Source organism: Mycoplasma sp. CSL10166 (assembly GCF_017116885.1).
GTDB lineage: Bacteria > Bacillota_I > Bacilli_A > Mycoplasmatales > Metamycoplasmataceae > Mycoplasmopsis.
The window spans coordinates 519,042-576,712 of the sequence record NZ_JAFIRF010000001.1; the positions used below are offsets into that span (position 1 = coordinate 519,042).

The 57,671-nt window shown below is 25.8% G+C and carries 32 protein-coding genes (2 of these 32 cut by a window edge); 9 read left to right on the forward strand and 23 right to left on the reverse strand.

The window, feature by feature from the left end:
* The 9 genes from JXZ93_RS02050 to JXZ93_RS02090 form a co-directional block, all read right to left on the reverse strand.
* Positions 1–565 carry the 5' portion of a hypothetical protein gene (locus tag JXZ93_RS02050; RefSeq protein WP_205852582.1) on the reverse strand. It extends 452 nt beyond the left edge of the window, so 565 of the gene's 1,017 nt are visible here — the first part of the coding sequence; it begins with the start codon at positions 563–565; the stop codon falls past the left edge of the window.
* 6 nt (positions 566–571) lie between these two features.
* The gene (locus tag JXZ93_RS02055; RefSeq protein ID WP_205851773.1) at positions 572–1,771 is read right to left on the reverse strand and encodes an MAG3720 family protein; all 1,200 of its coding nucleotides are present in this window, start codon (positions 1,769–1,771) and stop codon (positions 572–574) included.
* Positions 1,772–1,792: 21 nt separating this feature from the next.
* Complete coding sequence (gene rsmH / locus JXZ93_RS02060; RefSeq protein ID WP_205851772.1) at positions 1,793–2,701, reverse strand: 16S rRNA (cytosine(1402)-N(4))-methyltransferase RsmH; 909 nt, start codon at positions 2,699–2,701, stop codon at positions 1,793–1,795.
* Entirely contained in the window at positions 2,691–3,125 is a 435-nt protein-coding gene (locus tag JXZ93_RS02065; RefSeq protein ID WP_308699348.1) for a cell division/cell wall cluster transcriptional repressor MraZ, read from the reverse strand. Before JXZ93_RS02065 ends, rsmH begins: the two co-directional genes overlap by 11 nt.
* A gap of 155 nt (positions 3,126–3,280) precedes the next feature.
* Entirely contained in the window at positions 3,281–3,952 is a 672-nt protein-coding gene (locus JXZ93_RS02070; RefSeq protein ID WP_205851769.1) for a TrkA family potassium uptake protein, read from the reverse strand.
* 7 nt (positions 3,953–3,959) lie between these two features.
* Positions 3,960–5,768: a potassium transporter TrkG gene (locus JXZ93_RS04205; RefSeq protein ID WP_205851767.1), complete on the reverse strand. Its 1,809-nt coding sequence runs from the start codon at positions 5,766–5,768 to the stop codon at positions 3,960–3,962.
* Between the two features lie 43 nt (positions 5,769–5,811).
* Entirely contained in the window at positions 5,812–6,048 is a 237-nt protein-coding gene (locus tag JXZ93_RS02080; RefSeq protein WP_205851765.1) for a YneF family protein, read from the reverse strand.
* A 101-nt stretch (positions 6,049–6,149) separates the two neighbouring features.
* Positions 6,150–7,241, reverse strand: coding sequence for a M42 family peptidase (locus JXZ93_RS02085; RefSeq protein WP_205851763.1), 1,092 nt, complete (start codon positions 7,239–7,241; stop codon positions 6,150–6,152).
* 89 nt (positions 7,242–7,330) lie between these two features.
* Positions 7,331–9,325, reverse strand: a complete 1,995-nt coding sequence (locus JXZ93_RS02090; RefSeq protein WP_205852583.1) for a hypothetical protein — start codon at positions 9,323–9,325, stop codon at positions 7,331–7,333.
* Between the two features lie 350 nt (positions 9,326–9,675).
* On the opposite strand from JXZ93_RS02090, the gene JXZ93_RS02095 reads away from it, so the two are divergent.
* Positions 9,676–19,704 carry a GDSL-type esterase/lipase family protein gene (locus tag JXZ93_RS02095; RefSeq protein ID WP_205852584.1) on the forward strand — a complete coding sequence of 3,343 codons (10,029 nt, stop codon included), beginning with the start codon at positions 9,676–9,678 and terminating at the stop codon, positions 19,702–19,704.
* 421 nt (positions 19,705–20,125) lie between these two features.
* Here JXZ93_RS02095 and JXZ93_RS02100 read toward each other — a convergent pair whose 3' ends face one another.
* Positions 20,126–20,272 carry a hypothetical protein gene (locus JXZ93_RS02100; protein WP_205852585.1) on the reverse strand — a complete coding sequence of 49 codons (147 nt, stop codon included), beginning with the start codon at positions 20,270–20,272 and terminating at the stop codon, positions 20,126–20,128.
* Positions 20,273–20,491: 219 nt separating this feature from the next.
* Between JXZ93_RS02100 and JXZ93_RS02105 the strand changes: the two genes are divergently transcribed.
* The 4 genes from JXZ93_RS02105 to JXZ93_RS02120 all read left to right on the forward strand — a co-directional run bounded on the left by JXZ93_RS02105 (position 20,492) and on the right by JXZ93_RS02120 (position 24,973).
* On the forward strand, positions 20,492–21,496 hold the full coding sequence (locus tag JXZ93_RS02105; protein ID WP_205852586.1) for a leucine-rich repeat domain-containing protein: 1,005 nt from the start codon (positions 20,492–20,494) through the stop codon (positions 21,494–21,496).
* 20 nt (positions 21,497–21,516) lie between these two features.
* Positions 21,517–22,119, forward strand: a complete 603-nt coding sequence (locus tag JXZ93_RS02110) for a leucine-rich repeat domain-containing protein (RefSeq protein WP_308699389.1) — start codon at positions 21,517–21,519, stop codon at positions 22,117–22,119.
* Between the two features lie 62 nt (positions 22,120–22,181).
* Positions 22,182–23,471, forward strand: a complete 1,290-nt coding sequence (locus JXZ93_RS02115) for a hypothetical protein (RefSeq protein ID WP_205852588.1) — start codon at positions 22,182–22,184, stop codon at positions 23,469–23,471.
* A gap of 41 nt (positions 23,472–23,512) precedes the next feature.
* Entirely contained in the window at positions 23,513–24,973 is a 1,461-nt protein-coding gene (locus JXZ93_RS02120; protein ID WP_205852589.1) for a hypothetical protein, read from the forward strand.
* Positions 24,974–25,705: 732 nt separating this feature from the next.
* Here JXZ93_RS02120 and JXZ93_RS02125 read toward each other — a convergent pair.
* From JXZ93_RS02125 to JXZ93_RS02180, 13 genes are all read right to left on the reverse strand, one after another.
* Positions 25,706–28,126: a hypothetical protein gene (locus JXZ93_RS02125; protein ID WP_205852590.1), complete on the reverse strand. Its 2,421-nt coding sequence runs from the start codon at positions 28,124–28,126 to the stop codon at positions 25,706–25,708.
* Between the two features lie 18 nt (positions 28,127–28,144).
* Complete coding sequence (locus JXZ93_RS04210) at positions 28,145–34,276, reverse strand: glycoside hydrolase family 2 TIM barrel-domain containing protein (protein ID WP_205852591.1); 6,132 nt, start codon at positions 34,274–34,276, stop codon at positions 28,145–28,147.
* 8 nt (positions 34,277–34,284) lie between these two features.
* Positions 34,285–38,988, reverse strand: coding sequence for a beta-N-acetylglucosaminidase domain-containing protein (locus JXZ93_RS04215; RefSeq protein WP_205852592.1), 4,704 nt, complete (start codon positions 38,986–38,988; stop codon positions 34,285–34,287).
* A 255-nt stretch (positions 38,989–39,243) separates the two neighbouring features.
* Positions 39,244–39,369, reverse strand: coding sequence for a hypothetical protein (locus JXZ93_RS04010; RefSeq protein ID WP_255533578.1), 126 nt, complete (start codon positions 39,367–39,369; stop codon positions 39,244–39,246).
* Positions 39,370–39,522: 153 nt separating this feature from the next.
* Entirely contained in the window at positions 39,523–40,902 is a 1,380-nt protein-coding gene (locus tag JXZ93_RS02140) for an MSC_0618 family F1-like ATPase beta subunit (RefSeq protein WP_205851749.1), read from the reverse strand.
* Entirely contained in the window at positions 40,902–42,452 is a 1,551-nt protein-coding gene (locus JXZ93_RS02145; RefSeq protein ID WP_205851747.1) for an MSC_0619 family F1-like ATPase alpha subunit, read from the reverse strand. The genes JXZ93_RS02140 and JXZ93_RS02145 overlap by 1 nt, the downstream gene beginning before the upstream one ends.
* A 1-nt stretch (position 42,453) precedes the next feature.
* Positions 42,454–44,805, reverse strand: coding sequence for an MSC_0620 family F1-like ATPase-associated subunit (locus JXZ93_RS02150; RefSeq protein WP_205852593.1), 2,352 nt, complete (start codon positions 44,803–44,805; stop codon positions 42,454–42,456).
* Positions 44,798–45,250 carry an MSC_0621 family F1-like ATPase epsilon subunit gene (locus tag JXZ93_RS02155; protein WP_205851743.1) on the reverse strand — a complete coding sequence of 151 codons (453 nt, stop codon included), beginning with the start codon at positions 45,248–45,250 and terminating at the stop codon, positions 44,798–44,800. The genes JXZ93_RS02150 and JXZ93_RS02155 overlap by 8 nt, the downstream gene beginning before the upstream one ends.
* Positions 45,240–46,163 carry an MSC_0622 family F1-like ATPase gamma subunit gene (locus tag JXZ93_RS02160; RefSeq protein ID WP_205852594.1) on the reverse strand — a complete coding sequence of 308 codons (924 nt, stop codon included), beginning with the start codon at positions 46,161–46,163 and terminating at the stop codon, positions 45,240–45,242. Before JXZ93_RS02160 ends, JXZ93_RS02155 begins: the two co-directional genes overlap by 11 nt.
* 1 nt (position 46,164) lies before the next feature.
* The gene (locus tag JXZ93_RS02165; RefSeq protein WP_205852595.1) at positions 46,165–46,665 is read right to left on the reverse strand and encodes an MSC_0623 family F1-like ATPase-associated protein; all 501 of its coding nucleotides are present in this window, start codon (positions 46,663–46,665) and stop codon (positions 46,165–46,167) included.
* Positions 46,652–48,199, reverse strand: coding sequence for an MSC_0624 family F1-like ATPase-associated membrane protein (locus JXZ93_RS02170; protein ID WP_205852596.1), 1,548 nt, complete (start codon positions 48,197–48,199; stop codon positions 46,652–46,654). The genes JXZ93_RS02165 and JXZ93_RS02170 overlap by 14 nt, the downstream gene beginning before the upstream one ends.
* Complete coding sequence (gene mip / locus JXZ93_RS04220) at positions 48,192–51,188, reverse strand: Ig-specific serine endopeptidase MIP (protein ID WP_205852597.1); 2,997 nt, start codon at positions 51,186–51,188, stop codon at positions 48,192–48,194. Before mip ends, JXZ93_RS02170 begins: the two co-directional genes overlap by 8 nt.
* A 9-nt stretch (positions 51,189–51,197) precedes the next feature.
* The gene (locus tag JXZ93_RS02180; RefSeq protein ID WP_205852598.1) at positions 51,198–53,555 is read right to left on the reverse strand and encodes a putative immunoglobulin-blocking virulence protein; all 2,358 of its coding nucleotides are present in this window, start codon (positions 53,553–53,555) and stop codon (positions 51,198–51,200) included.
* Between the two features lie 704 nt (positions 53,556–54,259).
* Between JXZ93_RS02180 and secG the strand changes: the two genes are divergently transcribed.
* The 4 genes in view from secG to metG are tightly spaced (at most 4 nt apart) and all read left to right on the forward strand, a layout consistent with a single transcriptional unit that may run on beyond the window.
* Positions 54,260–54,493 (forward strand): preprotein translocase subunit SecG, encoded by a 234-nt coding sequence (gene secG, locus JXZ93_RS02185; protein ID WP_205851731.1) that lies wholly within the window; start codon positions 54,260–54,262, stop codon positions 54,491–54,493.
* Between the two features lie 4 nt (positions 54,494–54,497).
* Positions 54,498–56,717, forward strand: coding sequence for a ribonuclease R (rnr, locus tag JXZ93_RS02190; RefSeq protein WP_205852599.1), 2,220 nt, complete (start codon positions 54,498–54,500; stop codon positions 56,715–56,717).
* On the forward strand, positions 56,665–57,480 hold the full coding sequence (locus JXZ93_RS02195) for a tRNA1(Val) (adenine(37)-N6)-methyltransferase (RefSeq protein WP_241006853.1): 816 nt from the start codon (positions 56,665–56,667) through the stop codon (positions 57,478–57,480). The genes rnr and JXZ93_RS02195 overlap by 53 nt, the downstream gene beginning before the upstream one ends.
* Before the next feature lies 1 nt (position 57,481).
* Positions 57,482–57,671, forward strand: partial view of a methionine--tRNA ligase gene (gene metG / locus JXZ93_RS02200; protein ID WP_241007092.1) — the 5' portion only. The gene runs 1,355 nt beyond the window's last position; 190 of the gene's 1,545 nt are visible here — the first part of the coding sequence; its start codon is at positions 57,482–57,484; its stop codon lies beyond the right edge, outside the window.

Here is a 57,671-nt window from a genome sequence, read left to right on the forward strand (position 1 = left end):
AATTATTAAACTTATTAAAAATGTTTTCTTTATCTTCTATATAGTTATTATTATGCATATGATAATAAAATTTTAAATAATCATTTACTATAATAGATTTTAATTTTAAAATATCTTCTTCATTAAAAAATTCTAATTGTTCTTGATAGTTTTCATTATTTATCAAATATATAGAACACATTTCGTTAAAAAAATGTTTTTTTATTTGATCGAAATCGGAGTGATTATAAAATGAAATTAAATTAACTTTTTTATTTAAAGATGAAAGGAGCGAAACAAATTCTTTTACTACTAATAAATTTGCAGCATTTAAATTAACTAATAAAAATATTGTATCTGAACCAATAATAAATGGTTCTAGGCGCAAATAATTGATGAATTGATCAGATTTTCAATTATTAATCAATATTTTATTTTCTAGTTTAGTATTATTTAATGTTTCGAAATCGCTATCAATTGCAATATATTCAAATTCTTTTATTAATGAATTTATTTTGATTAAATGATTTACTATTTGAATGCTTTCTTTACCAAAATGTATAACTAAAGTTTTATGTTGTTTCATATAAGTCTATTTATTAATAGAAAATCAAGATTTAAATACTGTAAGAAAGGGTTTATTTTTTACTTTTTCTATATTAAACTCACTTGTTATGGTTTGCAAATGCGAATAATCATCTATTTCATTGTTATTTGAAGCTAAAACAGCTTGTTGAAATGAAAAGTCTAAATCACTAATTAAACTAAATTGTTCGTTTCTAATATATGGAAATAAAGAATTGAAATCACAATTTGAATAAAAATCGTCATTTTTATTTTTAAGCGACACAACTCAATAAGGTAATAAATTATTGTTATCAGAATGCAATCAAATTTTAGCTTTTTTTGCATTTTTAATTAATTTAAGGATGAATGCTTTTATATACGAATCTAAAGCTATGTAAAGTTTGCTAATATTATTTTCTAAAATACTATTTATTTCATCAAAGTTTATAAATTGTTGATGGAATTTTTTATCAAGAATTGAATTTAATCTTGAATCTAAAATATTTTTATCAATATTTTGTAGTTTGCTATTTTCAAATAATAAGTCAGTTCCATTATTTATTATTTTTTCAGCATATATAATTCCATTTTTGACTATATTTAGTAATATTTTATCTCTTAATACATGAACCATTATTTGGTTACCTTTATAAGGTAAAAGTTTATTAGCTAACAATTGGTTTTCCAAATAAAAATAATAATTTTGTCATTTAGTTTGTTTAAATGCATTTAATATATTTTTAAGCTTAATAAAATAATTTTTTGTATTTTGATTTGTGTTTATATATAATCTTGATTTATATTCCTCTGCTGAAGAATGTTTTTTATCAATTGGTAAAATTTTGTACTCTTTTGTTCAACCATCATCAAAATATAATTTATATTTGTATACATTTTCATTTAATAAAACTTCATTTTCACAAATTACTAATTTATCATTTATTGATACATTATTATCATTAATAATATTTATTTGATGCTTGTATTTATAATCAAAAATTTGATCGGAGAATATTAAATTAATTTTTTTGTCATTTTTATGATATTTTTTTAATAGATTAATCAAATTTTGTTCAATTATAGATAACGAATCATTTAAGAAATTATTATATTCTATTTTCTTTTCTGATTCGACTTGAATATAATTTTTATCAATTTGTTGAATAACTGAAAGGATGATATTATCCTTATTTATCTTAAAACTTATAAAAGTTTTGTAATACATATAATACCCTCCCACACGATGTTATTCATTTTTTGTTATGATTCTTAATTTAGCACTTTTTGAGCGCCTATTTTCTTCAATTTCACTTTTTGATGGCGAAATTTGTCTAGTTTGATACTTCTTAACTTCCATAATTGGTAGTTTTGAAGGTATTTTCGATATTGTCAGTGACTTAAAAAAGTTTTTAACAATTCTATCTTCGATCGAATGAAAAGTAATTATTGATAGTGTTGAATTAGGCTTAAGTAATTTTATAGCATCACTCAGCATCGTTTCTAATGAACTTAGTTCATTATTAACTTCAATTCTGATAGCTTGAAAAACAGCTTTTGCAGGATTTTTTTGCCTTAATAATGCCGCTGGATAAGCACTTTTTATTACTTCAACAAGTTCTAAAGTGCCATTAATTGGTCTATTATCTACAATAGCCTTCGCAACTCTTTTTGAGAGTTTAACATCAGCATATTTTCATAGTATATTTTCCAAATCACTTTGTGAATATTGATTAACTATATATTTAGCATCAAGTTCTTGTTCTTGATCCATTCTCATATCTAGTTGTGCGTCTTTGTTGTAACTAAAACCTCTTTCTTTGTTATCGATTTGAGGAGACGAAATACCTAAATCAGCTATTATACCATCCACTTTATATATATTCAATTCTTCTAACTTTGATTTTATATCTTTGAAATCACTTTTAATTAGGGTAAAGTTATTTGATATTTTACTTAATCTTTCGTAAGACTTTTCAATAGCAAATGAATCTTTATCGAACGAATATAAATGTCCAGTTGTTAAATGTTTTAAAATTTCAGAAGAATGTCCACCCATACCAAGAGTTAAGTCCACATATATACCATTAGGTTTTATATTTAACGAACTAATTGTTTCTTTTAATAATACGGGGTAATGTTCTTTACTATCGTTCATTTAAAGTTGAAATTTCCTGTGCTAATTTTGATAAATCATCTGGATTATATTGGTTTTCAAATTCTTCAAACATTTCTTTAGATCATAGTTCAACCATTGAACCTACACCGACAAAAATTACTTCTTTTTGGATAGTTAGTTTTTCGATAATTTTTTTAGGTAAACTAATTCTACTCATTGAATCTAATTTAATTTCAAATGCATTCCCCATAATTAATCTAGTTAAATTACGGACACTTTTATCAAAAAAACTTTTATTTTCAAATAATTTTAAATATTCATTAAAAGCTTCTTTTGTTCTTAATTCTGCATTACCATCAAAACCAATCGTAAGTATAAATTCATCACCCAATTTTTCTTTAAAAACAGGGGGCAATACCACTCGATTTTTGGAATCAATGTTTCTTAGTTGTTGTCCTAACATTTTTACCACTTCCTCCCACTATCCAATAATATTTTACCACTTATACACACAAATAATTTTTTTTATAGTATTTTTTTGTTTTTTTAAGATTTTATGGTTAATTTTCACAAATTAAAATAAAAAAAGACGCCTAAATTACGTCTTTTTAAGTTTCATTATTCTTTATTAAATCATTGGAACGCTTGCGTTACATCTTGGATTTCTCCGATTACAGTAATAAGATCATCTTTTTTTAATAAAGAATCTCCTGTAGGTCTAGCGTTTTTAGATTTATTTTTAATTAAAACAATTGTTATACCACGTTGATTTAAAGATAAATCTTTAATTTTTTTATCAAATAAATCCGGATTTTTTACTTGTGTAGTACCAAGCACAAAATCATCACCTAACTCTTGTAAATTTTCGCTATATCTAAGAAAATTTGTATTGGCAGAAATAAGTGCAGCACGCTTTCCGGCTTCATATTCGGGCCTAATAATAACGTGCGCTCCAATTAATTTTAATACTTTCGCATGCCTTCTACTTGTAGCTCTAACTATTAAGTTAGGAACTTTCATCTCGATTAGAGCTGCAACTATTTCTATATTATTAGGTACAGCAACAACAACAGTACCGATTTTATCAATATCAATACTTTTTAAAAATTTAGTTTCTGCTGCATCACCAATTAAGATATTATCAGCATCTTCTTCGTATAATTTTAGTCGTTCTTCACTTTTATCAATTATTGTGATGTTTTTACCTAATTTTAAAAGCTGATCTACAACGGATTGACCAAAACGACCTAATCCGATTACGGCTATGTCATCTAAATATTTTAATTTCATTTTTCTCCTAACCTATCGCTACATCAGAATCAATATATTCATAATTTCTATCTTTAGATTTTTTTCTCTTTCAAACTAATAAAGTTGATGAAATTCCGAATTGTCCAATGAACATTATAAGTATAATCATAATTTTTGAAAAATTATTTAAATTTTTAGTAATTCCTGAGCTTAATCCTGTTGTACCGAAAGCACTAGCAACTTCAAATAGTAAATGTTCAATTTGATAGTTTTCTCTATATATGTTTAATTCATCTTTTTCCGTTAACAACTCTGATGTTGGTATTAAACCTCCATATGTATCGAGAGATGTTATTAAAAACATTGTAGCAACAATTAATAATAATAAAGCAATAACAAAAACTTGTGTAGACATAAACACTGTTTTAGTTTCAATCGAGCGTTTGAAAATCCTTACTCTACTATTACCAACTAAAACTGAATAGATAGTTAATATTAAAATTGCAAATGTTGTGGTTCTAATTCCACCACCAGTTGAGGAAGGTGCAGCACCTATAAACATCATAATAATTATTGTAATACTGCTTCCGTGTGTTAAATGTCTCATATTAATAGTTGCAAATCCGGCGCTTCTTGTTGAGAATGCAGAAAATACCAATGCAAATATACGATCAAATTTTGAACCATATAAATGACCATAATCTAAAAAGGTTTTTAAAGAATTTCCTTTTGAATCTACTTTATTGATTAGATCTCATATCTGTTTATGAATTCCTTCTAAATTTGAAGAATCAAAATTATCACTCAACATCTCTTTTGCCATAACTGAATTACTTTTACTATATTTTAATCACTCTAAATAATCTTTAAAATTTTCACTAGGTATATAATATTTATTTCATAAATCATTTAGCCCGTAACTAGTTAATTCAAAAGATAAAATCATAATTAAACCAACTACAAAAATTAAAAAATAAGAAATTATAGATATTTTTGTAAATAAAGTAAAACGATATTTTTCTTTATTTTTATTCAATTTATGTCTAATATAACGTTTTATATCGTATAATGCGGGGTAACCTATACCTCCTATTATTAGTAAAATAATAAATCAAATTTGTAAAAAATAATTTTGATAATATGGTAATAAAGAATTACCAGAAATAATGTCAAATCCTGCATTATTAATTGCTGAAATGGTGTGAAAAAAACCAAATCTAAATGCAAGAGATCAATCTCCTGTTGGATCGATATATTTTTTTTGACCACTAGCATCAGTTAACAACAATTCAATACCTTTAGTTTGTATAGGACTAACAAAATAAAAGTAAAAACTCATTAGAAAACCAGATATTAATATGGTTATTAATAAAAATTTAACAGAGTAAATAACTAATTTTGTAGTTTGATTAAACTTTGCGCTACCACGTTCACTTTGGAGCATCTTAACCGATATAACAGAACTATTATTTCGTTGAAAAAGATAACCTAAAACAAAGAATTTTAGTGCAAATATACCAACACCACCCATTAAAATTAAAATTGCTATTATAGATTGTCCGAGCATATTTCAATGACTAAAGGTATCATAAACAGCTAATCCTGTATCACTAAAAGCGCTAGCTGTTGTAAATAATGCATTAACATACGAAGTGGCATTTGTTCAATTCTCACTTGGATTTGTTTGCGTAACCGGGCTTCACAACAATAAACTAAAAATAAAAATAATTAATATATAAGATAATAAAATATATTTTAATTGTGGTATTTTATTTCTTCACCTAATTATATTACTAAAGAAGTTGTTAATAAAACTTCTTCTAAAAAATCTTTTTAATTTTATAACTAAATTCATATTTCCTTTTAAATTAAAAAACTCATTAACTAAATAATGAATTTTATTTTTGTTGTTGCATTGAACGCATTATTTGTCTAATTTGTGTTTCACTCGCTTTACGTCCCATTTGTGAGAACATAATACGAATCATTTTTTCATTAATTGGTGGATTTTCTTTTAATTGTTTTTCGAACATTTTTTTAGTTAAAAAGAATGTTGTTAAACCTACTGCAAAACCTATTCCAATTATTAAACCGATTATTATTCCGGCTAATGCTCCTCCACTAAGTTCGATCATATTTTCTCCTTTATTGTGTTTATTAATATTATTTTATCATATATTAATATATTTTAAATTATATGAAAAAATTAAGTATTTTTAGACATAAAATGAGTTTTTTATGAATATTTAATTTCTTTTTGGTAAATATTTTGATTCATTTCTTTTACAAAATTATCCAATAAATCAAGTGTTGCTAGTAAATCAGAAATTGCTATAACACCAATTGGGCTATGTAAATATCTTTGTGGTAAAGATAAAGTAATTGTTGCAGCTCCGCCTTGAGCGTATTGTAATTCTTTAGCGTCTGTTCCTCCGCCTGCGGCTACAAATTTATAAGCATTAATATTATGTTTTTTTGCTAAATTAAATATAAATTGCACTAATTTAGTATCCATTAATGTTCCGCCATCTTTAACCCTAAGAGCAGCACCTTTAAATAAAGCTGTTGTACCTTCAATTGTTCCAATTGTATCGTGAGAAGAAGTTGTATCCAAAGCAATGGCGATATCTGGATTAATCATTGAAACTGAAGTTTTGGCTCCACGCGTTCCAACCTCTTCTTGTACTGTTCCTACTAAATATAAATCTATGTCTAAATATAAATAAGCAACTTGATTAGCTAAAAATTCCAAAATAGTAACACCAGCACGGTTATCCATAGCTTTTCCGCCAACTAAATCTTGGTTTTTGAATAAAATTGTTTCACCTGAAATATATACTCTATCACCAATTTCAACACCATTTTCAATAGCTTCTTCTTTATTTTTAAAACCGAAGTCAGCATATATTTCATCATTTGTTATAGCTTTTGACACTTTTGAAGATTCCATGATGTGTATACTTGTGTGCCCAAATACGCCAATCATACTTTCACCTTCACTTGTAACTAATTTAGCTTTTGTTCCTATTATTGTAGAAGCTCATATTCCGCCGATAGGACTTAATAATAACTGACCTTTTTTATCTATACTTCTTACTATATATCCGATTTCATCCATGTGTGCAGCTATCATAACTTTAGGTGCATTCGGATTATTTGATTTTTTATGAAAAATAATTGAACCAAATTTATCTCTTATGACTTCAAATTGTTCTTTTATTATATTATTTCTTAATTCTTCTGCAACCGGTTCTTCATATCTTGACATCGCATCAATTTCAAGATATTTAATTAAACGTTGTTTAAATGATTCTGTTCTTTTATCCATATGTATTTCTCCTTAATTTAACCTTTAGTAAAATAATTATAAATTATTAATATAAAAAATTCACAACATTTGTTGTGAATGTCATTTAATTATTGTTGAGTTTCTGTTGCTTGATCTTTAACACTAGTTTCGTTTAAGAAATCATTAACTTGTTTTAAAGTTTCTATATTTGTTGTAAGTTTTTCTAACTTTTCAGTTAATATTTTTTTAGATTCATATTTTTCAATAGCTAAGTTTAAATATGATGACAAGTAAGCTTCTGAATATTCTTTCGCCATTTTTGTCTTTTCTTCAGTCATTTGTTCTGGATTTTTTATTAATTTGTTAAAATGACTAACTCTACTTGCTAACCCATCAAATTGTGCTTTCTTAAATTTTTCTAAATCATTTGTATTTACAAGTTCATTGTATAATTCATTTATTTTAATATTAATTTGATTATTATCATCACCAAATTTTGGATTACGGTCGTTAAAATCTCAATTAAATATTAGTCAATTTTCTAAAAGTCTTGGATGTAATCCTTCATTAAATTCATAACCATCTTTATATTTTCAATCTCAATTATCATAAGCCGAACTTAAATTTTCTTTTTTAATTATTCAACCATCTTTGTTATATAGATCAGAGTAATTTCCATCATAACCTAATAATGCAGCAAACATATTTTTAAGTCCTGTTGTTTCATTTAATTTTTCTTGAATTTCGGGATTATTTGTATATCTTTCCTTATTTGAATTTTTACTATATGTACCTTCATTTAATTCTCAATTAAAAAATGTATCTTTTTTATCATTAATATAATCTGTTTTTTTATCTAGTTCATCAATTTTAATAGTAATTGCACTAGATTCATCTTTAAATTTATTTGATAACTCATCAAGACTTAATGTTTGATATTCATCACTAGATGCGATAATTTCTTTTATAGAAGTTGTTTTTTTAATGAATTCGACAAAATTTGTTTTAAATGTTGAAATTTCGTCTCTCATAGTTGTCAATTCTTCTCTTGTTTTATCACCTTCTAAATTAAAATCATTTAATTTAGAAGTTACCCTCTCTTTTTGAGTTTGAAATATTTCGTCTAATTTTTGATTTTCGCTATTTATGTAATTTTTAATTTCATTAATTTCATTTTTAAGATCTTCTTCAGGTTGTTCTACATTAGTTTCATCTTTTTTATCATCTGTTTCTGGTTCATGTTTTGTTTCTTCAGAATCTTGTTTTGGATTTTCAGTATCAGTTGTTAATGGAGTTTTAGTATTTTTCCCGCCAGAAGTTTCTGTTCCTTCAGAATCTTGTTTTGGATTGTCGGTACCGGTTGTTGGTGGAGTTTCTTCTCCCGATTCTTGTTTTGTTTCTTTAGAATCTTGTTTTGGATTGTCGGTACCGGTTGTTGGTGGAGTTTTAGTATTTTTCCCGCCAGAAGTTTCTGTTTCTTCAGAATCTTGTTTTGGATTGTCGGTACCGGTTGTTGGTGGAGTTTCTTCTCCCGATTCTTGTTTTGTTTCTTCAGAATCTTGTTTTGGATTGTCGGTACCGGTTGTTGGTGGAGTTTCTTCTCCCGATTCTTGTTTTGTTTCTTCAGAATCTTGTTTTGGATTGTCGGTACCGGTTGTTGGTGGAGTTTCTTCTCCCGATTCTTGTTTTGTTTCTTTAGAATCTTGTTTTGGATTTTCAGTATCAATTGTTGATGGAGTTTTAGTATTTTTCCCGCCAGAAGTTTCTGTTCCTTCAGAACCTTGTTTTGGATTGTCGGTACCGGTTGTTGGTGGAGTTTTAGTATTTTTCCCGCCAGAAGTTTCTGTTCCTTCAGAACCTTGTTTTGGATTGTCGGTACCGGTTGTTGGTGGAGTTTCTTCTCCCGATTCTTGTTTTGGATTTTCAGTATCAGTTGTCGCACCACCTTCTGCAGGAGTATCTTTGCTATCTAATTTATCTTCGGTATTTAAACTGTTATCTACATTTTCCTTATTTTTATTTGTACCATTAGTATTAGCGCCACAACTTATAACTGTAGTTGCTATTGCAACTAATGGTAAAGATATTGCTAATCCTTTAAATCATATTGTTTTAAACCTCATAATATTTAACCTCTTATTAATGTTTTTATTTATTTTGTATTGTATTTTTTGTAAATAAAGATATATTTACTATATATCTCATATTATTTTACTCATTTTTTATATTCGTTTTATAAAAAATTGATTTTTTAAGCTTTTTGTGGAAAAGTTTTCACATTCGGTTAGTGCCAAAAAATTGATTTTTATTTAAAAAAAAAACTGAAAAATTTTATAAAAAATTACTAAAAAATTAACCTTAGTTTAGTATACAATTATCGTATTTGTAAATATTTAAAAATGTGTTATTATTTATGAAGTTAATTATTTCGCTTTATTATATATAATATAATAAACAATCTGAAAGGATAATTATGAAAAAAAATAAGAAATTAATTTTCGGTACAGCTATGGCTTTAGTATTAAGTGCAGGAGTAGTTGTTGCATGTAAAGCGCCTGGTTCTGATAAAGAATTGCAAAGTGGTGGTAAAGACTTATATGAGAAAATTAAAGAAAAGAACAATATTTCTTCAAAAGAACCTTTAGTTATAGAGCCATACTTACCAAAACCAAATGAAGAAAGTAATTCTCAAAATGGTAATAAATCAATTTCGGAAAGCACAAAAATACTACGTAAAGTTTCAAAAAACTTTATTGATAAAAACCAAAAAATTAAATATGTTGCAATTGGTGACTCTGTTACAGAAGGGTTTGATGCTTCTACACCAGAAATATTAAAAGGAAATTATCAAAACGGAAATATAGAAGGATTATCATATCCTGCTTATTTAGCTCGTTTATTAAATTTTAATGGTCGTGTTGAAAGTTTTGATAATTTTGCACACTCAGGTTCACAAATAATTGATTGAATTAAATTTTTCGATATAGAATTTGATTCAACTTATCAATCAAATATTAAATTAGGTAATAAAGAAGAAATTAAAAATAAATTAGAGAATGCTAACTTGATTACTTTAACCTTAGGTGCTAATGATTTGTTTTATTTATTATTTAAATCAGCAACTAAATATGATATAACAAAAATTATTAAAAGTTTTATTGATAAAAAACCAATTATCGGAGATTCATTAGTATTTTTCAATAACATCTTTAAAGATTCAATTCCTGAACTTAAAAAAAGATTAACAACTTTCTTAGCCAACTTAAAAGTAATGGCACCAAAGGCTAATATTAATATCGTTTCATACCCTTCACCATTTTTACAGTTAGATCAAATAATTACTGATTTCATAACAAAATCAGTCGGACAAAATTTAGACATATCACCTATTAGTTTATTAACCTCACTAATAAATGACGCTATTAAGAGTGTCGCTGATTCTAATGGAGTTAATTATGTGGATGTGTTTAATAACAATTATTGAACAGTAAATAAATCTAAATTAAATTCATTATTTTTAGATATCCACCCAAATAATTATGGATACAAAAAAATGGCAATGGATTTATACTTAAAAATCACTCATCCTACTTTAAATACAGAAGATTATCAAAATTACAATTTTGACAATGATTATTTAGAAAAAGATGCTAAGACAACAAACTATCAAATTGAAGCGGTTCAATCCGATCAAGAAGTATTTGGAAATTCCTCTGAAAGTTATTTAGATAACAAAAATCAAGAAGAATTGGAAAATGATTTAAATAGAAACCCAAGAAATTTTGGAGTAAAAATAGGTGTATTAACACAAGAATTTAGTTTTATTGCTAAAGAAATTATAGAATTTATTTCCAATAATACCTTATATAACGAATTAGATCCTGAACATAGATTAAGCAACTTTTTAAATTCTACAAATTCTAACAACCAAACTATTTTAGATAATGTTGTTAATAATATTATTAATTCTCAATTAATTTCTAGTATAGTTACAGATTTAGAAAATTCTCTAGCAATACTAAGAGACAAAAATGAATTAAATTTAGAAAATCTTGGTCATACTTTTATGGAAGTGGTATTAAATGTTAATAATATTCCTAAAATTATTTCAATAATTGCAAAAACAGATTTAACCCAAGAACAAAGAACTGAATTCGGAGCAACTTTAAAATATATCGTAAAAAATCTTTTAAATAGATATGGTAATGATATTTTTTCAGCTCTAACTAGTTCATTTGATAAATTTTTATCAACTTATAATATTTCAAAAGAACAAATCACACAAATAATTAATTCAATATTTAAATCGAATGATTTTAATGAAATTTTAAATGATGCTATAGATTTATTTGCAAATCACCCCGAAAAATTTAGTAACCTTGAAAATATAAACCAATTAATACTAGCATTCATCTCTGACGAAAATACAAATACTAAAATTGCTTCTAAAATTTCAAATATTTTTAAAGAATTATTAAAAAATCCTGCATTAAATTCTTTATTTAGTAGTTTAATTTTTAACATTCTTGAAAAAAATGAATTAACAACAAATATAACTAAAAGTGAAATTATTTCAGTTACAACAGACTTAATTGATTTGATAAACGAAATTGATACTCAACATAAAATAATTGAAAATTTTGTATCAATATCTCTTAATTCATTCCCTAGCTATGGATTTGATAAAATTCAGGAATTATTATCTAATTCATTTTTAGGGGCCGTTTCAAAAATTTCTGATGATAATAATCAAGAAAAATCAATAATAACCCTAATTAACCAAATATTTAAATCTAATTTAGTGAAAAACCATAAAGATTTATCTAAAAACTTGATTAACAATATTTTAGATAAGTCTAAATTGAAGAATGCTTCTAACTTAATGTATCCGTTAATATCTCAAACAATGATAGGCGAATATATATCAGATCAATCATTTAGTAAGATAGTGAACTTATTCTTCAAGCAAGATTCATTCAATAATTTAGTTAAGGATACATTAAATTCATTGATTGATAATTCTAACAATTTTGAAACCGTAAAAAATTATAATGAACTAGTTGTTCAAATATTACAAAACGTTAACGAAGACAAGTTTAAAAAAGAATTAAAAGCAACTTTAGCTAACTTATGAAATGATCCTGAACTAGCACAAACAATTAAACAAATATTAACTGATTTTGCACACGTCGAAAACATAGATTCTAGTCCTAGTGTAATAAACTTCATTCAAGGATTTTCTAGTGATTTCGGAAACATCCTCAAACAAACACAACTCATCGAAAGTTTAATAGACGTTATCTTTGATCAAATTAAAAAAGCTAAAGAACAAAACGCAAACACAATCGAAAAATTAAATGAGTTGCCAAATTTAATTTCAATAGAGATTAATAAAATACTAAATGAAAAAGGTTTTGAATTATTTAAAGAAGTAATTCAAAAAGACTATGTAACAAATAATAAAGAAGGTGTTTCGTTAATAGTTAGCGTTATTGTTAATAAATTAACAAAAAACGGAACATTACAAAATCTTATAAATAATTTATTAGAAACATATTTAGTTAAACCTGAAATTTCAAAATATGTTGAAAAAGATGAGATAAGTAAAATAATATCAAAAGTATTTTCTTCAGCAAACTTTAGTTTAATAATTCAAGATTTAGTTAAAATCTATATTTCTAATAGTAATCAAATCAATAACTTCAGTTCAATCACAAGCTTAGCCAACGCTCTGTTAAAGGATGCTACATTTAAAACTTTACTCAACCAAGATGCAAAACCTTTAATTAAAGAAATTATTAAATCTGGTGATTATAATAAAACAATAACAAAAGTAATAATTGAATTAAGCAAAAATACAAAATATAACATTGATGAAAAATACAAACCAGTAATAAAAAATATTGTTCCAAGTATTTTAGACACTCTCGAAGCAACTAATACTTTTGACTCTTTAATAGATAATTTCATTAAATTACTTACACAGTCAAACGACTTAAATGAAGTTACAAATGGCATTTTAACTACAATTAAAAATAGTTTTAACTTTAGTGATGTGGAATTATATAAAACAATATTAAAAACCAATCTATTTTCAAACGAAAACGGAACTCTTTCTTTGGAACTTGTTAAATCATTAATAAAGACATTCATTACAAATGATTTAGATTCAACATTAGAATTTGCACTTCCAGAAAGTGCTTTAGGGATTCAAAAAACAGAGTTAAAACAATTTATACTAAAAGTAGCAAAAGATCAAAACTTTAAAAATATATACGAAAAATCATTAGATCTTATATTTAATAATTCAAAAGAAATTTCAAATATTCATAATTTTTACGATATATTTAATATCGCAGTTAAGAAATTAGAAGTTAATAATATCAAAGATAGTTTCGAAAATCTTTTCAAAACTATAAAAAAAGATGATGTATTTAAAAAATTAATTTCTAATATTATAGATTCTCAAATTAGTAACCAAGAAATTTCTTGATTATTTAAAAATGTAAAAAACAAAAAACAATTACTAACAGATTTAAGTTCTTCTTTAATTACACAAATTGATAAATTCAATCTAATAACATTATTGTTCGATTCTTTAAATGAATATAAAAATCAAAATAAAGAAAATATAAATGATATTATTGAAATATTAATTAATAAACTTAAAGATAAGTTCAATAAAGAAAATATAAGTACAACATTATTTAATTTCATAAAAGATATTTCAAAAGATTTTGCAAGCAAAAATAAAGAAGATATAAAAATTATTTTTAATAATATATATAACTATTTAAAAGAAAATAATACATATGTAGATTTTATATTAAACAATCTTCCGAGTGAATATAAAAATACTCTAAATAAATATATTTCAGACCAAGACTTAAAATCGTTTGTTAACTTATTAATTAATAATGATACTTTCAAGGAAATTATTATTAATTCATTTAATAAAGTGATTGATAGTACTGATCAGTTACAAAATGCAAATGATATTAATAACATTATCTCTATTGCATTGAATAGTTTAGCAACAGATAGTAACCTCAAACAAAATATAATTAATTTTTTAACAAGTGCTACAAATCAAAATGAAATCAAAACAATAATCGCAAATACTATTTCAAAATATGTTCAACTTAATTATCCAAAAATTTATGATCAAAATAAAACAAATATATTCATTTCCAATTTAATAACTGATGGATTTACAATATTTAAAGATTTAGGTCTTGTAGAAAACGTTTTAGATAGTTTGATTACATTCACTAAATCAGAAGGTAATAATGAATTTAATTTCGAACAAAGAATCCAAACATTAACAAATAATTTAAAAAATAATTTAAATACATTAGTTAATAACCATTTAGATGAATTAATATCAAGATTATTTAAATCAAATACAATTAATTCTGATTTTAATTATTCAATCCAAGTATTCAAATTTATTTCAACCACATTACTAGACAACATACAAATTTTCAAAGATATAATAAATGATGCTTTAAAAGATGCAAAATTAATTGATGATTCACAGAAATTAGATGAAGAAAAATTAAATGAATTTAAAGAATTGTTGTTTGATATAAATAATTCTAACGTTAATAATTCGATATTAGATCAATTACTAAATATAACTCAAGAACAAGCTAGTTTAATTAATAATTTCAATTCATTAAAAGAAGTATTAATAAATAACTTAACAAATGCAGTTAAAAATAACTATTTCACAATAATAAAATCAATTTTAAATTCTAAATTTGTACAAAATCAAAAAGAATGAATTAAAAAAGTATTAGAGAATGCCCTAAATAACTATCTAACAGATGAAAAAAGTATTGCGTTTTTAAATTCTATTAATCTAAACGAAATATCTAGTTCAATAGGTATTGATAAAGATTTAATAGTTTCCACAATAAAAGAAATAGTAAATAACACAAATACAAAAGAAGTAATTAAAAAAGTAATAGAAAAAATATTAGACAATATTGATTCAATTAAAAATTCAACAAATATAAATGACTTAATTAAAAAAGTATTTTCTATAAACGGTTTAAAAGATGAAATAAAAGAAGAAACTAATGCTATATTATCTTCAATAATCCAAAAAGATTCTATTAAACGAGTATTAACAGAAGCACTGAAAAAAATATTTGAAAAAGATTTTATAGCTCCATATTTAAACGGGGTTAATAATAAAGCAGAATTAGCAAAGAGCGTTGTAGATATATTAGATATAATCGATGAAAAAATAAAATTAAGCGATTTAAGTTTTGAATTGATTTACAATCAACTTCAAACAAATGGAATTAACTTTAATGTAACTTCACTTTTAAATACATTTGTATCTAGTCTTAAAAATATTTTTAGCGGTAATAACGGCGAAACAAAAGCTGTCGATTTAATTAAAGCGCTCGTTTCTTCTTCTTTATTCAAAAATCATAAAGAAGATATAAAAACAATAATTAAAAATCTAATAATTAAATTCTCAAAAGGAACATTTATAGATGATTTATTCAATAATATATCTTCTTCAACAAGAGAAAAAATAGAAAATTATGTAAACATTAATGATTTAAGTAACATTTTAAAATTGATACTTAGAAATCAACATTTACACAACATAATTAATAATTCAATTACAAAATTAGTAAATAATATCAATCAATTTGAATCAGTAAAATCATATCAAGGATTAATTTCAAAACTTTTCGAATTAGTGAACTTCAATGAAATAAAATCAGAACTAAACCTAATGTTTAGTGACCTTTCAAATGAAATAAGTTTCAAAGATGCACTAAAACAATTATTAATTAGTTTATTGAATAAAAATGGAGTTGAAACAACCGATGAAGGTATTAATTCATTTATAGATTATGTTTCAAACAATCTAAAAGATTTCTTCAAATCTTCAGATATACTTAATAATTTATCAAGTGAAATATTCGATAAAATCAAAGAAGTATTTAGTCAAAATAGTGAAAATACAATAGAAAAACTAACTAAATTACCAAACGATATTGTCGAACTAATAAAATCAAAAATTACACAACAACCTAAATCGTTTGTTGATGGAATTTTAAATTCTTCAAATATTCAACCACACAAAGAAGCTATAATTAAAATTGTTAAGCAATTATTTATTGGCCTAAATAAAAAAGGTGTTATTGAATTAATAGTAAACTCTCAAATTGATAAAATAAATGATCCTAGCGTTACTAAATACTTAGACCTTAATTTGTTTAAGAAAATGGTAGGAACAGTATTAAAAGATGATTTTATAAACGATACACTAAACGTGATAGTTCCTGAATTATTAAATGATACTTCGTGACTAAATAATTTAAATAATCCATTTAAACTAATTCAAGAATTTTTTAAAAAAGAAACAATTAAAAATCATTTTAAAAATAACTTACCTGGTGCTTTAGAAAGAATTTCAAAAAATAGTACAACAACAAACTTTATTAATTCTTTATTAAATAATGTATTAAAGAATAATCAAATAACTATACAAGGTAGTGAATCAAATAGTTTTGTTTACAATATTGCAAGCAATATTGTTCCGTATCTAAAAGAAGTTGATTTATATAATAATATTATAGAGACAATTATTAATCAATTGTCTTCAAGCGCAACTTTAAAACAATTTGTTGAATCAATTAAAACAAATATTATTTCTAAGTTCGATTTAGCTGATTACAAGTTTGTTAAAGCATTATTTAATAACTTTAGTTCTATCGAAAATAACAAAGAAATAGTAGTAGAGATATTCGAAAAAATATATGATAAATTTAAAGAAAATGATTCTTGAATAAGTACTATAATTTCTCTTGTTAACAAAGATCAAGTTCTTGTAAATACAAATAACGAAGAAAAACTTAAAACAATTATTAAAGAAGTTTTAAAAGAAGAAAGCATAAAAACTAGTTTAACTTCTATTATTAGGGGAAGTTTAACAAATTTATCTATATTTAAAAACGCTAACAATTATCAAGATTTAATAAAATCTATTTTCTCAAATGAAAACTTAAAAACACCTATTAAAGATTTATTTGATAAATTAACTAAAAAACTATTAGAAAATGAAAATTTTAAAACTATAGTAAAAAATATTCTTGATAAAAAATTACCTGATGACATTAAAACTAAATTATTTGAAAACATAACAACAGATAACGATAAAATAGATTCAATCGGGTGATTACTAACAATAATTAAAGAATCAAACAATAATTTCAATATATTTAATTCATTTATTGAATCAGGAATTAAACAGCTAGGAACTAACGGAACTATTCAATTTAACGTAAGTGAATTTATATCTGATGCAATTGAAAACATTAAAAAATTCACAAATTACAAAAATATCGAAGCTAAAATTCTTTCTGTATTAAATACTTTAAAAGTCCAAATAGGAAGCAATAAAGAAAATAAAATACAAATTATTAATAACATATTTAACTTAGCCGTAGATAAAATCGATATAGGTTCTATTATTTGAGGTGCATTAGAAGGAGCTAATAAAGCTTCATTCATCTCGGAAAACTTTATTTCTGAAGAAGACTTTATAAGATTAATAAATAATACAGTTAAAACTAACAATCTAAAAGAAGTTGTAAATGATATAGTTAAATTCTTTTTTGAAAGTAATAATGATATCAATAATACTTCATTTGTAAATATAACAAAAGAATACTTAAAGGATGAGCAAAGAAAAACTAAATTTAAAGAAAAAATACAAAAGATATTCGAAAACGCTTTAAGTTCAAATAATTTAAGAGAACCTATTAAAAAAATAATAAATAAAGCTATGAATTATTTAGAAGTTAAAGCTGATGAACCTATTAACACATTTATAGAAAACTTCACAAATGGTTTAGGAGATTTCTTTAAACGAATAGAAATTAATTCTAAATTAATTGATGCGACAACTGAAGCATTCGAAGAATCCGAAAATTTAGGCCAATTAAGTCAAAAAATTAAAGACAAAATGATAGCTAAGGTTAACCCAACTTCATTTGGTCTAGTTTCTAAAATATTAAACGATTCATTAATGCAAGAAAACAAAGAAGGTCTAAAAAGTTTAGTTAAACAATTACTAACAAACTTCTTAAATAATGAAGAAAAAATTAGAAAAACAATAAATGATATAAATCTATCAGCTTTAATTACCGGTAGAAATGATGAAGAATTAAATAAATTAATAAACAATACTATAATAACATTTATTAAAAATCCGGATTTAAGAGATTTATTGACTTTAATTCTTGATAATATTATTGATAATGCAAAAAAATACGAAAATAAAACAACATGATTAGAAGCGGTTAATGTTTTATTACATTCTAACAATGCTGAGCAAATGAAGCAAAAGTTTAAAAATTGATTCAAAGCAAGTGTTTCACAAAATGGTAATATTGACTTTATAAAAGGTATAACTAAATTGGCAATAATAAAATTTAAAGAATCAGGATTTAATTTAAACCAAAATAGAGATGAAGTTGTAATAGAACATATAATACAAAAAACTTTAGCATGAATATCAAATGATACTTTATTTAACACAATAATAGATAAAATATATGATAACTTAAGAAATTTAGATTTTACAAAGGCAACTCCACAACAAGTAAAACAAAAAATTATGGATGGCGCTTTATCATTTATTCTTACAGACGATATGAATTCAATATCATTTAAAAAGATTTTAAACCAAGCAAGTAAAATTAGATTATTAACAAGATCATTTAATGAATCAATTTATGTTGAATTTATAAATAGACTATTCGAAAGTAGCGACTTAGAAAGAACTACAGGTATTTATAGTGTGCTTGATTTCTTATTTAAAGATAAGCCAAGCAGCGGATCATCGAATGAGACAAATACAAATAATAATCAAAATAATGATCAACCTAAAACTTATGGTTTCTCATTTGATGAAAACATATTTAATGTTGTTGGTAGAACCGAAGAGTTGATCAAGGCTATTTTTGAACCAATTTTCAAATCGATGTTTACTAAAATTTCACAAAATAATTACAATTTAACCCAAAGTAAAAATAACCCAGAATACAAAGCTATTTTTAGATTAACATCAATTATGTTATGAGCAATATTTGAAAAAGGTGCAACTGGTGGTAAATTCTGAAACTTCACAGGTTTAGATGTCGAAGGTACATTTGTTGGTGGTTTAGAAAAAGCATGAGAAAGTGCTAAAAACGCAAAAGCAAACCTTTGAAATAAATTTAGTGATGACCAAAAAATAAAAAGTGGTGCATATAAAAAGAGCTGATGAAGTGGTGGTGGATTTGCATATAATCGTGAATTCATTACAGGTAATAGATCAGATAGAACATCATTAGGTAATTATTGAAACGATCAACTACTTGCATACATTTATTGAAATAAAGACAACGATAGACACAATCAAGGTTATAAAAATAAAGAAACATTACGAAAAGCAATTAAGCAAGGTTGATTGTCTTCAAGTAATTAATTTAAATACATATTTATAAAAATATCAAGCATAGCAGATAGGCTTGATATTTTTTATACATACTCTTGTGAAATTAGCTTAGTTTCAATATTTACAAACTAGAACTAAATAGTGTTATTAATTAGTTTTGTCTATTCGCTTTCAATGATCTATTTAATAAATAAGTTATTACTTTTAAAAGTAAACTACATATTTACAATATTCTAAATAATAAATTAAAAACTCATATCAATAAAATCAATATGAGTTCTATTTAAAAATGTATTTATCTTTTAGATATAAATGATTTTTTAGACTATTCTGCGTGGTCTTTTTAAAAAATAACTTAATTGATATTTCTTAGAGTCAATATCTAATGTATAAACTATTTCAATAGCATCTAGACTAGGATGTTTAGTTATCGCAAAAGTATCTTCAACAATTATTCCTTCGGGAAATTTTGTTTAGTAATCTCTTGTGGTGTAATTTGATCTAAATTATTATAATATTCTTGCTTATTTGTAATAAAAGAAGAAACTTTATCAACAAAATCCACGGCTTTAGTTTGCTTATCATTTAAAGCAGGCAATTCTGAAGAAAAATTAAGTTCAAAATCTTTTTTTCTAACTTATAAAAATAATATAGATGAGTTTAATTTTAGTTATAAATGAATAATAAAATTTTGTGTAAATATAAATGTTAAATTTTAATACTAAATTGAATATTATATGCAACCGTTTCAAAAAAAAAAAAAAAACTATAATAGATTCGATATTTAAAAATTAAAGTCAATAAGGAACTAACGAAAATGAAAAAAAATAAAATATTACTACTATCGAGTATACTTCTAACACTAAATTCTAGTTTGCTCGTTATTTCTTGTAATAACATAAAAAAAGATACAAATAAAAATGATAACGATTCAACAAAATACACTTCTAGCCAATCAAACAAAAATAACGATAATTTAAAAATGGATTTACTTATTGTTGACAGAAATAATATAAAAGATTTTATTAATGATGGAATAATAAAACAAATTGGTTTGTCTTACAAAATAATAAGAGACTTAAAAACAAAAATATTAAAATGAATGCTGCCAAATATTTTATATTTTGATGCAAATTATAAAATTAATATCGAAGAATTAATTATGCCGAAGGTTGCAGTAATTGGAAAAAGTGCTTTTTCAGGCAACACAACTCTTACAAGTATAAGCATACCAAATGTTAAAACAATTGGAGATAATGCTTTTTTGGGTAATACTGCGCTCACAAGCGTAAGTATCCCAAAGGCTACAACAATTGGAAAAAATGCTTTTTCAGGCAACACAAATCTTACAAGTATAAGCATACCAAATGTTAAAACAATTGGAGATAATGCTTTTTTGGGTAATACTGCGCTCACAAGCGTAAGTATCCCAAAGGCTACAACAATTGGAGAAAGTGCTTTTTCAGGCAATACAACTCTTGCAAGTATAGATATGCCTGAAGTTACAACAATTGGAAATAATGCTTTTTTAGGTAATACTGCACTCACAAGCGTAAGTATCCCAAAGGCTACAACAATTGGAGAAAGTGCTTTTTCAGACAACACAACTCTTGCAAGTATAGATATGCCAGAAGTTACAACAATTGGAAATAATGCTTTTTTAGGTAATACTGCGCTCACAAGCGTAAGTATCCCAAAGGCTACAACAATTGGAAAAAATGCTTTTTCAGACAACACAACTCTTGCAAGTATAGATATGCCAGAAGTTACAACAATTGGAAATAATGCTTTTTTAGGTAATACACTGCGCTCACAAGCGTAAGTATCCCAAAGGCTACAACAATTGGAAAAAATGCTTTTAGTGAAACAAAATATTTTGAAAAACTAATAAATTCTAATGATCAAAAACTTGCAATAATAAATAATATTTTAATTGATGGTAAGAACGCTAAAGGAAAAGTTATATTGCCTGAAAATGTAACAACAATTGGAGAAAGTGCTTTTTCAGGTAACACAACTCTTGCAAGTATAGATATGCCAGAAGTTACAACAATTGGAGACAGTTCTTTTTCAGGTAATACATCACTTAAAAGTGTAAATGCCACAAAAGTTACAACAATTGGGGACTATGCTTTTGAAGGTAATACATCGCTTACAAGTGTAAATGTGCCAGAAGTTACAACAATTGGAGATGGAGCTTTTTGAGGTGATAAATCACTTACAAATGTAAGTATGTCAAACGTTACAACAATTGGGGACTATGCTTTTTTAGGTAATAGATCACTTACAAGTATAGTTATCTCAAAGGTTACAACAATTGGAAAAAGTGCTTTTTGAAACACATCACTAATTTTTGAAAAGCAAAAACTACCAGAAAATATAACAAGAGATCATTTTAAAAAAATAATTGATGGTGAAAGTTGAAAAAATAAAAAACTAATCTAATAAATTAAATGAAAATAATAATTTAAAACTATACTAAATTAATTGATTGAAAAGAGAACATAATGAAAATGAACAAAAAATGAAAATATTTACTTAAAGCAGTGTTGCTTATTTCCTTACCGCTTACTGTTTTAAGTTGTGGCGCTAATGAGCATAATTCTAACATAATAAATAACGATTCAATTTCTCACTCAACAAAAAATAATTCACAAGAAAATATTGAAAAAAAATATAAAAATCGAATAAAAGAATTAGAATCCAATATCCAAATATTAATTTCTTCTAAAAAATCTAATACAGAAAAATTAGAAAAGACCTTAAATGAACTATCTTCAGTTAAAAAACAATTAAAAGATACAATTAATAAATTGAATTCTAATAATAATGAACTAAGACAAGAAAAAATAGACCGTTCCAACAAAAATGACGATAATGAAAATATGTCTGCAGAAGTTTATAAAAAATGACAAGATGAAGAAAAAACATATTTATTATCAATAATTTCTAAATATGAATCTAAATTAAATTCTATAACAAACGATCTAACTGATGAAGAATTAAACGAATTTAAAACAGAATTAGGTATTAAGGACGAACATAAAAAATCTATCAAAGAAGAATTAAAAACAGAAATAAATAACGCTAAGGCTGCTATCGAAAATTTTGCATCAATAACTTTTGGAAAACTAGCAACAGAATTCAATAGTAATAAATATTATGTCGATCTTAAAAAGATTAATCCTAATTCTACATCGGCGATGCCAAAATTAGTTTCTGTTTTAAATCTTAAAACATTTGATCTAACAGGATTTGAAAATATATTAAACGAACCTTATTTAATGGTTCAAGATGCAATTTTAAAACTTAATAACGAAAGAAACGAACAACAATTAAAATCATCAGGTTTAAAATCATATACAGATATTCTTAATAACGATTTAGAACCTATTATTAATAAATTAGCGTCTTTTGGCATCTTTGAACGTAAATCTAATTCTTATATTAATGATTTATATCAATTATTAAGAAATTCCTTAAGCGAATATAAAGAATACAAGAAAAAAATAGAACAAAGAAATATAGATTATACTGCGTATGAAACGATTGTTAATGAATATGAAAATTTAATTAAAGGTAATTTAAGAAGTTATCAATTTAAAATGATCCAAGAACAAGATACAACAAAAAGACAGAAAATTATGGCGTTTTTAGGAACAATTGGAAAAGACGCTAAAGTCGCGATGGAAACATCAGGTAATAAGGTTTTGGAATATAAATACACGGAAGCTACAAAAATTCTTACTGATGCTTTAAAAAAATTAAATCAAGAAATAAATAATATAAATAAATAATTAAAATACATAATTATTTATTGACTTTAAAAGGAATAAAGATGAGTAATAAAAAAATAAAAATATTTTTTAGTATATTTAACCTGATATCTACATCAATGGTTATGGCAATTAGTTGTTCGAACCAAATTAAGAATACTGAAAAGGAAAATAATACAGGAACTGTTTCAGATTCTAATGTAGAAACAAATACAAACGAACCTACAACAGATTTAAATAAAAATCAAACCAATTCTATTTCAAAAACAGAATCAAATCATACAGAACCTGATTCAGGAAATGGATCTTTAACGATTATTAAAGATAAAGATATTCAAGAATTAAATTTCGATAATTTAAAGGTTAATTTTGATTTAAAAGGTCAAAAATTAGACCAATTATGATCTTCGGACGGAAACCGTATGGAAAATTTAGTCGCTGATAATTTTGTTTTATCAGGATTACCTGATGATTATGAAATTAAAATCGAATCGATTGATAAAATTTATGGAAATTCTAAATATTCAGATAAAGTCGAAGTTCATTATACTTGATCCAAAAAAACTGACGAAAATGTCAATGGTTCTGGTATAACAATGGTATATCGTCCAATCAATCAAGAATTGGATCGAACTAGAATTAACGATCATGTTCAAATTTACGACGATTACGACCGCCAACATGTTAAAAAACCAGGCGATGAATATGCTAGTTTCGAATATAAAAGTTCTGAAATGATAGATTTTATGAACCAATTATCAATGTCTAATTTCTGAATTGATATCGAACCTGATAACGTTGAAGTATTCCGTAACGATAGTAAAAACATTTTTGATTTTACCAAAGATGATGGTTATAAATTTTATTTGAATTATTTAAACGAATCGATAACCTGAACCAATCCGAATGAAAAACTTACCGAATCGGATGTTCGTAAAGATATTATTGACGATATGAATAGAATATTTAAAAATAATGACGAACGCTTTTACAGATCGGATAACATACGTAGCGGTAGATATTTAAAATATATAGACAAACCTGAAAATATCGGTTATCGTATTAATTTAGAAAATGGATTTAAACCTGTAAAATATTCTGACTTTTTTACAGATGAAGAAATCGATGATTTAAATAATCAATTTTTTGAACGTTTTGAATTACAACAAAAAATTAGAATTTACCAAGTTCGCGTTGATAAAAGAAATAAACCAATATATCAAATTGTTAAATTACAAAAAATTTACGATAAATTTACCAAACAATCAAGCGAATATATGACCGGTATTGATTTTAACCTAGGTTTTGGCGAACAACAAGACAATCCTAACAAATTTCCAGGTATTGAAGAAATTATACCAAAGGATCAAATGTCGCAAGCGTTCGCTAAACGCGTCAAATGAACCGAAAACCAGGTTGATAAATTCTTCAATTCGCAGTTTTACAAAACTATCCTTATTTCGATTACAATTTTTATCAACCTAACGAAAAATTCTTCGTTCAAAATATCGAACCAATTTTAAAAGAAGTTATCGAAGATCCGAATTTAGTTGCTAAATTAACTAAACAACAAACCAACCTTTGAAATACCTATGTTGATAAAAAAACTAAATTTCTTAAAAATCATGACGAAAGCGATTGAAATCGAATAGAAGAATGGAATAAAATATTTAAAGAATTAGAAAATTCTAAATCTAGATAAAAAACAGGATAACCCTGTTTTTTTAACAATATAATCAATACGCTAATTCTTTTTTGTCTGAACTTATTGATTTCTTGAAAATAATTCTTATTTTTTAATTAAATAAAGAAAAATATCATAAATTCTTTGATGAAAATGAACAATTAGGTTTAAGAACTAAATATTTTTGTTATGACTTTATCATCTTTAGCTTCTTAGTAAGTTATAATAAAATCGCAAACAAAGTAAGGATGTAAAATGTATAAATCACCTTAGTTATATCAAATAGATATTTTATAATTTTATCAAATAATCAAAAAACTTTATATTGTTCATTTTAACATCAATATGATTTTAAATTTCTTAATGTATTCTTATTTAAAAGGACACTTCTTTAAAAATAAATTAATATCTTAAAGAATCGCGTCAACTATAAAATCATATTTGTAAAATAAATCTTGAATTTTCTTTTTATTTCTATAAATTTAATAAATATAAAAATTCTTATATTATTATATTTATTGGCAACTAAAAAATGACACCCTTAATTAAAAGGCATGTCATTTTTTAGTTATTAATTTGTTTCTTCTGTAGGAGTAGAAACTTCTGTTTTAGTCAAATTAATTGTAAATTCTTTTTTGTGTTCTGTAGTACCATCTGTTACAACTACTTTTGTTTTTGCTCCAGTTTCTTTTTGTGTTTTAGCATTTGTTGTAACTTCACTTACATAACCAAATGTATATATTCCTTCTTGTAAATTTGAATTGTCACTATTTTTAATAGTTGAATTATCAAATAATGTTCTGAAAACTTCTTCAAAAGTTTTACCTTCTGGAACTTGTATTGAAAGTGTTTGTTCGTTACCGTTTAATTCAACTTCTTTATTATCTATATTTAATTTAAATGAATCACCAAATTGCTCTAATGCAGTAAATGATGTTGATGCATTATTTTGTTTTTCTACTTCAGAATTTATTGAATCACCTTCTTTCAATTCTATGAATTCAAGTTCTGAAAAACCTATAAATCCTTTGTTAGATTTAAATTTTGGATCAACAGTTCCTTCTGGGTCTTTTAAATTAGGAATAGTTGGTGCTTCAAAAGAGAATTTGAAATATTTATCTGTTGTTGGTTCAAAATTTATTGTTAACTCAAAAATATTACTATTTATAGTTTTCCCGTTTGGTAAATTATCTTCATCAATTAATTTATAATTATTCTCTACTTTTAGATTAAAGAACTCATTATCTAATACTTTATCTTGGCCAGAAACTAATTTAAAATCAGATTCATTATTTGTTGATGATGAATAAATTTTTATTCATTCAGGAGACATTGTTTTACCATTTTGTAATTGTACTTTATCACTATGATTATATTTATCAAAATCTCCTCAAGATTTATTTGCATTAAATCCCGATACTCTTACTCAAACTTTCATACCATGAATTTTAGAATTTGCAGGTCTATCTTTAAGATTTAAATAGAAAGTATTATGATCTTGTATTTCTGCATAATCAAATCAGTTATCTCATCTTGATTCTTGTTCTTTATTACCATCAATCAATTTAGGTAACTCAGTAGCTCTTGTTTCATTAGGTTTTTTTGGATTATGATAATCATAATATGATTTTTCAATATCTAAATTAATCTTGTCTCTTCCTGTTAAAATTGTAGAAAACTCACTATTATTTAAATTACCAACTTGATATCCTGTAGATTTTAGAGTTAATAAAGCATATTTAGTTTCAGAACCTTCTGTTTTAGTTCCTAATAATTTAATTGTTTCGTTATTAGACATTACTTTATTTTCGTCTAAATCGCTACCATCATAGTTTTTAAATGAATATCCTTCAAATGTATTTGATAAATAATTTTTAACATTTGTATTTGATATTATTTTTTTAACTTCAACATATTCATAATTCAACTCTTTCTTTGAATCTTCTGTTGTTTTTTCTACGTTCGCATCTTCTGTTCCTGCTTGATCGTTACCAGTTTCAGAACCTTCTCTTTTATCGTCTTTATTTTCTTTTGAAGATTCCTCGTCTGTTTTTGCAGTGGTTTCTTCTTCGTTGTCAGATGATTTATCTCCGTCTTTATCCCCTTCGGTTTTTGTTTTATCACCAGATTCACCGGTACTACTTTCACCTTCGGATTCAGTATCTGTTTTACTACTTTCAGAATCTTTACCGTTTGTTTTATCTTCTTGATTTTCTTTTGAAGATTCCTCGTCTGTTTTTGCAGTGGTTTCGTCTTTATTGTTAGATGTTTCGCCACCTTTATCTTCTTTTGTTTTATCTTCAGATTCACCGCTAGCACTTTCACCTTCGGATTCAGTATCTGTTTTACCAGTTTCAGAACCTTCTGTTTTATCACCTTGATTTTCTTTTGAAGATTCCTCGTCTGTCTTTGTAGTGGTTTCATCTTCGTTGTCAGATGTTTTACCACCTTTATCGTCTTTTGTTTTATCTTCAGATTCAGTTGTTGTATCACCTTCAGATTTTTTTTCTTCGTCTTTATCTTGTTTTGTATCTTCTTCTACAGGTGGAACATCAGTAGGTTTATTATCGATTAATTTTTTATTTTCAACAGTCTTTTCATATGCTTTATCTAAATTTATTTTAGCAGATACATATGCATCATTTTCTGTGCTATTTGAAGAGTAAATAGAATTTGCTCTTTGATATTCTTGTTCTAACTCTTGTCTCAATTCTGCATATTTAGCATCTGATAAAGTTTTTAAATATTCAGTAACTTTATCTAAACTTAATTTTAGTTCGTTTTTAGAATCATTATTTGTAGAATCTGAAGGTGTGTCATTTTTTGTATCCGGTTTAGCAGGATTAGAAGGTTGTTCAGGAGCAACCGGACTAGGTTTTTCTTTTTCTTTGCTAGTTGAACTACCGCAACTCATTGCCATAGTTGCAACTGAACCTAAAAGCATCGAACCTGCCATTAGGTTTGTAAAAATTTTTCTATATTTTTTACTCATAATTTAAAGTCCTTTCAATTATTTTTGTGTATTTTGATCTAAATCTAAAATTATTTGTCTTAAATCATTTATTGGTGTTTCTAGTATTTTAGAAAGATATCTAAATTTAGCTACTAATGACTTAGCCATTGTATATTTAGTCACACTTAAATTAGGTGTAATTCTAGATTCCAATGTTTGAACTAATTTTTCATATCTTCTTATTAATTCGTTTCTTACTTCAAATGAACGTTTAGTGAATTTATATGTATTTGTTTTAGAAAGATCTTCGGAAATTATTGTAAATTCAACAGAATATTGATCCATATATTTAATAACCTTAGCACCTTCACTAACTTGAATGATAATATCATTTAAATCAACATTATCATCGATGTAGTAATCTTTTTGTTCAAGATTAATACCATCCACATATTTTCCTTTAATTTTTACATCGAGCAATTGTGCTTCGCTTTCTAAAGAACTTGTTCTAAACGCTCTTAATTCCCTGACAACAACTCCATTTTTATTGTCAGGTGTTTTCATTCTTATTCTAATTGCGGTTGCATTTACAGGAGTTGCAAATTCGAATAAGGCTCCTTCGGTATCGTTTGAAGGTAGAGAAGCTACTTCAGGTTTATTTTTTAATACTACTTCTTTTCAAAGCGAACTATCTGATAAATTCGAATCTCTATGTTCGTCGATGTGACCAACTTGGTTACCGATTGGTAAATTAGTTATTGGTTGATCAAAGTATTCTATATGATATTCTTTTGGTAATCCTGAACCACCATCAACACCAAAGAATACTCTAAGAGAGTCTACGCTTTTAGTTTGATTTTCAGAGATAAGAACACCAACTCAATCTTCATTTCTCTTATTTCTTTGTCAATTAGATCATTTATTTATGCTTGTAGGTTGAGTTTCAATAATATTATCATTTAAATATTGTACTCTATCATTTGATCCGGCTCCATCGTTTGTAAAACCGGCAATTGCAATAGGAGTTTTTTGATCCGAAACTCTTGCTGAAAGATTTCTGGTTAAAATAACTCCTTGTTTATTATCTTTTGGTATTTTACGATTTACTTGGAATTCGTACACTAATAACCCTTGTTTTCCTCTTACAATATCCATTTTAATTCTTAAAGCATAACCTTTAACTGGTTTTGCAAAATTAAATATTGTACCTGCAGCATTATTTGGTGTAATAGTTGGACTTTCTTTTAGTTCAACATCTTTTCATAATGAATCGTCTGCTAAATTACTATTTGATCCGCTAATATGTGATAATCCATTAGCATTTGGTAAATTTGTTATTGGTTGATCAAATACTTGAATTTTATAATTTGTAGGTGCTTTGGCTCCACCATCTTCACCGAATCAAACTTGAAGTTGATCAAACATTTCAGGTCCAATAATTCCACCACGTGCAAATATAGTACCTACTCAATCAGATGTTCTAGTTGAGTTTCTTTGTCAATCAGATCATTTATTTGAAGTATTGTTTCTAGGTTCTACTATTCCATCGTTTATTTTTTCGATTCTATCTTGTGAAGTAGGATCAATATCATTGGTAAAACTTGCAATTGCGGCAGGATAATCAAATCCAGTTACTTGTTTAGAAATATTTAAATAATCTCCTTCTTTTTCCGGAACAACATTTATGTTTAATTTAGCTTTTAAATCTTCAACACCATCAATTGTTCCAAAAATTGAGTAATCTTCAGAAGATTCTAGATTAGATTGAGTAAATTTATCTCATGTAACTGTTTTAGTTACTTTATTGCCTAAATTATCTGTTACAAGCACAATGTCTGGTAATTGATATGGTTCAAAACCTTTAATAGTATTTAGTGTAATTTCTTCAACTTTTACGTAATCATAAATAGATACTGTAGCATAAACCGGTTCTTGTGTTTCAACAATAGTTCCAGTAATTAAATATACACCCATTTGATCTGTATTTGGAATATTATCTCATTCAACAATTTGTCTTCTTGGGAATTTATCACCTTGATACATTTTCTCTATGTAATTTGGTAGACTTATTTCTTGACCACGTTGTACAGTTAAGTTGAATGAACTATATGAATCAATATTTGATGATTCTTTTGATTTTAAAATCATTAAATTAGTTGTTTGAGTTCTAACTTTTTGACCTTTATATGTAAATTCGGCATAAACTGGTATATTATTTTTTGCAATTGAAGCATAAATTTCATTTGATTTAGAACTAAAGTATTTATTATCTTCTGGATCCAATGTTTTAATTTGAATATTACTTAATTGATCCTGTGTAATAATTGAACCGTTTGATAGTCTTAATTCTATTTTTGCATATCTACCACGACCTTCAATGATTGGTAAAACATCTAAATATGCTTCAGTATAATCATTTAAGTTTAAATGATATTTATACTTAAATATATTTACACTACCATCTTGTGCAGTTACTAAAATAATATATTCTCTATTAAATTCATCAATATCAACTATTAATTGCTCAACTTTTGCATTTTTATCAGTAGGAATAACTTCAATCAAAGGATATCCATTTTTATATTCCGATTCAAGTGTATACTCTTTAGTATCATTGTCAAAATTGTCTAATAATTTTGTACCAATATAAACCATTTCTACAGTGTTATTATTTGATTTTACTGTATCTACTTCATCGGTTAAAGCAGGTAATACACTTAAATAAGCTTTTGTTAAAATTTGAGGATTATCTTTTAAATATCCATTAATTTCAATTTCTTGACCTGGTTCAAATTCGTTTACATTTATATTTTCGGTATTTCACACCACTTCTTTATGTTCTAATTCATTTGAGTTATTTAATACTAAAACAGAATTAGATAAAACTAATTTTTCGCCTTTTACATATGATAAATATGTTTTTGTTGGTCTATATAATGTAGATAAATCAACAACTTCAACATTAAGATCAAAAGTTTTTTCTTGATAATTAGCTGTTACTGTGTATTCGCCAGTATTTGAGTTATCTAGTTTTGTTATATCTCACTCAATATTATCATTAACTTTTGTACCGTTAGATAAGATTAGATTAATATCATTTAAATTTGGTTGTTCAAATAAATTAATTGTTATTTTTCTCTTATCTAGAGCAAGCGGAATAATGGTATCAGTATTAGGTAAAGACTCAACTGTTAAAATTGTTGTTTGGGTTGATTCTAGATTTTCTGAATTTGCATTTAAAGTAATTTCACCAGATTTATTTGTAGATCTAACAATAACAAGCGCTTTACCATTGAATAAATGTCTTTTTCAAGTTCCGTCTTCATACGCTTTATATCTTTCGCGTGTAAGAGCGTCACCATTATCAACTCCGACTATTTCACCATCACCTTCAACTGTAAAATTAATTAAATTATCAGCATTCGGATCTTCAATTCCATTTTCATCAACTACAGAAACATGAACATAAGATAAAGAATCGCCGTTTGATAAAATAATATTTTTCTCAGGTTTTAATTGTACTCTAACCGGAGTAGAAGCTCTTTTAATAGTGTCTGTTGCTACTAAATTATTTTCTGAGTCGTATGCTTCAGCTGTAATTGTTTTGTTTTTAAATTCATCGTATTTAATAGGGAATTTTAAATATAACTCATTTTCGTTTGCACCTTGTTGATAAGTAATCGGATTTCCTTTTTCGTCAGTGTAGTTTGTTTGTAATGTAGCGAATTCTTTGGTAGCTATTTCTTGACCATCTGCTTTTAAAATAACTTTTTTAGCATTAGAATAAACTCTTAAATCTAAAGTTCCATCTTGGTTAACAACTAAATTTCTCATTTCTGGTTTATCAAAATTTAAATGGGGAGCTATTTTAACCATAGGATGTTCTTTAACATCTAATCATTGTGATTGATATAAATAGTAATCATTTTTAGGAAATCCAGCTGTATCTACAATACCAAAATATGATGATTTTGGTTTATCATCTCCTTTTTGACCTCATCATGGAGTAGGTTCACCAATATAATCAAATCCAGTTCAAATAAATTGACCGGCATATCATTTGTTATCTCTATCAAATTTTCATGATTGTGTAGCTGTTTTTCCTCAACCTACACGGTTATTTCCGTAATCTGATTGTTGTTTTCCATAATAATTGTTTGCGTTGGTTCCGTTATCATAACTGTTAGGTGCATATCAAACACCACGTGAACGTACGGCTGAAGATGTTTCAGAACCATATATTTTTCAATTTGGATGGAGATTATGCAATGTCGGAGCATTTGCTTCAGAATAGTTCATTCCGACAACATCAAGTTTTTCAGAAGCTGCAGCAATATTAGCATCTTGCCCGTTACCATAACGATATCTATCTGAACCTCATGTTACATATCTTGTTTGATCTACTTCTTTAATTCATTTAACTAAATTGGTTGCAACTGTAACACCTTTTGCTTGTGTACCTTCAGCAATTTCATTACCAATTGACCACATTATTATTGCAGGCGAATTAATTTTTGAACGCACCATTTGTTTAACATCGAATTCTGCTCATGTTTCACCTTCAATTGCATCAGGATGTAATGATTGTTGCTCGAAGAATCTATGATAGTCATTTGTTTTTTTACCACCATATCAAGTATCAAATGCTTCATCAATAAATAATAACCCTAACTCTTCGGCAATTTGAACTAATTTTTGATCTGCAGGGTTATGTGTTGAACGAATTGCATTAACACCCATTTCTTTCATAATTTTCATTTGACGATAAATGGCGTCATAACTAGCAACAGCACCCAACGCACCTTGATCATGGTGCATAGAAACACCATGGAATTTTAATCATTTTCCGTTTAAACTAAATCCATCATTAGATGTTCAATCTATTTTTCTATATCCATATCTTTGTGTTTCTTGATCTACAACAATATCGTTTCCATCTACATTTTCAATAATTTCTGTTTTTAATAAATATAAATTTGGATTTTTAGTATCTCACAATTGAACATTATTAACGTTAAACTCTGTCTCTAACTTAATTGAACTGCTAGGGTCTATGTTGACATCTTCAGTTTGATTTGTGAATAATATAGTTTTTTCATCACCGAATTTATAAACAGTTTTTTTAATTTTAAATGTTCTTGTTTTTGAATCGTCATTTTTAATTGTATAAATAGCTTTACTTGTAACATTTGATAAGTCGTTAACATCGAAATCATTATTGATAATTTGTGTACCATATGTTTGTAAATGTAATTTATCAGTAACTTTTAATGAGACATCCCTATAAATACCTGAACCTGAATATCATCTTGATGATTCGGATTTGTTTGTTACTTTTACTGTTATAACATTCTTAGCACCTTTAGAGTAATCTAAATATTTACCAATGTTATAATTAAATTCTTGATATCCTGAAGGATAAGTAGATATATATTGTCCGTTTACATAAACTTCAGATTCCATGTAAACACCACCAAAATGAATCTCTATTTCTTTATCCTTTCATTCTGGTTTTACATCTAATTCTTTTCTATATCAAGCACTTCCGCCCTCTAAAGAACCTCATTCATTTGAAATAGTTGAACTAAAATCATTATAAATTGATCAATCATGAGGTAAATTAACGTTTAGCATATGCGAATCATCAAAATTAGTTTTTTTAACTTCAACTGAGTCGACATCATTTATTTTAGCAAATCTTCAATTATCATTTATATTAATAACTCTTTGGTTATCAGTTCCAATTTCGGTATCATTTTTTTCTTTTACATCTTGAATTTCGTTTTCGAAATTAATATCTTTATAACCGCTAATTTCTCTATCTACACTAAAAACTTCTTTAGTTGACAGATTTTCAAAAGTAAACTTGGCGCTCATTTTATTGTTTACATAATCATAATTTATAATTTCAACATTATTAACATTTAAATTTTGACTATTAAATTGAGACAATAATTCTGTTTTATTATTCAATTGGTTAAAATCTGTAATATATTTATTTTCTAATAATTTATCAATTAGTGCAATGTTTATTTTGCTATTTGCTTTATTTTCTTCTGTAGATTGATTATCATTTTTTTCTTTTTCACTCTCTTTTTTAGTGTTTGGTGCAAAACAAGAAACAACGGTTGCAATTGATGCAAAACTGACTAATGATCCTAATATAATTAATGATTTATATTTTTTCATAATTCTCCTTAATTATTTTTATTCTTTTTAATTTTTTTAAATGCAAGATAAAGGGCCATACCAAATGTAACAATCGCATTTAATACAATTAATAAAACTAATGAACTTGAAACATTATTTTCTTTTTTTGTATTTTTAGATGGCGACTCTTTTTCAATTACCACAACATTATTCTCAGGTTTAGTTCCTATATTTGATTCGATTAATGAATACTTATGAGCAGTATTAATTAAATCATCAGTTTGATCTAATAATTTTGCAAATTCAATTTCGTTTTGTGGATTTTCTTTTAGAGAAGTTTCGATATTATTAACCAATTTTGTTGTTGAAGAATAAATTTCAAAAGGTTTAGAATTGTCTTTTGCTTCTCTAGATTTTTCTAATAAATCACTTAAAACCTGTTTTTTAGTTAAAAAATCTTGGTACATTTTATTTAAAGTATCTTTTTTTAACTCTAATGTTTCTAAATCTCTACCTTTTTGATACAATTCTTCGACTTTATCAGAATAGGTTTTTGGATCATATTCCTCTAAACTTAATAATTTTTCCGCTTGATATTTAATATTTCTTTTTCATTGAACAAAAATATCATTTAAATTATCATCTATATCATAAAGGTTTTGTAAATACATTGTTGTTGAAATATTATTAGATAAAGAATTTAATTTATCATTAACACTATCTTTTATTCTTAAATATTCTTCTAAATATTTATCGAGATTTAAATTATTTTTATTTAAATTTAAGTCGTCTATAGATACTCCTAAATCTTTTACAAATTTTTGGAATAATTTTGAATTTATATATTTATTTGAAGGTTTTAATAAATCTAACTTATCTTTAAATTTAGTTAATTGCGATTTAACTATTTTTGATACTTTTTCAAAATAAGCTGCGTTAATCTCTTTAATTTGTTGGTTTCTCTTATTTAAAGCTTCTTTAGAATAAAAATCTAAGTTTTTACGTGTCACGTCTAATAATTTATATTCTGAAGTTAAATCTAATTTTAAAATATTATTTTTAGTAATTAGATCAATAGAATTTTCTAGAATATTTATTTCCTTTAAGGATTCATCATTTATTTGTGCTTTTTCTAAAGGTACTACTTTTAGTTCAGATAGTTTTTCTCCGATGGAAGATAATTCACTATTAGAATGAATACTTTCATTATTATCGTAATATTTATCTAAATTATTAATCAAATCATTCATTTTTTCAAACACATGATTTGGATAATCATTACTTGTAGATAAACTCAATAAATCTTTTCTTAAAGTATATAATTCTAAATAACGATCAGATTTAGATTTATCAAATACTAATTTACTTTTGATTTTAGTTAATTTGTCAATTCATTTTAAAACTTCATCGTTAGTTAAACTATTATTTCTAGTATTTTTAAATGATTTGAATGTTAATAAATTATTATTAAGCATAACAAATGTTTTTTTAGTTAAATCTTCTGAACTATATTTTTCTAATTCCGCAACTAAGGAATCAAGTTTGTTAATATTATCTTGATTTGCTACAACATCATAAACATACTTAGATTTTATAAGTTCGTTTCTCAATCTATTAATTGCAATTTGTGAATATCCTAATTTGTTTTTTAACAATTCTTCTGCTTTAAAAATTAATGTATCAATATTTTGGTTTGATGTAAATGTAATATTTTCGTGTTTTTTTCGAGATTCTTTTAAATCTTCTAATGCAGTTTTAACTTCTGAATAATCTAAACGATTAAAATTACTTAAAACATCAATTTTATCAAGATGCAATTTAGAATTTCTATATTGAATATTTAGTTTAAGAACAATTTCATCTTTATCGAGAGGTGCTCTAAAAAAGTTTTCCACTTGGTCTAGATTACCCATTTTTTTGTTTTGGGTGACTCCGGTTGTTTTATTGTAAACTGTCGCATAAACTAAAGCATGCGAAATATAAAGAGGGTCTTGCTTAATGTAAAATTCATTAAATAAAGCATTTTCATCTGATTCACTTTCGATAACTAATTCTCCGTTATCAGAGTGCGAAGTAAAGATAAAATCAGAATCTTGGAATAAATATTTATACATATTCATTTCTTCGTTATAATCCGATGAATGAACTCTATAATTATTTACTTTTTCGACATTTTGCTTATTGGCACCATTGGTTATTTGTTCAACATGTGAACTTCTTACTAAGCTAAAATCAGTAATACTAAACTCTAATTCTTCTTCTGAATCGTTGAATAAAATAATATATCTAGCAATAAAAGGTTTTTCATCTGATACATCTTTAGGTACTGAGTTAATTTTATCAAATGTTGTTGAATAATATTTCTTTAGTTTCTTGTTATCTTTATCTTTTCCATCTAGAACTAAATTATATGATGTTATTTGTGAGACGACATTTAAATCAAACGCAATATATTGACCACCTTTTAAAGTTAAAGTTTGTTTTGTTTCATCTTTAGGACTTAAGTATTCTATTTTTGATGCACCAATATATGCTGCACCCACATTTTCACGGTTATTAGGATCTATATTTGAAATAATTTGAGAATTTGCACTTTCATTTTCAACAGTTTGCTTATACAATTCTGAATTTGCAATTTGACTTTTATTTTCTTTTGAAACATATAAATTATCTAAATTTATATTTCCTGACTTTGATTTAATAAAATTAATTTTATTTAAAATGAGTTTTGCAAGAGGTTCTAAATATTGATTACCTGGTCTAACAATTTTTTCTTTATCTCTTGGTTTTGAGCCTTCTTTTAAATCTTCTCTAATTAAATGTTTAGCAAAATTAAATGCCTCTCTAGCTTTATCAGCGTATTGATATGCTTCAAATAATTTAGCTTGTTTTAATCTAATGTTAAAATCATATGAATTTAATTCATCAAACAATTTCATTGCTACTAAAGCATTCTTAATTGTTTCGGCTATTTTAGATAATGATAATCCAAATAATTCCATTTCTTGCTTCATTTTTTCATTAGTTGAATAATGCATAAATTCATCATAAGCATCAATTATGGATTCCATTTCACTTAATAATTGTTCTCTATCTGATTCATTTAAATTATTATTTGAATTCAACGAATTTGTAATCGAATTGATTAATGGTCTTATATCCTTAGATTCATCATCAATATTAACTCCTCATCTAGTTCCATCTTTAGATGTAGAAGTCATGTGACTAGCTAATTTCATAAGGGCTTCAGGGGCTTCAGGGGCTATTTTATAAAATGATTCTTTTCATTCTTTTCAAGCGTCAAAGTCTTTAATATTTCATGTATACGAGCTTATTGCACTAATTGCAATTTTAGATAATTCACCTTCTTGCATTGGGTTTGTTACAACACCTAATAATTTACTTGGTTCAACATCGTTATTTAACATTGTTCCGGGCCCTAAATTAAGGGCTGTATAATCTGGATCATTTACAGGTCAATTTAACCAAAATAAAGGTGACCTATTTGTTCCAGAAGTATTAACTCATCAATTTATAGATCTTGTTTCTACACTACCAAAAACATTAGCGCCTGTATAAACAATCCATACTTTAGAATTATCAGGTAGTTCTCTTTGGTACTGTTGCAATTGGGCCACTGTTCCTGATCATGTATTTGACATTCCTTCATATTTTGTTGGAACAAACACAAAACCTTTTACTTCTCTACCCTCTTCAGAACCTCATGCAACTAAATCTTCGATTAATTTTTTTACAAGATTAAATGGTTGACCATCAATATCATCTGCTAATAAACCAAATTGCCTAATACCGACTTCATCATACATTTGCTTAAATTTCGCTTTCAATTTTGTAACTTCAGAATCATAATTGTTTTGCAAATCAATAGCATGTGATTTGTTAATTCATGGATGCACGGTTCATGTAAATTCAACACCAGCATAATGCCCTGCTTCAACTGTTTTTTTCATTTTTTCAATTTCTTCAGAAGGATATAATTCATCTCATTTTACACTATGATACGGATCATCTTTTGGAGCAAATATATATGAATTAGCTTTATATTTACCAGCTAATGTCATCATTGAACTTCTATCATCTCAAGACCAAGGTACTCCATAATACCCTTCTATAAAACCACGAATTTTAGTATCAGCATAATCATTAATTACTAAATCTCTAATAAATTGACCGTTCATTTCTTCAAATATTCAACTCAATGTATTAAAAGCAGCGAAAACACCTTCTTTATCTTTAGCAATTATTACGATATTATTATTTTTAACAACTAGAGAATAAGCATCAAACTTATTGAAATCATTATCAATTTCTGATTCATATTTAGACTCAATATATTTAGACACTTCATCATCAGAACCTTTTATTCCGATTAATACTCTAGTATTTAAATTATTTTTGTCTAATAAATAATCTAAAGTGTTCTCTGATTCTAGAGTAGATTTAAGATTTAAAACAGATTTAATATGATGATCTAAATATTTATCCGACAAAATTGATGATCCACGAACTAGTGTATATTTTGATGAAATAAAACTTAAATTATCAAAATACTTTAAATTATGTGGATTAGGATTAATTGTATATTCTATTTTAGAAACTTCTTTTTCAGAGTCGTTTAATTCAGTTTCGTTTAATGTTTGGTTACTGCTATTAAGCGAAACCAAACCAAATAAACTTGAAGTCACTCCTAAAAGAGTAATTTTATTTAAAAATTTCTTATTTATTTTCATAATTTACCTCAAAACGTTCGTATATAAGTATTCTTTTATACAAATTAAATTGTACATTTCTATATATAGAGGCAACTTTTATGCATAAAATATTTTTATTTTAATTTTTAAATAATTTAAAAAAAATGATTTACTCCTTTTTTAGAATTAAATATTCAATTATTAAAAATGTATTTTTTAAATGTTAAGCATAATAAATAATTCTGAATTTAATAAAAAAACATAAGAAAATTTCTAATTTCTTATGTTTTTTTATTATTTTTTATTTTCGTTTTTAATATTATTCCTAATGGCTATAGATAGTGAATTACTATAAGCTTTAGTTGTTTTTTTAAGTTCTTCAATAAATGATTGATCTAATTTTACTTTTGGATTTGACATAATTCCTCCGTGTAATATTCATTATATTTTTCTTATAATATTATATCACTATAAACTTATTTTTTTATTAAAAAGTTAATATTTTAATCATTTTTTTACCAAAAAATAAGTTTTTGTAAAAAAACTCACTCTTTTAATGAGGAGTTTTTAAAATTATAATCCTAATTCTTCGTCAGTTGGAATACTTAAGTTATCACCAACGTATTGAAAAATTTCTGGTGATTGCTTAATATATTTACCATCTAAAATTCTAATAACACTTTCGACCGTGTCTTCTAATTTAACATATTGACCAGGCGCCTTTGTAAAATGCTCTGTCATAAAGAAATTTTGTGTAAAGAAGTTTTCTAGTTGTAAAGCTTTTTTAACAATGACTTTACTTTCTTCATCAAGTTCATCGAATCCAAGAATTAAAATAACATCTTCTAAATCTTTATAAGCTTTTAAAATACTTTTTGCTCTTCTTATTGCTTCAAAATGTTTTTTTCCAATAATTTTTTCATCTACTGAGTTAGAATTTGATGCAAGCGGATCAAAAGCAGGGAAAATATTTTTAGCAGATTGGGCTCTTGATAAGACCAAACTTCCATCAAGGTGATTAAACACCGCAACTGCAGAAGGGTCCGATAAGTCATCCATTGGTAAAAACATAGTTTGGAACGAAGTAATTGATCCGTTTTGGTTTCTATATAAACGATCCTCAATATTAGCAACGTCACTATCAAGTGTTGATTGGTAACCACCAACAGAAGGTTTTTTACCTAATGTAGCACTTGTTTCATTTTCAGCTTGAACAAAACGGTATATGTTATCAATAAATAATAAAACATCTTCTTTTTCTCTATCTCTTAAATATTCAGCAGCTGTTACACCAATTGGTACAATTGACATACGTGCTCCAGGTGATTCGTTCATTTTAGAGATATACATTACTGATTTATCCATTAATTTAGATTGTTCTAACTCATTGAATAGTTCAATAGCTTCTCTTGAACGTTCTCCAGAACCAATAAAAACATTAGATGTTTTTTGGTTTTTACGATTAACATTAAAAATAATTTCTTTCATTAAAACTGTTTTACCAACTCCGGCACCACCAAAAATACCTAATTTATATCCTTTAATAATTGGAATAAAGAAATCTATCGCCTTAATACCTGTTTCTACAAGAGTTACTTCATTTGTTAAATATCTATCATTATTAATAATAGAATTCATTTCAATGTATAAAGGTTTTGTACCTCTTCCTTCTAAAAGAGGTTCTCCACGGAATGAATAAATATTATTTCTTGATCCTTTACCAACTGGAACATAAAAACTTCTTCCTGTGTTTGTAACACTATCATCAATGGAAATTTCGTCAGAAGCATAAATAATTATAGCTCTAACTGTTGTATCATTTAAAACTCTTTTAACTAATAAATATGTTTTACCATTGTGTAAAGTTAATAATGTATTAACTTTTGGTAAATTTTCTTTATCAAACTTAATTTCAATAATATCTGATCATAAATTTAAGATTTTACCTAACATTATTTACCTCCGTTTGTTTCTTTAACTTTTAATTCTCTAGATACTTTTTCTAAATATGCTTCATCTAAACCAATGAAATCATATTCATTATCAATATCTCATTCCAAACTATTGTAATCCGAAAATTGTTTTAACGCACTAGCGAAAAATGATTTAACTAAATTATCATCATAACTTAATCCATTAATAATTCTATTGTAGTTTTCTTTTGCTTGTTGATTTTCAACAATAAATTTATTTAAGAATTTCATAGCTAAATCTTCATTACTAATACCTTTAAGAATTGTTCATGAAACTAATTTAGAAGTGAATAAAATTAATTCTTGCTTATATAATGTAAATCCTCTTTGTTGAAACATTTTATCAATAGTTTTACCTTTGTAAATCAACATAGATGTTTCTTTATTAAAATCGTAATCTAACATAGCCAATTTTAGATGACGTTTATATTGTTTATAAATTTTACCAACTTCGGCAGCAATTTTTGTAACTTGACGACTTTGCACGCTAGAACCTGTACGAGAAACAGATAAATTAATATTAATAGCCGGCAATACACCTTGTGAGAATAAATCTGCGCTGGTTACAACTTGACCATCAGTAATAGAAATAATATTTGATGCAATTAATGAAGTTATATCTCCATCAACTGTTTGTAAAATAGGTAATGCAGTAATTGTTTTACGTCCAACAAACGAACCTGAACGCTCTAATAATTGAGAGTGTGAGAAGAAAGTATCTCCTGGCATGGCTTCTTTTCCGACTGGTCTATCAGTTAGTAAAGCAATTTCACGAATTATATTTGCATGTTTAGTTAAATCATCAAACACAATTAAAACATCATGTGTTTTTGATAAATTTTCAGCATGAGCCATACCAATATATGGTGCTAAATATTGTTCGTATGCACTTGTAGAAGGTGCATCAATAATAATTGTATTTGATAAAGCTTGATTTTCACTAAGTGTGTTGTATATTTTTGAAATAGCTTCACGTTTTTGACCAATAGCAACATAAATACATTTAACACCATTTCTTGCTTGATTAATTATTGTATTTAATGCTATATGTGTTTTACCGGTTTGGCGGTCACCAATAATTAATTCTCTTTGACCTTTACCAATTGGTATCAAAAGATCGATTGGAATAATACCAGTGAATAATTGTTCATTTAAGGTTTTAACAGTCATCAAATCGTGTGCTAATTCAAATATTTTAGCAGTTGATTGACCTTCATTTGGAACTAAATTATTTTTTTGTTTTGTAGGTAAAATAATATTCCCTTCAATATCAATAACTTTTCCAAAGTAACTGTGATATGTATATACACTTGCTTCGTTATTTTCTAAAACAATCTCGGCATTAATTCTTAATTGTGTATTTTTTGTGTTTGCAATTAAAAACGCCTTATTTTTAGTTGCGCTAATTAACATAAGCTTAACTTCTGAATTTTCTTTTAATGAATAAAATTGTCTCTGTTTATAAGGAAATTCACCGCTTACTTCAACAATATAGTCAAATATTGATGTAATTTTTGGATTATTTATCATATTAAATTCCTTTCACTCCTAAACCTACAGCTAATAATACAATACCAGCTATTAAAACGATGGCCATTGTTATACCAATAAGTAGATAAAGTTTTTTAATTTGTGTTGTTTTTTTATTAAATTTGATTAAAGCAACCATTAAGTTGATTAATGAACTTAAACCACCAATTACCAATAAGAATATACCAAAATCTCTTAAGAAATTGGATTTTTCATCAGACTGGCTATTTAATATTTCAATTGCTTCTTCATAATATTTTTGAAAATCTTGTTTTGCTGTTTCGTTATTTAAATCTTTTGATTTAGTTAATTCATTTAAGATTCTTTCATGTTTCGAAAGAGATGTAAGCGAATCAATAAATGAATCGTATCAAATTGTTAAACTAAAAGAACTAGTTTTGACTATTGAATTAAGTTTGTATAAATCAAAACGAACTAAATTATATAAATCATTTAAAACATTTAAATTAAAGTTTTGAGATTCTCAATCTTTAATAATTTGAGCACGATAAGGTTCGCTTTGATCTTCGATTGCTACACCTCAAAATCCAATAATTTGTTCTTCGTAGGCATTCAACATTAATTCATAGTATGGTAAACTATTTACTTTTGAATTTTTTAATTCATTTAATGTTCAAATTCATAAATCTTTTGAGGTTGCTTCTCAACTATTAAAGTCATTATTATAAGATTCGTTAATTTCATTTCTTTTATCATCAAAATCTTTGCTATTATTTAAATCAACAGCTTTTGCAATCATTGAGAAAAGAGCTCTTGAAAGTCTACCACTTTTTAAATCTGTATAATTAATTTTTGAATCAATGCCTAAAGCATGATATAACCTACCAAATTGATCTTTTATTTGGTCAATTTCTGCCTCATGTAAATAATTTTTTGATAGAGCTTCTTCGGATGTATCTAATTGAATTTCAATTTTATATTCTCTTTTTATATTTTTAGTTTTATCATTTCTATCGCTAATCATTACGGTAGCTAACATTTTACCACTATTTTCTGCAATATCAATTACATCATAACTATACCTTGTATTATATGGATTATCAAAGTAAAAAGGAGAATTTTCACGTCTTAAATTATAATCTTGCTCTTCTTTAGCATCAATTTGTTCTTTAGATGTTGGTTGTTCTGAATTTGCAACTTCACCGTTAGAATTGTTATTTGTTGTATTTGAAGTTGATGTTAAAGAACTTTGATATTGATTTTTATATTGTTGGAAAATGTTTTTTAATTGTTCTTTTGTTATATTCCCTAAAGAAGCTTTAACATTTGGTAGTAAAGCAGGAATAGCTAAAATTTGTTCTTCAGGATCAACTGGTTCTGCAGGTAATGGCTCGGTTGGTTGTCCCTTTGGAGGTCTATTTGGATTTGTAGGATTTTCGGTGGGTTGTTCTTGATCTTGTTCTGTTTCCTCTTCGATTTCTGTTTCTTGATTTGCTGTTAAGTCAAAATCAATAAAACGAGGTCTGATTCTAGATTTGAAATACTCTTCTCAAGATCCATAATTTTTAGGAACAGTAATTGTATAACCTTGTTTATCTCCGATTGTGTTAAATTCTAAATTAATATCTTTTTCAATTTCGAGCGCATCTTTTTCATTATAAATTATTGAACCTATTGATGTTAATAATTTATCACCATACTGTTTAATGCTTTCTTGAAATTTACCTTTTTGAAGACCGTTAACTTCGTCTTTAGTTTCAATTGATATAACACCATCTTCTTTTACTTCATATTTTTTCTTAATAGCTTCGACGTAGTTTGTTGTTGCGCTTTTCCCTAAAGTTACACCTGTATATTCTTTCCCGTTATAAGTAACATTACCTTTATCAAATTTTTCGTTTTGAGATAAAACATAAGGAAAAATAATAGTAAATTCGTAATCATCCGGTTTTTCTAACATTTTTGCTTTATTAGATTCTAAATAATTTTTTAAGATATGTAAATAAGTAAGTCTACTTAGTCTTTGTTTATAATCTAATTCATCCGACTTACTATCGTTTGAAGAACCTTCTGTTCCTTGGTCTTCACTAGGTCTAGCTTCTAATTTGGCAATTTCATTATCAATATAACTATTTGCCGCTCCTAATGCACTTTCAAGAATTTTTTTAATTTCTTCTTTTGCTATTTTGTCGTACTCAGGAAATTCATTGCTTAATCTTGGCTTTTCTTTTTTGGGATTAGCATTATTTGTATTTGAGTTAGAGTTTGAAGCTGAAGTTGGAGTAGATGGGGTAGTTGTAGTAGTTTCATTACCAGCAGAAATTAAAGAAATTGGTAAAACTGTTGAAGTAACTAATGAAGCAAATTTTCGAAATTTACGTTTTTTACTCATAATCATCCCTTTCTTTAATTTTTAACTGTTGCATCAATTTATATTCATATAAATCTTCTCTTAATTCATCTAATTTTATTGTTTCATCAATTGTTAAACCAATATTTTGCTTAAATTTTAAATAATTGATTCTTTCGTTTAAGGTATTAATTTTTTCTTTGTGGTTTTGTTTATTTTTCGATCTTTTATAAAATTTCATTGATGAAAAAGTTTTAATAATAGTTTCATCCTCTTCGATAACTATATTTGCATTTTTTAAAAATAAATAAAATTCATTTTCTTTTTCGGATGTAAATTTAACTAATATTTGCGGATATGCACTTATTGAATTTTTCTCTAATTTAATTCAATCGTCTTCATCATTATGATTAATTGATAAAAAGTATCCTTTAAGTGTTAAATGTTTGTTATCTATAAAAGATATGTGGATAGTTTTAAAATTCATCACTACCCCCTTCTTCAAAAACAGTTTTCTTTTTCTTTGTTAATAAAACTATTTCTTCAATTTGTTTTTCTTGTTTTACACGATTGATACGCTTAGATATTTTAAGTAATTCATCATCTAATTGCTTACTTTTTTGGTTTGTAGCAACTAAAGCATTTTTAGCACTATAAAATGATGATTCAGTGATTAATGAATTTATTGAGTTTTCTAAAAATATATTTATTTGGTTTTCGATAAAAGTTTCGATATTAGGGAATATTTTATAATCTTTAATAGTTTCATCAAATCTATTTTTATTTTTAACACCTAAAATTTTATCAATATCAAAATTTTCTAAAGGCAATATTGTGAATGGCTTTTTAAAATTCTTATTAGAATTAATTACAAAATGTACTCTAGAATAATTATTATCGATAAATAAAATTTTTGTCATTTGAGTGAGCGTTTTAGCTAATTTGTTTACAGAAGAATTTTCAAATGACTTAATAACACTTAAATTGTTTTGTTTCGCAAATTGCAAGGCACGATTACCAATAGTAATAAAATCCGTTTCTTTATTCTTGATATTTTCTAATATATTTCTTTCATATCTAGAATATGAATCTGTACCATATTTTTGTTCTTCTGTTAAATATATGTAAAGTTCTTTTTCTTTGATAAATTTTGATTTCATTGATTTTAAGAAATTGTTATTCTTAACTAAAGACACATTTTCGATAAAACTATTTTTAATGTTATATTTATTTTTTAAAGCTTCAATTAATTGAATATTTAAAACCGAATTTTCAACATAAAAACTTAGTGTTTTAGTTAATTTCATAATATTAATTAAAAGAATATTTTTATCATTATTAACCTTTAATTTAATATGTTCAAGGTTATTTTTCTTTTGTACAATATCTTTTAAATGCATTTTAAATCTCTACTACAAATTTCTTATCAAAGAAAACTTTTAATTTTTGTGATGCGCTATCTATGAAGAAAGCGGTATTAGGTAATATTTCTAAAACAAATCCATTATTTAAAAGCGTTTCTATTTCACTATTTAAGGAATCATATAATTTCTGTAAATTTGGTTGAGCACTTTTAGTTAAGTTAAGTGAATAATCATTTGAAGACTCTTTATCAACAATATTTGGAACTAAGACATTAGCACTAAATTTTAAATTAACATTAAAATTAATAATAAATTTTCTAAAAATAATATCATTTCTGTTTTTAATAGCTAAATCTAAATTAGCAACAAATTCTTTATATTCTTTTGAATTAAAACCTAAACTATTTTTAAGTAAAATTGTAGCCATAATTTTACTGTTTGATAAATATTTATCACTTTTAATTTTTTCTTTGTAATTTGCATATAAATCAAAAAGTTGTTTCTGTTCAGGTGTTATTTTTTTCTTATTTTTTCACATGTTTTAATACCTCTTCTTGTTTGTCTTTGATCTTATCTTTTTCAATCTTTACAAGTGTATATAATGAATACCCAACAATATACATTAAGAATGAGAAAATAATAATAAAATTAATTATTGACGCTAATTTAAATAATGGTAAAACTGTTGGTACTGAAATTAAAGTAAAGTTTCTATCAGCAAGTAATAATTCATTTAATCCAAAAATAAACATTAAAATTGTTTGAACAAATATTGCTATAAAAATTAGGTTTGAAGTTATTTTTGAAAGTGTTTTATTTTTTACTAAATAATGAATATAAATAATTATTGATAAAACAGCAATAACTATTATGTTATATATATTTCAATCAGTTTTATCATCTAATAAAATTGATGAAATAACTAACAATATTCATAGTAATGTTTGTGTCAAAGCTAAAACAATTGTATTTGTTATATAACTTTTAAATTTTCTTTTGCTTGATTCTAAAACAATAAAGTATAGTGCAAATATAAATATACCAATACCAATTATTGTTAAATAAGCAAAATTATATGTTGTATCATCTCCGATAATACGAAAAACTTTATTTATATCTGAAGTTGTTGCAACATATATTAAATAAAGTAATACCGAAATAAATAATGTTATTGATAACATATATTTATCCTTGTTATTATGAGTTAAAAGATTTTTTTCAGATAATCTTGATAAACTTCTAATATTTGAACCTACAATTAAAAAACCAAAAGCTATAAATAATGCAATTATAATAATTAAATTTGTTGCCTTTTTAACTGTAAATAATGATTCGATACTTTCTCATGTTTGATTATCTTTAAACATTAATATATAATTTCCATCATCAACTGGTGTAGGATTAATTCATGCTTGTGCAATTGCTATAATTGCCACAACTAATAAAAATTGTGAAATTATTTGTATTATAAAACCTATAATAGATGAATAAAGTAATGGCTCTGATTTTCTTTTATAGATATAGTTATACACTTCAAATGAAACGTTAATAACTAATAATGGTATCAATAGAAAAGTTAATGATAAAATTTCATTTCACTGGTAAGGAACTTTTCGAACATAAGTTCCTTCGTCTGTTTCAATTGGATTATTTCAATATGTATAGAAAAACATTAATGCAACAGATGCTATTGATAATAATAAATAAGATATATAGAAAAATATATAATGTTTTATTTTTTCTTTTTGCTTACTGATGTTCTTATAATTTTTAAATATCGAGAATAAAAATACAAAGAATAACGTGCTAAAACGTATTAATATAACTGCATTTCCTTCTCTATATTGATCATCGAACTTAAATAGATTGGTTCAACCATCACCATCGTTACCTATATAAACTTCAGGAAATATAGAAGTTTTTGCCATGAATAGCATAACAAGAATACTTGTTGCAAAAAACAATATCAAAATACTCTTGTAAAATAAACTTCATTTACTTCTTGAATCAGAGGTTAAGTGAGATTTGTAATCTGAATAAATTCTTTTATTTTCAAATGTAGTATTATTCATTTTTTCCTTCCTCTTTTTCTAAATCTGTTGATTTAATAAAGCCATTAGTTTCCTTAAATTCAAACCCTTTAGGAATATTATCAAAACCATTTTTAAATAAATGAGTATTTTTGATCTCTCCTTTTTCAAATAACTTTTTCATAGCTTCACGATAAGAATTCTTTTGATCCTTACCACCGCCATAAATTAAATCATATTGAGGTAATGTATATTTTCCAAACATTCCTCCGTAATCGAACCCTTCAGATCTAAATGCGGCTGCTAAACCAGTATTTGAACTAGCGTTTGTGGCATGATAAATAGCAACTACTTCATTATTTTGGGTTCTTAAACTCGAACCACTAGCCCCAACACCAGGAGTAAATCAACGTGGCAGATATTCTAAACCGAAATTAATATATTTTTTATTGTCATCGGTAGAAACATATATATTTTTCTTAGGATCAGGTTTATCACCAACTAAAGGAGCGGCTAAAAACGCATCGGTCAATCCTGGTTTATACGCAAATGACCTAAATCCAATATTGTAAGATAAGAAATTACCTCTTTTAAGTAATTCAGGATTTCCTTGCGGTCCATCTTCAGTTGCTTGTAAATCATAAAATTTATGGTCCGCATTTGTTCAAAGAGAATGACTTCACTCAGCTCTAGCGCGTTGATCATCGTCTATATATGGCTTTAAGAAATAATCTTGAAACCCGCTGCTAATTGATTTAGGATAACCTAACGCAAATATTTGATCTAATTTACTTCAATCGTAATTTCCTTTTGTAGCAAGTGGGAATTCAATTTTTTTATAATTTTTTAAATAAGATTCTGATTTAAATTTTGTTTTGTCTTTTTCTTCTCAATTTGCATAATCATTAGTGACTCACTTAGCAAAATTTTGTGGAGTAATAGACGAAGGCTGAAACGAACCTGTGCCACTAACTCTATTATTTTGTATTTTTCCAAAATCAATTTCAATTACTGCAAAATCTAAAAATTCTTCCGCATCTTTAAATATTTCTTTTTGAGTAGAAGTTATAAATTCACTTGGAGAACTTTTAAGATAATCTCTACCATCAAAAACTCTTCTAACTGTTTCGGGATTCATGGTGAATTGAGTAAAAGTTCCGTTTTCTACTTCCATTTCCATTAATTTAAAGTTATTTAAAATACCATTATTATCACCGTTCAATCTTGTTAAGCCGATACCAGAAAACATTCTTTTATTTTTAGCAATACTATCTGCAACATGTAAATTTGTACCAAAATAAAATTTAGTTGGATATTGACCATTAACAGGCTCTTCATAATCCATAATTCACATTGTTCCTGAAGGTGATGTACCTGTATTTCCTAAACTATCTAAATTATAAAAAGAATTAGAGTTATCGATTGTTTCATTTAAAAGTTTCTTTGTCTCTTCTCTAACTTTTAAATTATTAACTTTCTCTTTATAAAAATTTCTTTCTTCGTTTAAATATTTTTTATAAAGATCGCTAGCATGGGTATCTGTTGTTTCTTTGGCTATAATATCCCAAATTTGTGATTCGTAAGGCTCTAAATAATATTGTTGACCTTCAGCGTCGTTTATTAATTTTAAATATTTATCTTTAGTGGTTTGATCTTTAATATTATTAGCAAAATTAGATAAATGATCAACAAATTTTAAATTTCTTTGAATTTCAACTCTTTCACTTTCTAATTCCGTAATACTTTGATTGCTAAAAGTAACGGAATATGTTTGTTTGGCAAGATTTAAATAATTTTCATTTGTTATTCTTCTTCCTAATCCGCCAATTTGAAAAGTGCTTCTACCACCTAAAGCATCGGCTCAAGTGGGTCCCATCGGAATTAATCTTTCGGTATTCAAACTAAATCCTTCAAAACTTCCATCAGACTTATATTTGGGTATAGAAAACCCTTTTAAAGCAGAAGATTCGTAAGAACTTAATCCAACTTTTTCAGCTTCTTTATTATACTTAGCTATTTCTTCGTCTGTTACGTTTTTTGCATCTTTACGAAGTTCTTTTCAATCATTTAATCTTAGTTGTTCTTTTAAAACATTTATATATTTTGAATCATCAGCGTTAAATCTTTCTTTTTGATTCATTAAAACATATTGTTCGTCTGGTGTTTTAAGTCTTTCAGTAGAACTAGTTAAAATAGTTCCATCATCGTCTAAACCTTGAGAATTACTTTTAAAACCAGAAATTTTATACGACTCAGTATATTGTTGATTTTCATTGAATTTATTTTGAAAAACTATACTTAATAATAACTCGCCTTTTTGATTAGCTTGCGCTAGACTATCTTCTGGTCTAGCATTAGTAATAAATGAGTTTAAAAACCATGAATATTTTGGTTTTATTTTCGCAACCCATGTTGAAATATTTTTTATAAAAGTCGTTGGTAAAACTTCGCTTTTTATATGTCCTTGTTGAGGCGTAAAAGAAGGAGTTGTATTAAGTAATTCAAAAACCGAAACTTCTTTAAAACCATTAGAATCAACTAACTTACTAAACTCTTTAGTTGCTTTTTCTTTTTCGGCGTCAGTTATTTGTCCTTGATTTTTTATATCTAAATCAATTTCTTTAATTATATCAACTAAATTTTCCTTATTACTCTCGCTAGTAATTCTTGCTTCATAATTTTTTAAATTTCTCAAATTTGATAACTTATCAAGTGCATAAGTTTTAATTTGTTCAATACCTTTGTTTTTTAAAGAATTATTTTTTAATTCTCTCGCTTCAGATAATATTTGATCAACAACTGTATTCTTATTAGCGGTTTCTAAACGAGTATTTAATTCTTGCTTCTTATTAGAATCAATATTTAAAAAATCATCATTTAATATATCTCTAACTTCTTGTTTTTTGTGTTCAGAATTATTATTGATTCCGTTATTTTTTGAATTATTATCTGTGCTACATGATATCGCAATAGGTAATATTGATATACTAGCAAAACTTAAAAATATTTTTTTCTTACTAATAAAATTCATAATTGCCTCCTATGTAAAATTAAGTTCATCACCTTCTTCAAATTCTTCTACATCAAAACCGTAATTTCTAAGTGATTGAATAGTTTGTATATTACCTTTTCTAACTCTTATGGTTTTATTTAAGGTTTTTGCTAACTCAAAGAATTTTGAAATGCTTTGAACACCATTACTTGTCAATTGTCCAGCATCATCAATAAAAAGATATTTTGTTTCATCTCCATTGCTAAAAGTAATTTTAGGCTCTTGAACACCGGGTATTTTTGGTATAAAGTTTTCAAAACCGGAATCATTTAAGTCTATTAATTTCAATTTATAATTTTGACCAGTATTAGCAAAATTTGCTCTTTGTATTTTTCTACTTCCGTTTTGAGGTTTGATAATATCTTTAAAAACCAATCCTCTTAAAGTTCTAACGCTTGGTGCTCTACCAAAATCTAATCCCATAGGATAACCATTACCACTTTCATTATTATCAGGATTTAAACCCGGACCCATGCTTTGGAATATAGCTTCATTATTTCTAGCTCAATAAGCACGTCTTAAACCATCATTAATTCTCTTGAATCTATTTGTAGGATCGTCATCAGCATACGATTTATTAATATCACTTTCCTCAAAAGCTAAAGTATCAAATCTTATTCTTGTAATGATATATGCATCACTTGGATACTCGCTACTTACATTATAATCAAGAGTATTAACTCACGCAGTTTCTTTAAGTGCTCAAGGATTTAGACTTCAACTATCTAAAAGTGAGTTACCATCTGTGTATAACGATAATTCTTTAATCTTTTTATTTTCTAAAGCAATTAACGATGAAGTATTTGTTGCTCTAGCATCAAAGAATAACTCTAATTGCCTTAATTCTTCAGGTAATGCAAGAAGTATTTCTTTGAAGTTTTGAGCAGCATTGGCTTTACCCATATGCTTAATTCTATATGAAGTAATATTTACTTTTCTGTCAGTAAGTTCTTTAACTAATGTCTTTGTACGCTCATAAGCATTACTTTTAGATGCATCAATTTCGATTACATATCCATCATTAACATAATCTCCATCAGTTTTAGGTTGGCCGTTTCTTGTCATTCTAAAAACATCAAGTCCATTTATATTTGATATATGTAAATCTTTAAAATTAGGATCTTGATCAGGGTTTATTTTAGTTTTAGTTCACCCTGGATAAGTTCCACTATTAATATCATCGGCACTACGACCCCAAGGAGTATCATAGTCAAAAGCACGTTTTTGACTATTATTTCTCTCCCTTTCTGCGATAACACCGTTAAATTCTTTAGGTCCGCTTCAACTACTTGAAGTTCACTCACCTCTTTCATTTAAGTAAACATTTCTAGGATCTAAAACTTTACCTTCTCTCAAAAATCTTTCACCCTCAGGCGCAAGTTTTGTAAACTTAGAAAAATCTAAATTTTTAATAATTCATAATTTACGATGTAAATCACTTCTAAATTGCATTGTTGGATATTGAGCTTGTGCTTCTGGAGTTAAAAACTTTTGAAAATCACCGTGCTCAATTAAAACTTGAAAAGTATAATAATCTCTTCGTCAATTTCAATTATTTAATTCATTTTTAATTAAAAATGAATGTAAATTAGTTTCTGTCATTTTACCTTTGTCGACCAAATCTAAAACTTGTAACGCCATACCAATAGTAGAATATTCATGATCACGAATAGTGCGAGCGGCAGCGGCAGCATTATCGGTAACTTTTTTTCTAAGTTCTTCTGTTGGTTCAATGCTAATTAATTCGCCTGTTATATTAGCTAAATATTCTTCTCTATTTGCTATTTTATTTTCAACATCATACGATGATACAACACGCTTTTTAAAGTTTTTTAATTTAGCTTTAACCCTAACTCCTTCGATAGTAATATAAGCATCAGCAATGCCAGGAGTAGGATCCGGAACAACTTCAGGTTGTGGTTCCGGTTTTGGCTGTGGCGTAGGAGCGGGCGGCTCTATAGGTTTAGGAATCGGCTTTGGTTTTTCAATCGGCTTCGGAATAGGTTTTTCAATAATTTTTGGTTTTTCAATCGGTTTTTCAGGTTGTTTTTCAATAATTATTGGTTTCTTTTCTTCTTCTTTAGGTTTTGGTATCACCGGTTCTTCTTTTGGTTGAGGTTTAACTCGTAAATTTAAATCAACATTTGAATTTAATATCTTATCATTATCAAGTTCTAATTGATCTTTATTAATTAAATTCGGTTTACTTTCTTTATTTACAAATTCAAATGGATTATCATTGTCTTTTGAAAAATTGTAAATTAAAGAAGCTACACCACTACTAGAAGCTATAGTAGAAGCTACAACAAGTAGCGTCACTATTTTTTTTCTTTTTGCAAAGTGCATTAACACCTCCTTAGTTTTATATATATTTACATATATATATATATATATATATTAATAAGACACGTACATTATAGCACTTTAAAAGTTAATCAAAAAAATTGGAACAAAAATATAAAAAACTTTTTCGCCTACGGTATAGGGTTAAAATAAAATTTATAAATATTTTTTATAATATTTTTTTAATTAATTTTTAGTTATTGAGTATTAATAGAAAAAACAAATAGCTATGTGGACATTTTCTGCTAATGTCATTTAGCAGGATATTAGGTTTAATTTAATTTACATTTACAATTAAAAAACATTTTATAGACTAAATTAAAAATATAATGCTATAAAAAATATAGAAATATATTGATAACATTAATAGACAAGATTTTGAATAAATGTGTTTAGTTCTAAATAATATAAACATTAGAAATATATAAATAATTTACAAAATATTATATAAGCGTTCTCTTTTTTAGGTCTAAGCAACATCCGAAACCATATTCTTTTAAACAAATTAAAAAGTATTTATGTTTTTTAAGCTATAACATGGACACAAAATAAAAATTAATATTTGATTTATTTTCTTAAAAAAATAATTGAAAAAATATCTTATACAGATAAATATTTAAATTTTTAATTTAAAAAAAGTAATTAACTAAATTAAAAAAAATTAATTATGTTATACTTTAAATAAAGTGTAAATTTAAGGAGTAAAGATGACAATTTTAACAGTAGTATTAATATTATGTAGTTTTATAATTATTCTTATTTCCTTTGCTATGTCTCCTGATTCAAATGGTTTTTCAGGAGCGCTAGTAGGTTCTGGCGATTTAGAATTGTTCAAAAACTCAAAAGAAAGGGGAATTAAGAAGGTTTTAAAATATTCAATGATGTTTTTTGGATTTGTTTTATTTGCTTCTGCAATAATACTTAAAGCCATCTTAAGTTAAATAAATGGATATAGAAAAAGTTGTATCATATATACAAAGCGAAAAGTCAAGGAGTTTTTTAAGTATTGCCAAACATTTTAGAATACTCCCTAAAGATAATCATAAATTAACAAAAATATTATCTCAATTACAAAAAGAATATAAAATTTTCAAAAATAATAATGATGAATATTATGCACCAATTTTAGTTGATATTATAGAGGGCGTATTAAACGTAAACAATAAAGGACAATTTGGTTTTGTTGACTATAATATCGATGAGGTAAACAACACCAAAGATAGCGTTTATATTAGAAACTTTAACTTTAATAGCGCATTACATAATGACAAAGTTAAAGTGAAGGTTTTTAAAAATCCAAAAGATGATAAGTCGGACTTAACTAGTGGTGTAGTAGTCGAAATAATCGAACGTGGAAATGATGAAATAGTTGGTTTTATAAAACTAAAAAATAATACTAATTATTTTGTTCCAGTCGAAGCTAAAATGAAAAGTTTAACATGAACTATAATACCTAATTTAATTCCTATTAAACTTAACGATTTGGTAGTTGCTAAAATTTTAAAATACGATTCTAAAAACGTTTTAATCGAAATAACTAAAGTTATAACTAACGAAGCTGATCCAATGGTTTATGTTAAATCATACCTAGAACAAATTAAAGCGCCAAATAGTTTTCCTGAAATTTTAGACAATGAAATTGATAATATCCCCGAAACAATCGAAAGTGAAGATTTAAGTAGAAGAGTTGATTTAACCGATAAAATGATTGTTACAATCGATGGTGACGAAACAAAAGACTTTGATGATGCTATTTACGTTAAAAAATTAGAAAATGGTAACTACTTTTTAGGGGTATATATCGCTGATGTTTCCCATTATGTAAAAGAAGGTACAGAAATTGATAGCGAAGCTTTAAAACGTGGCACAAGCATTTATTTAGTCGATAGAGTTATACCTATGTTACCTTTCGGCCTTTCAAACGGTATTTGTTCATTGAACCCAAACGAAAAAAGATTTGTTATAGCTTGTGAAATGGAAATTGATAAATATGGAAATAACGTTAAAGTAGATATTTTTGAAGGTATTATTGAAAGTAAATTTAGATTAACTTATAAACAAGTTGATAAATTTTTCAATGAGAATAAACTAGTTTTTACTCAAGAACCTAAAAATGATGTTGATAAGCTAAAATTAATGTTAAATGATGCAAAAGAACTAAGTTTGGTTTTACATGATTTTAAGATAAAACAGGGTTATGTTGATTTTGAAATTGTGGAACCAAAAATAAAATTAGATAACGAAGGAAGAGTTAGTCATATCTTAATTAATGAGCGTGGGTTTTCAGAAGTTTTAATAGAAGACTTTATGGTTAGAGCAAACGAAACTGTAGCAAAATATTTATACGATAATAAATTACCTGTTTTATATCGTATTCACGAATTACCTGACCAGGAGAAAATTACAAATTTAAAAAACACTTTAGAAGCAATAGGAATCAAATCTGAAAACTTAAATTTCAATAAATTATCACCTAAAAGTTTTTCTAAAATCGTAGAAAAAATAAAAGAACATAGAAATGATGATTTTATTAAATTAATGTTCTTGAGAACAATGCAAAAAGCAATTTATTCTCCCGAAAATATAGGTCATTTTGGTTTAGCATCAGAATATTATTGTCACTTTACAAGTCCGATACGTAGATATCCAGATTTAGTAATCCATAGAGTTATTAGAAACTTTCTTATTGATAAAAAAGAAGATAAGATTGATGAATACAGAAGTAAAATAATAAGTTATGGAGATTTAAATACTAAATCAGAACAAAAAGCAGTTCAAATCGAAAGAAATGTTAATGATTTAAAATTTGCAGAATTTTTGAAAAATCAAATTGGAAAAAAATATAAAGTTCAAATTTTAAGTATTTTAAATTTTGGTTTTTTTGTTGAATTTGACTTTAAAGCTAGTGGTTTAGTTCATAAAACTTCGTTAATTGACGATTTATATGAAGCAAATGACACATTGACAAAACTTATAGGTACAAAAACTAAGAAAACATTTACAATTGGTGATTATGTTGAAGTTGTTATTCTTGGGGTAGATTTGGTAGAAGGGAAAGTTGATTGTTGTTTAGCTTCTTTATATCCTGAATTTATAGCAAAAAAGGAAAAAGATGAGCAATTTAGAAGAAACCATGAAACTAACAGACGCTTTAAAAAATCGTAATATCATAAAAAATTCTCTTGGGTTTGATTCAAATTTATATGTTTACCAAGATAAAGACATGTTTAATTATTCAGTAGATACAATCTTGTTAGGGAATTTTATTACTTTAAATCAAAAAATAAGTAGAACATTAGAAATAGGAGCGAACAATGGTGCTTTATCCATTTTCGTTGCTTCTAGAAGTTCTAAACTTAAAATTGATGCAGTAGAAATCCAAAAAGAAGCATATGAATTAGCAAAATTTAATATTAAATTTAACAATTTAGACTCACAAATTAATGTAATAAATGAAGATTTTAACATTTTTTGAAAGGACCACACAAAAAACGTTAAACCAAAATATCAAGTTATTTTTTGTAACCCCCCTTTTTATTCTTTTGATAAAACTAAAATTAAAAAAGATTGAAATGAAGCTAAATTAATAGCAACTCATGAAGTAAAACTAAATTTAGAACAACTATTCCAAGGTTGTTCTAAAATAATTGAACAAAAAGGATATTTAACAATTGTTCTCCCTATAGAACGTTCAATTGACGCTTTTACCTTAATGAGAAAGTATAATTTCGAACCTAAAAGAGTTCAATATGTATTTACAAGATCTAGTGAAAAACCTAAATTTGCATTGATAGAGGCTAGATTTCAGTCTGGTTGAGGTACACATTTTTTACCTAACTTGTATTTGCACGCTGATAACGATAAACTAAACCACGATTATTTACCTGAAATAAAAAATATTTATAAACCTATTAAAATTAAGGAATAATATGAAAAAGAGATTTTATATAACTACACCTATTTATTACGCTAGCGGAAATTTACATATTGGTCATTTGTACACAACCGCACTAACTTGAGTTATTGCAAATTATAAAAAGTTAGATGGTTATGATGTAAGAATGTTGACCGGTTCCGATGAACATGGATTAAAAATAAAACAAAAAGCCGAAGAAAAAG